48 protein-coding genes, 2 pseudogenes and 1 riboswitch (2 of these 51 running past the window's edge) are annotated in these 56,955 nt (G+C 71.2%); of the genes and pseudogenes, 27 read left to right on the forward strand and 23 right to left on the reverse strand.

The genetic code is table 11. The features are described from left to right. From QRX60_RS28165 to QRX60_RS28180, 4 genes are all read left to right on the forward strand, one after another. On the forward strand, window positions 1–792 hold the end of the coding sequence (locus QRX60_RS28165; RefSeq protein WP_285994440.1) for a S8 family serine peptidase. It extends 2,085 nt beyond the left edge of the window; the window shows 792 of its 2,877 coding nt (coding positions 2,086–2,877); its start codon lies beyond the left edge, outside the window; the stop codon is at window positions 790–792. A 56-nt stretch (window positions 793–848) separates the two neighbouring features. Beyond that, window positions 849–1,499 (forward strand): acVLRF1 family peptidyl-tRNA hydrolase, encoded by a 651-nt coding sequence (locus QRX60_RS28170; RefSeq protein WP_285994441.1) that lies wholly within the window; start codon window positions 849–851, stop codon window positions 1,497–1,499. Between the two features lie 157 nt (window positions 1,500–1,656). Then, the gene (locus QRX60_RS28175; protein WP_285994442.1) at window positions 1,657–3,285 is read left to right on the forward strand and encodes an ABC-F family ATP-binding cassette domain-containing protein; all 1,629 of its coding nucleotides are present in this window, start codon (window positions 1,657–1,659) and stop codon (window positions 3,283–3,285) included. Between the two features lie 177 nt (window positions 3,286–3,462). After that, the gene (locus QRX60_RS28180; RefSeq protein WP_003071237.1) at window positions 3,463–3,672 is read left to right on the forward strand and encodes a helix-turn-helix domain-containing protein; all 210 of its coding nucleotides are present in this window, start codon (window positions 3,463–3,465) and stop codon (window positions 3,670–3,672) included. Here the strand turns inward: QRX60_RS28180 and QRX60_RS28185 are convergent. Further along, entirely contained in the window at window positions 3,659–5,014 is a 1,356-nt protein-coding gene (locus QRX60_RS28185) for a glycosyltransferase 87 family protein (RefSeq protein WP_408630281.1), read from the reverse strand. The genes QRX60_RS28180 and QRX60_RS28185 overlap by 14 nt on opposite strands. Window positions 5,015–5,059: 45 nt before the next feature. Continuing rightward, complete coding sequence (locus tag QRX60_RS28190) at window positions 5,060–5,911, reverse strand: LLM class flavin-dependent oxidoreductase (protein WP_285994444.1); 852 nt, start codon at window positions 5,909–5,911, stop codon at window positions 5,060–5,062. A gap of 72 nt (window positions 5,912–5,983) precedes the next feature. Between QRX60_RS28190 and QRX60_RS28195 the strand changes: the two genes are divergently transcribed. Together QRX60_RS28195 and QRX60_RS28200 are read left to right on the forward strand one after the other, a co-directional pair. Further along, entirely contained in the window at window positions 5,984–6,424 is a 441-nt protein-coding gene (locus QRX60_RS28195) for a MarR family winged helix-turn-helix transcriptional regulator (RefSeq protein WP_285994445.1), read from the forward strand. 97 nt (window positions 6,425–6,521) lie between these two features. Continuing rightward, window positions 6,522–8,393, forward strand: a complete 1,872-nt coding sequence (locus tag QRX60_RS28200) for an ABC transporter ATP-binding protein (RefSeq protein WP_285994446.1) — start codon at window positions 6,522–6,524, stop codon at window positions 8,391–8,393. Between the two features lie 126 nt (window positions 8,394–8,519). Here the strand turns inward: QRX60_RS28200 and QRX60_RS28205 are convergent, their stop codons facing one another. Continuing rightward, window positions 8,520–9,686, reverse strand: coding sequence for a serine hydrolase domain-containing protein (locus QRX60_RS28205; protein WP_285994447.1), 1,167 nt, complete (start codon window positions 9,684–9,686; stop codon window positions 8,520–8,522). A gap of 110 nt (window positions 9,687–9,796) precedes the next feature. Further along, window positions 9,797–10,525 carry an SIS domain-containing protein gene (locus tag QRX60_RS28210; protein ID WP_285994448.1) on the reverse strand — a complete coding sequence of 243 codons (729 nt, stop codon included), beginning with the start codon at window positions 10,523–10,525 and terminating at the stop codon, window positions 9,797–9,799. Window positions 10,526–10,642: 117 nt separating this feature from the next. Between QRX60_RS28210 and QRX60_RS28215 the strand changes: the two genes are divergently transcribed. From QRX60_RS28215 to QRX60_RS28235, 5 genes are all read left to right on the forward strand, one after another. Next, entirely contained in the window at window positions 10,643–11,335 is a 693-nt protein-coding gene (locus QRX60_RS28215; RefSeq protein WP_285994449.1) for an alpha/beta hydrolase, read from the forward strand. A 95-nt stretch (window positions 11,336–11,430) separates the two neighbouring features. Next, the gene (locus QRX60_RS28220) at window positions 11,431–12,678 is read left to right on the forward strand and encodes an SAM-dependent methyltransferase (RefSeq protein ID WP_285994450.1); all 1,248 of its coding nucleotides are present in this window, start codon (window positions 11,431–11,433) and stop codon (window positions 12,676–12,678) included. 96 nt (window positions 12,679–12,774) lie between these two features. Beyond that, window positions 12,775–13,986 (forward strand): LCP family protein, encoded by a 1,212-nt coding sequence (locus QRX60_RS28225; protein WP_285994451.1) that lies wholly within the window; start codon window positions 12,775–12,777, stop codon window positions 13,984–13,986. Window positions 13,987–14,029: 43 nt separating this feature from the next. Further along, the gene (locus tag QRX60_RS28230; protein ID WP_285994452.1) at window positions 14,030–14,563 is read left to right on the forward strand and encodes a GNAT family N-acetyltransferase; all 534 of its coding nucleotides are present in this window, start codon (window positions 14,030–14,032) and stop codon (window positions 14,561–14,563) included. Beyond that, window positions 14,560–15,081, forward strand: a complete 522-nt coding sequence (locus QRX60_RS28235; RefSeq protein ID WP_285994453.1) for a GNAT family N-acetyltransferase — start codon at window positions 14,560–14,562, stop codon at window positions 15,079–15,081. The genes QRX60_RS28230 and QRX60_RS28235 overlap by 4 nt, the downstream gene beginning before the upstream one ends. A 210-nt stretch (window positions 15,082–15,291) precedes the next feature. Here QRX60_RS28235 and QRX60_RS28240 read toward each other — a convergent pair whose 3' ends face one another. The 4 genes and pseudogenes from QRX60_RS28240 to QRX60_RS28255 form a co-directional block, all read right to left on the reverse strand. Further along, complete coding sequence (locus tag QRX60_RS28240; protein WP_285994454.1) at window positions 15,292–15,753, reverse strand: peroxiredoxin; 462 nt, start codon at window positions 15,751–15,753, stop codon at window positions 15,292–15,294. A 187-nt stretch (window positions 15,754–15,940) separates the two neighbouring features. Beyond that, the gene (locus QRX60_RS28245) at window positions 15,941–17,758 is read right to left on the reverse strand and encodes a putative bifunctional diguanylate cyclase/phosphodiesterase (RefSeq protein WP_286003718.1); all 1,818 of its coding nucleotides are present in this window, start codon (window positions 17,756–17,758) and stop codon (window positions 15,941–15,943) included. A 237-nt stretch (window positions 17,759–17,995) separates the two neighbouring features. Beyond that, on the reverse strand, window positions 17,996–19,456 hold the full coding sequence (locus QRX60_RS28250) for a cytochrome P450 (RefSeq protein WP_285994455.1): 1,461 nt from the start codon (window positions 19,454–19,456) through the stop codon (window positions 17,996–17,998). An 87-nt stretch (window positions 19,457–19,543) separates the two neighbouring features. Further along, window positions 19,544–20,095: pseudogene (locus tag QRX60_RS28255) on the reverse strand (AraC family transcriptional regulator); the annotation flags it as partial. Between QRX60_RS28255 and QRX60_RS51800 the strand changes: the two are divergent. Further along, window positions 20,084–20,212: pseudogene (locus QRX60_RS51800) on the forward strand (pyridoxamine 5'-phosphate oxidase family protein); the annotation flags it as partial. The pseudogenes QRX60_RS28255 and QRX60_RS51800 sit on opposite strands and share 12 nt — an antisense overlap. A 124-nt stretch (window positions 20,213–20,336) precedes the next feature. On the opposite strand, the gene metE reads toward QRX60_RS51800, so the two are convergent. From metE to QRX60_RS28285, 5 genes are all read right to left on the reverse strand, one after another. Continuing rightward, window positions 20,337–22,559: a 5-methyltetrahydropteroyltriglutamate--homocysteine S-methyltransferase gene (gene metE / locus QRX60_RS28265; protein WP_285994456.1), complete on the reverse strand. Its 2,223-nt coding sequence runs from the start codon at window positions 22,557–22,559 to the stop codon at window positions 20,337–20,339. A gap of 98 nt (window positions 22,560–22,657) precedes the next feature. Then, a riboswitch (cobalamin riboswitch) is annotated at window positions 22,658–22,873 on the reverse strand. A gap of 11 nt (window positions 22,874–22,884) precedes the next feature. Then, complete coding sequence (locus QRX60_RS28270; protein ID WP_285994457.1) at window positions 22,885–23,958, reverse strand: ribonucleotide-diphosphate reductase subunit beta; 1,074 nt, start codon at window positions 23,956–23,958, stop codon at window positions 22,885–22,887. A 79-nt stretch (window positions 23,959–24,037) separates the two neighbouring features. Further along, window positions 24,038–26,941, reverse strand: coding sequence for a ribonucleoside-diphosphate reductase subunit alpha (locus QRX60_RS28275; protein WP_285994458.1), 2,904 nt, complete (start codon window positions 26,939–26,941; stop codon window positions 24,038–24,040). Between the two features lie 421 nt (window positions 26,942–27,362). Continuing rightward, complete coding sequence (locus QRX60_RS28280) at window positions 27,363–27,968, reverse strand: acetoacetate decarboxylase family protein (RefSeq protein ID WP_285994459.1); 606 nt, start codon at window positions 27,966–27,968, stop codon at window positions 27,363–27,365. Beyond that, complete coding sequence (locus QRX60_RS28285) at window positions 27,965–28,804, reverse strand: enoyl-CoA hydratase-related protein (protein WP_285994460.1); 840 nt, start codon at window positions 28,802–28,804, stop codon at window positions 27,965–27,967. The genes QRX60_RS28280 and QRX60_RS28285 overlap by 4 nt, the downstream gene beginning before the upstream one ends. A gap of 140 nt (window positions 28,805–28,944) precedes the next feature. Between QRX60_RS28285 and QRX60_RS28290 the strand changes: the two genes are divergently transcribed. From QRX60_RS28290 to QRX60_RS28325, 8 genes are read left to right on the forward strand one after another with little or no spacing between them, the layout of a single operon-like run. Next, window positions 28,945–29,736: a TIGR03084 family metal-binding protein gene (locus QRX60_RS28290; RefSeq protein WP_285994461.1), complete on the forward strand. Its 792-nt coding sequence runs from the start codon at window positions 28,945–28,947 to the stop codon at window positions 29,734–29,736. Then, window positions 29,733–31,421: an acyclic terpene utilization AtuA family protein gene (locus QRX60_RS28295; RefSeq protein WP_285994462.1), complete on the forward strand. Its 1,689-nt coding sequence runs from the start codon at window positions 29,733–29,735 to the stop codon at window positions 31,419–31,421. The genes QRX60_RS28290 and QRX60_RS28295 overlap by 4 nt, the downstream gene beginning before the upstream one ends. Continuing rightward, a complete protein-coding gene (locus tag QRX60_RS28300; RefSeq protein WP_285994463.1) occupies window positions 31,418–32,566 on the forward strand; it encodes an acyl-CoA dehydrogenase family protein in 1,149 nt (382 codons plus the stop codon). Before QRX60_RS28295 ends, QRX60_RS28300 begins: the two co-directional genes overlap by 4 nt. Further along, window positions 32,563–34,161, forward strand: coding sequence for an acyl-CoA carboxylase subunit beta (locus QRX60_RS28305; RefSeq protein ID WP_285994464.1), 1,599 nt, complete (start codon window positions 32,563–32,565; stop codon window positions 34,159–34,161). The genes QRX60_RS28300 and QRX60_RS28305 overlap by 4 nt, the downstream gene beginning before the upstream one ends. Window positions 34,162–34,168: 7 nt before the next feature. Continuing rightward, a complete protein-coding gene (locus tag QRX60_RS28310; protein WP_285994465.1) occupies window positions 34,169–36,118 on the forward strand; it encodes an acetyl/propionyl/methylcrotonyl-CoA carboxylase subunit alpha in 1,950 nt (649 codons plus the stop codon). Continuing rightward, a complete protein-coding gene (locus tag QRX60_RS28315; protein ID WP_285994466.1) occupies window positions 36,115–37,281 on the forward strand; it encodes an acyl-CoA dehydrogenase family protein in 1,167 nt (388 codons plus the stop codon). Before QRX60_RS28310 ends, QRX60_RS28315 begins: the two co-directional genes overlap by 4 nt. A gap of 53 nt (window positions 37,282–37,334) precedes the next feature. Next, window positions 37,335–38,168, forward strand: a complete 834-nt coding sequence (locus tag QRX60_RS28320) for an SDR family oxidoreductase (RefSeq protein WP_285994467.1) — start codon at window positions 37,335–37,337, stop codon at window positions 38,166–38,168. Continuing rightward, the gene (locus tag QRX60_RS28325) at window positions 38,165–38,767 is read left to right on the forward strand and encodes a TetR/AcrR family transcriptional regulator (protein ID WP_285994468.1); all 603 of its coding nucleotides are present in this window, start codon (window positions 38,165–38,167) and stop codon (window positions 38,765–38,767) included. The genes QRX60_RS28320 and QRX60_RS28325 overlap by 4 nt, the downstream gene beginning before the upstream one ends. Before the next feature lie 9 nt (window positions 38,768–38,776). Here the strand turns inward: QRX60_RS28325 and QRX60_RS28330 are convergent, their stop codons facing one another. Continuing rightward, window positions 38,777–39,241 carry a hypothetical protein gene (locus tag QRX60_RS28330; protein ID WP_285994469.1) on the reverse strand — a complete coding sequence of 155 codons (465 nt, stop codon included), beginning with the start codon at window positions 39,239–39,241 and terminating at the stop codon, window positions 38,777–38,779. A 212-nt stretch (window positions 39,242–39,453) separates the two neighbouring features. On the opposite strand from QRX60_RS28330, the gene QRX60_RS28335 reads away from it, so the two are divergent. The 3 genes from QRX60_RS28335 (at window position 39,454) to QRX60_RS28345 (ending at window position 42,186) form a co-directional block, all read left to right on the forward strand. Then, window positions 39,454–39,711, forward strand: a complete 258-nt coding sequence (locus QRX60_RS28335; RefSeq protein ID WP_285994470.1) for a hypothetical protein — start codon at window positions 39,454–39,456, stop codon at window positions 39,709–39,711. 86 nt (window positions 39,712–39,797) lie between these two features. Continuing rightward, a complete protein-coding gene (murJ, locus tag QRX60_RS28340; protein ID WP_285994471.1) occupies window positions 39,798–41,579 on the forward strand; it encodes a murein biosynthesis integral membrane protein MurJ in 1,782 nt (593 codons plus the stop codon). A gap of 127 nt (window positions 41,580–41,706) precedes the next feature. After that, complete coding sequence (locus tag QRX60_RS28345; RefSeq protein ID WP_285994472.1) at window positions 41,707–42,186, forward strand: hypothetical protein; 480 nt, start codon at window positions 41,707–41,709, stop codon at window positions 42,184–42,186. On the opposite strand, the gene QRX60_RS28350 is transcribed toward QRX60_RS28345, so the two are convergent. Continuing rightward, a complete protein-coding gene (locus tag QRX60_RS28350) occupies window positions 42,150–43,523 on the reverse strand; it encodes a purine-cytosine permease family protein (protein WP_285994473.1) in 1,374 nt (457 codons plus the stop codon). The two genes, QRX60_RS28345 and QRX60_RS28350, sit on opposite strands and share 37 nt — an antisense overlap. Window positions 43,524–43,741: 218 nt before the next feature. Continuing rightward, entirely contained in the window at window positions 43,742–44,701 is a 960-nt protein-coding gene (locus tag QRX60_RS28355) for a chitinase (protein WP_285994474.1), read from the reverse strand. Window positions 44,702–44,930: 229 nt separating this feature from the next. Here QRX60_RS28355 and QRX60_RS28360 point away from each other — a divergent pair, with 229 nt between their 5' ends. Beyond that, complete coding sequence (locus tag QRX60_RS28360; protein ID WP_285994475.1) at window positions 44,931–46,196, forward strand: GGDEF domain-containing protein; 1,266 nt, start codon at window positions 44,931–44,933, stop codon at window positions 46,194–46,196. On the opposite strand, the gene QRX60_RS28365 is transcribed toward QRX60_RS28360, so the two are convergent. Then, window positions 46,193–47,155: an isopenicillin N synthase family dioxygenase gene (locus tag QRX60_RS28365; RefSeq protein ID WP_285994476.1), complete on the reverse strand. Its 963-nt coding sequence runs from the start codon at window positions 47,153–47,155 to the stop codon at window positions 46,193–46,195. The genes QRX60_RS28360 and QRX60_RS28365 overlap by 4 nt on opposite strands. A gap of 24 nt (window positions 47,156–47,179) precedes the next feature. Further along, complete coding sequence (locus QRX60_RS28370; RefSeq protein WP_285994477.1) at window positions 47,180–47,638, reverse strand: nucleoside deaminase; 459 nt, start codon at window positions 47,636–47,638, stop codon at window positions 47,180–47,182. Between the two features lie 111 nt (window positions 47,639–47,749). On the opposite strand from QRX60_RS28370, the gene QRX60_RS28375 reads away from it, so the two are divergent. Further along, complete coding sequence (locus QRX60_RS28375; protein WP_285994478.1) at window positions 47,750–48,706, forward strand: helix-turn-helix transcriptional regulator; 957 nt, start codon at window positions 47,750–47,752, stop codon at window positions 48,704–48,706. 68 nt (window positions 48,707–48,774) lie between these two features. Here the strand turns inward: QRX60_RS28375 and QRX60_RS28380 are convergent, their stop codons facing one another. Beyond that, window positions 48,775–49,863, reverse strand: a complete 1,089-nt coding sequence (locus QRX60_RS28380) for a winged helix DNA-binding domain-containing protein (protein ID WP_285994479.1) — start codon at window positions 49,861–49,863, stop codon at window positions 48,775–48,777. Further along, a complete protein-coding gene (locus QRX60_RS28385; RefSeq protein WP_285994480.1) occupies window positions 49,860–50,414 on the reverse strand; it encodes a DinB family protein in 555 nt (184 codons plus the stop codon). The genes QRX60_RS28380 and QRX60_RS28385 overlap by 4 nt, the downstream gene beginning before the upstream one ends. A gap of 61 nt (window positions 50,415–50,475) precedes the next feature. Here QRX60_RS28385 and QRX60_RS28390 point away from each other — a divergent pair, with 61 nt between their 5' ends. Beyond that, the gene (locus QRX60_RS28390) at window positions 50,476–51,405 is read left to right on the forward strand and encodes a helix-turn-helix transcriptional regulator (protein WP_285994481.1); all 930 of its coding nucleotides are present in this window, start codon (window positions 50,476–50,478) and stop codon (window positions 51,403–51,405) included. 8 nt (window positions 51,406–51,413) lie between these two features. Here QRX60_RS28390 and QRX60_RS28395 read toward each other — a convergent pair whose 3' ends face one another. From QRX60_RS28395 to QRX60_RS28405, 3 genes are all read right to left on the reverse strand, one after another. Next, window positions 51,414–52,046, reverse strand: coding sequence for a TetR/AcrR family transcriptional regulator (locus tag QRX60_RS28395; protein WP_285994482.1), 633 nt, complete (start codon window positions 52,044–52,046; stop codon window positions 51,414–51,416). 798 nt (window positions 52,047–52,844) lie between these two features. Continuing rightward, window positions 52,845–54,002, reverse strand: coding sequence for an acyl-CoA dehydrogenase family protein (locus QRX60_RS28400; RefSeq protein WP_285994483.1), 1,158 nt, complete (start codon window positions 54,000–54,002; stop codon window positions 52,845–52,847). Between the two features lie 64 nt (window positions 54,003–54,066). Further along, the gene (locus tag QRX60_RS28405; RefSeq protein ID WP_285994484.1) at window positions 54,067–55,125 is read right to left on the reverse strand and encodes an alcohol dehydrogenase catalytic domain-containing protein; all 1,059 of its coding nucleotides are present in this window, start codon (window positions 55,123–55,125) and stop codon (window positions 54,067–54,069) included. A gap of 116 nt (window positions 55,126–55,241) precedes the next feature. On the opposite strand from QRX60_RS28405, the gene QRX60_RS28410 reads away from it, so the two are divergent. After that, on the forward strand, window positions 55,242–56,955 hold the 5' portion of the coding sequence (locus QRX60_RS28410; RefSeq protein ID WP_285994485.1) for an alpha-ketoacid dehydrogenase subunit alpha/beta. Its footprint extends 275 nt past the window's final position; the window shows 1,714 of its 1,989 coding nt (coding positions 1–1,714); its start codon is at window positions 55,242–55,244; the stop codon falls past the right edge of the window.

Consider the following 56,955-nt stretch of genomic DNA (forward strand, 5'->3'; position numbering starts at 1 on the left):
GTGTCCACCAGCGTCGTGCTCACCAGCCCGACCCCGGGTGTCACGGTGGCGCCGCGGTCCAAGTCCTACGGCACCATCAGCCCGGGACAGACCGGCGTCAACGACTTCACCATCACCGTGCCGGCGACGCAGCAGCTCGGCGTGCCGGTGGTGCTGAACGCCCGCGTCACCTTCGCCGGCGCGCACTCGCCGACGACGTCGACGTTCTCGCTCCCGGTCGGCACCCCGTCGCCGGTCGCGCAGGACTTCGCCTACACCGGCGCGCCGGTGGCGATCCCGGACAACAGCCCGGTCGGCGCGTCGGTGACCATCCCGGTCACCGGGGTCGGCCGCGCCTCCAAGGTGACGTTCTCCGTGGACGGCACCACGTGCAGCACCGACCCGACCTCGACGACGGTGGGGCTCAACCACTCCTACGTCGGTGACCTGGTCGGCACGCTGACCGCGCCCTCCGGCGCCAAGGCGACGGTGTTCCAGCGCAACGGCGGCTCCGGCAAGAACCTGTGCCAGGTCGTCTTCGCCGACAACGCCGCGGCCGCGTTCAGCTCGGTGACCTCGGCGAACGCGCCGTTCACCGGGACGTGGCGGCCGACGCAGTCGCTGACCGGTGGCTTGACCGGTGCGGCCGTCGACGGCACGTGGACGTTCGCCGTGGTCGACGCGGCGGGCGGCGACGTCGGCTCGATCCGCTCGGTCGCCCTGCACATCAACGGGTTCGTGCAGCCCCCGGCGGCCGGAGCGCCGTCGAACGTGCGGGGGTACACGAACAACGGCCCGGTGCACCCGCTGTAAGCAGTGCTCGATGCGGGGCCGTCGCGGTGATCGCGGCGGCCCCGTACCGTTTCCCCATGGCGAAGGCGCGGCAGGTGGCGGGTGGCGGCCGCGCGGTCGAGGTCCCGCCGGAGCGCCTGGCCGGCTGGTTCGCCCGGTTCGCCGACCGGCACGGCGGCATCGTGACGACCGAAGGTGCGCCGGACGCCGTCCGCGTCACCGCCGCCGACGGCGCCACCGCCACCGCGACCGTCCCCTTCGGACCCTTCGACGGCGGCACCGTCGAGGCGCTCGTGGCGCACGCGCTGGTGCCCCGGCGGATCGCGCTCGTGCTGGTGCGGCTGGGCGGGCACAGCATCGGCGTCGCGCGCGGGGGCCGGGTCGAGCTGTCGCGCACCGGCCGGCACCTCGTGCAGGGCCGCTCCGCCGCGGGCGGCTGGTCGCAGCAGCGCTTCGCCCGGCGTCGCGCGGGCCAGGCGCGGCACGCGCTGCGGGAGGCGGCGCAGGACGTGTTCGAGGTGCTCGTGCCGCGGCTGTCCGAAGTGGACGCCGTGGTGCTCGGAGGCGACCGGCGGGCGCTCGACGAGCTGCGGGAGGACCGCCGGCTGGCCGCGCTGTTCGCCCGCGCGGAGCCGCGCGTGCTGGAGGTCGGCGAGCCGAGCCGGGCGGTGCTCGAGGAAGCGGCCGTGCGGGCGCTGTCGGTGCAGGTCACGCTGCGCGACGGGTGAGACCGCACACGTCCGGAAAATCCGGTGGACCCCGGCCCGTACACTGGTCTCCGTGGATATCCAGCTGGAGTGACGCCGCGGCCGGCCGCCGAGCCGCCCGACGCTGTCTTTTTGGCAGACACAGTCCTCCGTTCACCCCCGTCCACGGGAGTTTCCCTTGATCACGGCCACCGGCCTTGAGCTGCGCGCGGGTTCGCGCATCCTGCTCGATGGCGCCACCGTCCGCATCCAGCCCGGCGACCGCATCGGCCTCGTCGGCCGCAACGGCGCGGGCAAGACCACCTCGCTGAAGGTCCTCGCCGGCGAAGGCGAGCCGCACGCGGGCGAGGTCCGCCGCACCGGCGAGCTCGGCTACCTGCCACAGGACCCGCGCGAAGGTGATCTTTCGGTCACCGCGAAGGACCGCGTGCTTTCCGCGCGTGGTCTCGACAAGCTGATGCGCGACATGGAGAAGGCGCAGGTGTCGATGGCCGAGCTCGTCGACGACGCCGCGCGTGACAAGGCCATCAACCGCTACGCCCGGCTCGAGGAGCGGTTCTCCTCGCTGGGCGGGTACGCCGCGGAGAGCGAAGCCGCGCGGATCTGCTCGAACCTCGGCCTGGCCGACCGGATCCTGGCGCAGACGCTGCAGACGCTCTCCGGCGGGCAGCGCCGCCGCGTCGAGCTGGCGCGGATCCTGTTCGCCGCGGCCGAAGCCGGCGCGGGCGGCAAGTCCGAGACGATCCTGCTGCTCGACGAGCCGACCAACCACCTCGACGCCGACTCCATCAACTGGCTGCGCGGGTTCCTCAAGCAGCACGACGGCGGCCTGGTCGTGATCAGCCACGACGTCGAGCTGCTGGCCGACGTCGTCAACAAGGTGTGGTTCCTCGACGCCACCCGTGGCGAGCTCGACCTGTACAACATGGGCTGGCAGCGCTATCTCGACGCGCGCGCGACCGACGAGAAGCGCCGCCGCCGCGAGCGTGCCAACGCCGAGAAGAAGGCCTCGGCACTGCAGCAGCAGGCCGCGAAGCTCGGCGCGAAGGCGACGAAGGCCGTGGCGGCCAAGAACATGGCGCGCCGCGCGGAGCAGATGCTGTCCGCCCTCGACGAGACCCGGGTGGCCGACAAGGTCGCCCGGATCAAGTTCCCGGACCCCGCGCCGTGCGGCCGCACGCCGCTCACCGCGGAGGGACTGTCGAAGTCCTACGGCTCGCTCGAAATCTTCACCGGCGTCGACCTCGCCATCGACCGCGGCTCGAAGGTCGTCGTACTCGGGCTGAACGGCGCGGGAAAGACCACTTTGCTCCGGCTCCTCGGCGGAATGGAAACCCCGGACACCGGTGAGATCGTGCCGGGTCACGGAATGCGTTTGGGCTATTACGCACAGGAACACGAAACTCTTGATCATGATGCGTCGGTGTGGGAAAACATCCGACATCTCTCACCGGACACCGGTGCTCAGGAGTTGCGGAACCTGCTCGGTTCGTTCCTCTTCACCGGCGAACAACTCGACCAGCCCGCCGGCACGCTTTCCGGCGGCGAGAAGACCCGGCTCGCGCTGGCGGGCCTGGTCTCCAGTGCTGCCAACGTGTTGCTCCTCGACGAGCCGACCAACAACCTCGACCCGGCCAGCCGTGCCCAGGTCCTGGACGCTTTGCGCAGCTTCTCGGGCGCCGTCGTCCTGGTGACGCACGACCCCGGCGCGGTCGAGGCGCTGGAGCCCGAGCGGGTCATCCTGCTGCCCGACGGCACCGAGGATCACTGGTCGGCGGACTATCTGGAACTTGTCCAGCTTGCGTGATCGATGCGTCCATTCGGGTGCAAGATCACTCCCGCCGGGCACTGGAATGGCCCAATGTGATCGCAGTTTCAGCTGATTTACGTCTGTCGTCTGGCATTCCGGCGCTCAGTGTTCGATCATTGCCCCGGCAGGGGCCGATATGTGGCCCAGAACACTCTCGGCGGGAAGGCGATCGACGTGGCTGATCTCAAGAAAGGCGCGCGGATCACCGGCAACACGCGCGACAAGCTGGCCGCTGACCTCAAGAAGAAATACGAGAAGGGGTCGAGCATCCGGGCGCTCGCGGAGTCCACAGGGCGTTCCTACGGGTTCGTCCACCGGGTGCTGTCGGAGTCCGGAGTCCAGCTGCGGGGGCGCGGCGGGGCGACCAGGGTCAAGAAGAAGTAGTCGAGGACTGCTGCGCGGGGGGCGCAGTGGGAGCTTCGGCCACGCGGAACGTCAGGTGGGCCCCGAGCAGGACCAGCGGGTACACCAGGTAGCCGTAGCGGGTGGCCGGGGTGAGCAGGATCAACGCGCCGAGTCCGACGGCGATGCGCAGCAGTGCGCCGGAGCCGTTCGCGGGGGGCCGGCGCACCAGCCAGACGACCATCGCCACGGCCGCGGCGCCGACGAGTGCGAACGCCGCCACCTGGCCCACCGGGCCGGTTTCGGCGATCAGGTGGCCTGGCAGCGGGCTCGCCGCGGGCGACCGCACGACGCCCATCCCGAGGGGAAAGCGGAAGACGTGCTCCACGAACGCCGCCGGGTCCACGAGGTACACGGGCAGGTGCAGCGCGGCGGTGGTGGCCACCAGCGCTGACGCGAACCGCCCCACCGCGGGCCAGTCGAGCCCTGTTTTGCGGCGAACCCAGCCTCGGCGTACCAGCACGAACACCGCCAGGACCGCGGCCGCGGGCGCGACGATGAGCTTCGCGCTGACGACCAGCGCCAGCACCAGGCCCGACCAGGCGGCCCGCCCGGTCGCGGCGAGCGCGCAGGCGAGCACCAGCAACCCGACGATCGCCAGGTCCGGCCCGGCGACCGCCCAGGTGAGCGCGGTGAGCGGGCAGGCCAGCGCGAGCTGGGCCGCGCCGACCGGGACCTTCGGCCACTTCAGCAGTTTCAGCGTGCCCAGCACGCACGCGCAGGCGGCCAGGGCGAACATCCAGCGGGCGTCGGTGAGCGCGTCGCCCAGCGGGGTGCCGCCGGCCAGCGCGCGGGGCAGGCCGAAGACCGCCATCACCGGGCCGTAGGGGGTGTAGTCGTTGACCTCCGGCGCCCGGCCGAGCGCGGTGACGTCGACGTACGGGGTTCCGTGGTGCAGCAGCAGATCCGCGGACCGCTCGATCACCCAGACCTCGGGCTGCGCGGCCCACGAGAAGGGCGTGATCAGCCAGTCCACTCCGGTCAGTCGGCGGATCACCAGAAGCAGCAACGGAAGGATCATTGCCAACAGCGCGACCGCGGCGATCCCGCACCAGCGTGAGCCGAGTACGCCGCGTGGCGTACGCCCGGTTCGTGCGGACAGCAGCAGCCAGCCGCTGTGCAGCGCGCCCAAGCCGTACGCGACCGTCGCGAAGGTGCCCCAGACCCGGTAGCCGTAGAACTCGGACTTGAGCGCCGTCGGCAGCGCGAAGGCGAGGCAGGCGAGGTAAAAGCCGAGGTCCCAGCGCAGTGCGGCGAGGCCGGGAGCCTGTGCGGGTGCCGTGAAGAGCCGTGCCGCGCGCCGCCATGCGGGCGCCCGGCCCACCTCCGTTTCCACTTCGCCAGGCTACCGACGGGCCCGGCGCCCGGTTCAGCCGACGTCTCGCAGGCGGGGGAGCAGCTTCGCGGCTGCTTCCGAAGCCGTGACAACGTCGTCGTGGCCCGTCGGCATCAGGACGAGCTCGGTGAACCCGGCCTCGACGTAGCTCCGCGCAAGGCGCAGGGCATCGTCCGCATCGGACGGCAGCCGGAACTGCACGGCGCGGCGGATCGTCGCCGGGTCCCGGCCGGCCGCCGCGCAGTGCTGGTCCAGCACGCGCGAAAGCCGTTGCAGCTCGGCGAGTTCCGTGCCGGGCAGAGCCGCGTTGAGCCAGACGTCGGCGTGCTCGGCGACGACGCGGAGGCCGAACTTCTCGCCGCTGCTGCCCAGCCACAGCGGTGGTTTCGGCTGCCGGGGCTTCGGGTCGCTGCGCGCGGCGGTCAGCGTGTAGTGGCGGCCGCGGTAATCGGTTTCTTCGCGAGTCCACAGCAGATCGAGGATTTCGCAGGTCTCGGCGAGCCGTTCGACGCGTTCGACCGGTGCCGGCGTCGGGGTGCCCATCATCGCGTCGGTGTACGCGTCGCCGCCGGCGCCGAGGCCGACGTCGAGCCGGCCGCCGGAGAGGTGGTCGACGGTCGTGGCGATCTTCGCGAACGTGCCCGGGTGGCGGTTGGTGTTGCCCGAGACCAGACATCCGATGCGCACCCGTTTCGTCGCTTCGGCCATCGCCGCGAGGAGGGACCAGCCGTCGAAGACGTCGCCGGTGCGGTCCGGGCCCATCGGGGCGAGGTGGTCGAAGACCCAGCAGCCGTCGAAGCCGGCGTCGTCGGCGATGGTCCAGATCTCGCGGAGCCCGGCGATGCCGATGTGCTGCTGGGACGGCTTGAGCCCGACGGTGACCATGATGCCCTCCTGATTATCAGTCCAATATATCATCAGCATGACTGACGATCAGCTTAAGTGTAGAGTCCGGGCATGTCCAGCGACCTCGGGGCGCCGCCCGCCGTCACCCGCCGGCTCGGCTACCTGCTCAAGCACGCCCAGCTGCGGCTCGCCGAGCTGGCCGAGCCGCTGTACGCGCCCCTCGGGATCACCGGGCGGCAGCTCGCGCTGCTCACGCTGTTCGGGGCCGGGCCGGCGCTGTCGCAGCAGGAGGGCGCGGCGCGCCTGGGCATCGACCGGACGACGATGGTCGCGCTGGTCGACGAGCTGGAGGACAAGGAGCTGGTCCGGCGCGAGGTCGCGCCGGGCGACCGGCGGAAGCGCCTCGTCACCTTGACCGGGGAAGGCGAGCGGGTCCGCGCGGCGGGTGAAGAGGTGACGCGGCACGCTGAGGCCCTGCTGCTGGCACCCCTGGCCGAAGAGGACGCGGAACGGCTGCGCGCCGCACTGCACCGCGTTGTTCGCGGGGAGTGAACGGCGGCGGGAAGCAAACGGGCAACGATGGCGTTGTCCAGGTCATATCCGAAGAAAACCTCAGTTATAGTAGAGGTTTTGACACTGGGGGTTTCCCATGGACAACACCTGGGCGCTGCTGAGCTCGGCGATGCGCGCCAACGACGTCCCGAAGGGGCTGAGCCGCGGCACGCTCAAACGCGTCGCGCGGTTCGCCCGGCCGCACTGGCGGCGCCTGCTGGCCTTCCTCGTGCTGACCGTCATCTCGGCGGTCCTGGCCGTGTCGACGCCGGTGCTGGCGGGCAAGGTGGTCGACGCGATCGTCGGCGGCCGTGACCTGCCGCTGGTCGTCTGGCTCGCGATCGTCATCGCCCTGCTCGCGATCGCCGACGCCGGGCTGGGCCTCGTCGAGCGCTGGCAGTCCGCGCGCATCGGCGAAGGCATCATCTACGACCTGCGGCGCGCGGTGTTCGAGCACGTCCAGCGGATGCCGATCGCCTTCTTCACCCGCACCCGCACCGGTGCGCTGGTCTCGCGGCTGAACAACGACGTCATCGGCGCGCAGCGGACGTTCACCGCGACGCTGTCCGGCCTGGTCACCAACACGATCCAGCTGGCGCTTTCGCTGGCCGTCATGCTGACGCTGTCGTGGCAGGTCACGCTGCTCGCCCTGGTGCTCCTGCCGATCTTCGTGCTGCCCGCGCGCCGGCTCGGCCGCCGGATGGCCGGGCTGCAGCGGGAGGCCGCGAACCTCAACGCCGGCATGACCACGCAGATGACCGAGCGGTTCTCGGCGCCGGGCGCCACCTTGGTGAAGCTCTTCGGCCGTCCGGTGCAGGAAGCCGACGACTTCGGGCTGCGCGCCGGGCGCGTGCGCGACATCGGCGTGCGGACCGCGATGCTGACCCGCTGGTTCATGACGAGCCTGACCCTGGTTTCGGCGCTGGCGCAGGCGCTCGTCTACGGCCTCGGCGGGTACCTCGCGCTGACCGGCAAGCTCGCGCCGGGCACGGTCGTCGCGCTGGCGCTGCTGCTGACCCGGCTCTACGCGCCGCTGACCGCGCTGGCCAACGTCCGCGTCGACGTCATGACGGCGCTGGTGTCCTTCGAGCGGGTCTTCGAGGTCCTCGACCTGAAGCCGATGATCGAGGAGAAGCCGTCCGCGCGGACGCTGCCTCCCTCGGACGGCGTTTCGGTCGAGTTCTCCGACGTCCGTTTCGGTTACCCGGCGGCGGACCGGTACTCGCTGGCGTCGCTGGAGGACGTCACCACGCTCGACCACCGCGGCGGGGAAGAAGTGCTGCACGGGATCTCGTTCCGCGCCGAGCCGGGGCAGATGGTCGCGCTGGTCGGGTCGTCCGGGGCGGGGAAGTCGACGATCGCGTCGCTGCTGCCGCGCCTGTACGACGTCGACTCCGGTTCGGTGCGGCTGTCCGATGTGGACGTCCGGGACCTGAGTTTCGCCTCGCTGCGGGAGACTGTCGGCGTCGTGACGCAGGACGGGCACCTCTTCCACGAGACGATCCGCGCGAACCTGGCCTACGCGCGTCCGGGCGTCACCGACGACGAGATCTGGGCGGCGCTGGAGCGGGCGCGGCTGGGTGAGCTGGTCCGCTCCCTGCCGGACGGCCTCGACACGACGGTGGGGGAGCGCGGCTACCGCCTCTCCGGCGGCGAACGCCAGCGGCTGACGATCGCGCGCTTGCTGCTGGCCCAGCCCAAGGTCGTCGTGCTGGACGAGGCGACCGCGCACCTGGACTCCGAGTCCGAGGCGGCGGTCGGCGAAGCCCTGACCCACGCGCTGGCCGGCCGCACGGCCCTGGTGATCGCGCACCGGCTGTCGACGGTCCGCGCGGCCGACCAGATCCTGGTCCTGGAGCACGGCGAAATCGTCGAACGCGGCACGCACGAAGAACTCTTGGCCGCCAACGGCCGCTACGCAACCCTCCACGCAACCCAGTTCGCCGAAGAAGAACCCGCCGTGGCGTGATCGAAGAGTCGACACGCGTGATTGAAGGGTCGACACGCGTGATTGGAGCGTCGACACGAGTTCAGCGCCGTGTCGACCCTCCAGTCACGAGAGATGACTCCTCAATCACGCGTGTCGACCTCTGAATCACGCGTGTCGACTCTCCACGCACGTGTAGAGGGCTTGGATCAAGGCCATTTTGCGGGGGTCGTCGCGGATCAGGGGGCCCAGCTGGTTGAGGGTGTAGCCGAAGGCGATGCCGTTCTCCGGGTCGGCGCCGCCGGTGGAGCCGCCGAGACCGTCGTGGCCGAAGGCCGTGGGGTTGGGGCCGAAGCCACGGGCGTCGCTGCCGAGGTAGAAGCCGAGGCCCCACTCGTTCGGCAGGCCGAGGACGGCGTCGATCTCCTTGCCCTGGCTCTCCCGCGCCCGGGCCAGCGCCGGGGCGGACAGCAGCGTTCCGTCCACCAGCCCGCCGTAGATCGTCGCGATCGCGCGGGCCGTGCCGTGGCCGTTCAGCGCCGGCATGACGGCGCGGCGGAAGGCCGGTTCGTTCGCGTCGTGGCCGGCGAGGCGCGGGTTGGCCAACGCCGCCTGCGCGACCGGGCCGGCGTTGGCGAACGCCGTGGCCAGCGCGTTCTCCATCTCTTCGGTCATGACCGGGTCGACCAGGATCGCGCAGCGGTCCAGGTCCGCGTCCGAGGCGAGGCCGATGGAGAAGTCCGCGCCGAGCGGCCCGGCGACCTGCTCGGCGAAGAACTCGCGGATGCCCTGCCCGGCCACCCGCTGCACGACCTCGCCGACGAGCCAGCCGTACACCAGCGCGTGGTACCCGCCCGCGGAACCCGGTTCGTACAGCGGTTCCTGCGCCGCCAGCAGCGACGTCATCAGGTCCCAGTCGTACAGCTCCTCGACGGCCACCGGCCGGTCGATGCCGATCCCGGGCACGCCGGAGCGGTGCGAGAGCAGCCACCGCACCGGGATCTCGCCCTTGCCGGCCGCGGCGAACTCCGGCCAGTACTTCGCGACCGGCGCGTCCACGTCCAGCTCGCCGGCGTCGGCGAGCCGGTGCGCGCAGATCGCGGTCATGCCCTTGGTCGTCGACCAGACGTTGGCGAGGGTGTCCGGACCCCACTCGCGGGCGCGGTCCGGAGCGGACCACCCACCCCGCAGGTCCACGACGACCTCGCCGTGCCGGATGGCGGTGAACGCGGCCCCCAGCTCGCCCCGTTCGCGGAAGTTCGCTTCGAAGGCTTCGCGCACCGGCTCGAACCCGGGAGCGCACTCGCCGTGCACCGTCGCCGTGACACCGTCCATGGGATCTCCTCAGCTCGTCGTTGAGCACACCGACCAGTCGGTATGTCGACGCTAAAGGGGGCCGGGCACGCCCGTCAAGGCGTGCCCGGCCGGTGCTTTTCAACGAACTGCTACTTCAATCGCGGCACGATCGCGCCGTACTTCTCCAGCAGCGCCGCGTTCGCCTCGTCGCCGCCCTCCACATTGGAGCTGCGCCACAGCGGGACGTCGAGACCTTCGGCCGTCCCGCGGTCGTAGACCTGGGCGAGCACGAGGTTCCACAGGAACGCGTTGACCACAGTGGACAGTGGCGCCGTGCGCGGGGCGTCCGGCGGGTAGCTCGCGTCCCCCGGGATCACCAGCGAGTCCAGCACGACGGTGCCCTGCTCGACCAGCGTGCTCGACGACCGCCGCGGCGCCGCCGCCACGCACGCGCGCGACGTGATCGCGATGACCGCCGCCCCGCGCTTGCGGGCCTCGATGCACAGCTCGACCGGGTACGGGTTCGACCCGGACGTCGAGAACACCACCAGCACGTCGTCCGGGCCCGGCGCGCGCTCGGCCAGCACCTCGGCGGCCAGGCCGGTGCGCCGCTCGGTCTTCGTGCTGCTCACCGCGCCGTGCAGCGGGAGCAGGTCCGGGTGGTACAGCGGGTAGACGCAGGCCAGGCCGCCGGCCCGGTAGAACGTCTCGGCGACCGCCGCCAGCGAGTGCCCGGCCCCGGCGGTGTAGACCAGTGCGTCGGCCCGGATCACCCCCAGCACCAGATCCGCCGCTTCGCGCACTGCCTCGGCGTTGGCCTGCTCGACGTCCGCCAGTTGCTTGGCGACGCTGCCCGAGATGTCCGTGGCGCTCACCACACCCACCCTTCCGTAGGGGATCGGGCGCCGAATCTACCGCGAAGATGGTGGTGGGCGGTGGAATAGCCCGGTGGGCGGGCGGAGTTGACCCGGATGCGGGGCGACAGGAGGACACGGGTGAGCGAAGCGGAACCGGCGGTGTCGGTGTGGCCGGCGCGCGGGCGGACCGAAGCGGTCGTGCTCGTGCTGCACGGCGGCGCCGAGCGCGGCACGGGCAGCGTGCCGCCCTGGAAGCTGGCCTTCCTGCGGATGGTCCCGATCGCGCGCGCCCTGCACCGGGCCGGCCGGCAGGACGGCGTCGAGGTGCGGCTGCTGCGCAACCGCCGCTACGGCTGGAACGCTCCCGTCCTCGACCCCGTCGACGACGCCCGCTGGGCCCTCGAGCGCATCCGCGCCGACCACCCCGGCCTGCCGGTCGTGCTGGTCGGGCACTCCATGGGCGCCCGGGTGGCGCTGCGCGTGGCCGACGACCCGGCGGTGGGCGGGGTCTGCGCGCTGGCGCCGTGGACGCCGCGGGGGGAGCCGGTGGACGCCGTCGCCGGGCGTTCGGTGCTCATCGTGCACGGCATTCGCGACCGGATGACCAGCCCGGCGGAGTCGCACGCCTTCGCCGAACGCGCCGAGGGCGTCGCCGCCCGCGTCGCCCGGTTCGAGATCGCCCACGAAGGGCACGCGATGCTCCGCCGGTCGCCGGTGTGGACCCGGCTGACGATTGCTTTCACACTGGAAGTGCTCGCTGGGGGCATGGGTGACGAGCTCCGCGGCGCGTGGGCCGCACCGGGGCCCGAGCGGCTCCGAATACCCGTGTGAAACCCGCCCCGAACAGGGCATATCGCGAAGCGCGCCGCGGGGGTGCGGCGACTACGATCGATCACCGGCGCACCTGGCCGGCCGGAGGGAGAACCGTGACCACCACGAGTGTTGACCGCGCTCAGGACATCCCCGACGAGTCCCGCTGGCCGGGTCTGGCCAGCCCGCCGCGGTCCGCGCTGCGCGCGCGGATCGCCGCCACGCTGTTCCGCCGCGCGGTCCGCCCGCTGGACGTGCGGGTGACCTTCCCGGACGGCACCGTGCTCGGCGCCGGGGGCCCGGAAGCGCCGGAAATGCGTATTTTGCGCCCCGAAGCGTTCTTCCACCGCCTCGGCGTCGACGCCAAGATCGGCTTCGGCGAGTCCTACATGGCCGGCGACTGGACCGCGTCCGACCTGGCCGAGGTGCTGACGCCGTTCGCCGAGCGGATGGCCACCCTCGTCCCGCCGGTGCTGCAGAAGTTCCGGCGGATCGCCGAGCGCACGCAGCCGCCGTCCGAGGAGAACACCCTCGAAGGCGCGCGGGCCAACATCCACCGGCACTACGACCTGTCCAACGACCTGTTCGGCGCGTTCCTCGACGAGTCGATGATGTACTCCTCGGCGCTGTTCGGCCCGGCCGACGACCTCACCGCCGCCCAGCACCGCAAGATCGACAGCGTGCTGGACTACGCCGGCGTCCGCGACGGCAGCGAGGTTCTCGAAATCGGCACCGGATGGGGTGAACTCGCCATCCGTGCCGCGGCCCGCGGCGCGCACGTGACGTCGCTGACCATCTCGGAGGAGCAGCGGGCGTTGGCCACCGAGCGCATCGCCGCGGCCGGGTTCTCCGACCGCGTCGAAGTGAAGCTGTGCGACTACCGCGAGTCGAGCGGCCAGTACGACGCCGTGGTCAGCGTCGAGATGATCGAGGCCGTCGGCGCGTCGTACTGGCCGGCGTTCTACGCCACGATCGGGGAGCGGCTGCGCCCCGGCGGCCGGTTCGGCCTGCAGGCCATCACCATGGACCACGACCGGATGCTGGCGGCCTCGCGCGCCTACACCTGGATCCACAAGTACATCTTCCCGGGCGGCATCATCCCGTCGGTGCGCTCGATCGAGGAGGGCGTCAAGGCGAACGCCCGGTTCAAGCTGGCCGGGATGCGCGAGTTCGGCCAGGACTACGCGCGCACGCTACGGTTGTGGCGCGAACGGTTCCTGCACCGCTGGACCGACATCGCCGGGTTCGGGTTCGACGACGTCTTCCGCCGGATGTGGGAGTTCTACCTGGCCTATTCCGAGGCCGGGTTCCGCTCCGGGTACCTCAAGGTCCACCAGTTCGGCTACGAGGCAACCGGCGAGTAACCCCGCCGGACAACCCGACCCCGGTGCCGCACGTCCTCCTGTCGTGGACGTGCGGTGTACTGACGGCGACACGTTTGTCCGGATCGGAATTGGGTGATGGTGATGACGTACCGTGGCGAAGACGGCGGACGCCGGATGCCGCCGCCCCGGCCCGGGGGGCGCTCCCGCGACCACCAGCGCGCGCAGATGATGCCGCTGCCCGGGCGCGGCCAGAGCCCCTACGACGAGCGCACCCGCCCGATGGGCACCCGCGAGGACGAGCGGCAGTACGCGCCGCCCCCGCCGCCGCGGCAGGACCCGCCCCGGCGCCCGGCCGACGACGACTACCCGCCGTCCCGGCCGCCGCGCCGGCGTCGCTGGAGCTTCGGCAAGATCCTGCTGACGCTGGTGCTGGTGTTCGTCGTCTTCCTCGCCGGCATCTGGGTCTACCTGGAGTTCTCCATCAAGCGCGTCGACGCGCTCACCGACTACTCCGGCCGCCCGGTCGCCGCGTCCGGCACCAACTGGCTGATCGTCGGCTCCGACAGCCGCGAGGGTCTCACGGCCGAGGACGAGGAGCGCCTGGCCACCGGCGACGTCGCGGCGGCCGGCGGCGGGCAGCGCACCGACACGATCATGGTCGCGCACCTCCCGGACAACTCCACCAAGCCGACGCTGCTGTCACTGCCGCGCGACTCGCAGGTGGCGATCCCCGGCCACGGCAAGAACAAGATCAACGCGGCGTTCTCGCTCGGCGGGCCGAAGCTGCTCGCGCAGACCGTCGAAGGCGCAACCGGGCTGCACATCGACCACTACGCGGAGATCGGCTTCGGCGGGTTCGCCAAGATCGTCGACGCGATCGGCGGCGTCGACATGTGCATCGACAAGGACATGAACGACACGGTGACCGGGATCAGCATCAAGGCGGGCTGCCAGTCGCTCGACGGCCGCTCGGCGCTGGGCTTCGTCCGCATGCGCCACAGCGACGCGACGCCGCGCTCGGACCTCGACCGCGTCGCCAACCAGCGCAAGTTCATCGGCGCGCTGGTCAGCCAGATCGCCAGCCCGGGCACGCTGCTCAACCCGTTCCACTTCTTCCCGCTGCTGGGCTCCGGGCCGGACGCGCTGACCATGGACTCGGGCGACCACGTGCACAACCTGGCCGGCCTGGCGATCGCGATGCGCGGGATCTCCTCCGGCGGCGTGGTGACCACGACGGTCCCGGTGACCAGCGGGTCGGCGGAGAACTGGGACAAGACCAAGTCGAAGCAGCTGTTCGACGCGCTGAAGAACGACACGGAGATCCCCGACAGCGTCATCACCAATTAATTCGGGAGCGCCAAGGGACTCGGCCGGGGCACCATGGGGAGCCATGGAGACCCCGGCCGAGTTCTTTGCCCGTGACGAGTTTTCGCTGACCCGGTGGCAGCCCGTCGACGCCGGCGCGGTGCAGGCGGCGGTTTCGGGGTCCGGCGCGCACCTGGCCGACTGGGTGCCCTGGGCCGTCGGGGGCTACACGGACGAGGACGCGGCCGCGTTCTTGCGGCTGACGCACGAGAACTGGGAAACCGGCCGGGCGTACGAGTGGGCGATCCGCGTGGACGGTTCGCTGGCGGGTGCCGTCGGCGTGATGACCCGAGACGGCGGCGTCGAGATCGGCTACTGGCTGGCGCGGGAGTTCACCGGCCGCGGCCTGGTGACCCGCGCGGTTTCGCTGCTGGTTTCCGACGCCTTCCGCCGCGGCGCGGGGTACGTCGAGATCCGGCACGACGAGGCGAACGTCCGCAGTGGAGCGGTTCCCGCCCGGCTCGGTTTTTCCTTGGTACGCAAGGAATCCGAGGAATCCGGTGACCGGCCACCGGCGTGCGTGGGCGTCAAGCAGGTGTGGCGGAAGGAGCAGCCGTGAAGGAGACCTATACCGCCGACGGCTTCACGCTGGCCCGCTGGACGTCCGCCGACGGTCCGGAGCTGGCGGCGGCGGTCGCCGGGTCGCTGGAGCACCTCGGTGCCTGGCTGATCTGGGCCGCGGGTGGCTACTCGGCCGACGACGCCGAGGAGTTCCTCCGGCGGACCGCGAAGCATTGGGAGAGCGGGGAAGCCCACGACTTCGCCATCCGCGTCGGCGACGCGGTCGCGGGCGGCATAGGCGTGATGGCGCGCGAGGGCGGCGTCGAGATCGGCTACTGGCTCTCGCGGGACTTCACCGGCCGGGGCTTGATGACGCGCGCGGCCGCGCTGCTGACCGCGGAGGCGTTCCGGCTCGGCGCGGGGTACGTCGAGATCAAGCACGACGAGCTGAACGTCCGCAGTGGAGCGGTACCCGAACGGCTGGGCTTCGTGAAAGTGCGCGAAGAGCAGGCCGAGAAGCCGCTCGCCCCGGCGTGCGGCGGGACGGACCACGTGTGGCGGAAGGAGAAGCCTTGAATCCGGGCTACGTAGAAAGCTTCACCCTCACGCATCGGTGGCTGTGCGAGCGCCGGGACGTCCCGAACCGGGCCGAGCGGCGCGGGCACCGCGGAGAAGCGCACGAGTACGGGATCCGTCCGCGGCGCCGGCGTGACCGACCGAGAGGCTGGCGGGCGGCCCGCACGCAGTTGCGCCGGCCACGGCCCTGGCCGCCCCGCCGCTGACCGCTCAGGAGACCTTGTTGCGCTCCCGCAGCACCTTGAGCGCCTGGTCGGCGTGGACGGTGAAGTTCAGCTCGCTCTTGATCTTCTCGAGGATCTTCCGGTCCTCGCCGATCACGAACGTGGCGCGCTTGGCGTGCAGCGGCAGCAGCTTCCGCCACACGCCGAACTGTTTGGCGACTTCACCTTCCACATCGGACAGCAGCGGGTAGTCGAAGCCGTTGGCCTCGGAGAACTGCCGTTGCTTGGTGACGCCGTCCGGGCTGATGCCGATGCGGTGCGCGCCGACCTCGGCGAACTCCGCGGCCAGGTCGCGGAAGTGGCAGCTCTCCGCGGTGCAGCCGCCGGTCATCGCGGCCGGGTAGAAGAACAGCACCACCGGGCCGGTGGCCAGGAAGTCCGACAGCGTGCGGTCGGCGCCCCGGTCGTCGGGCAGCGTGAAGTCGGGGGCGAGGTCTCCGGCGTCCATGGACGTCCCTTCTCATCGGCAGCAGAACCCATCCTGCCGGGTCTTCGGAGCCGCCGCGGAACCGGCTTGGTCTCGTCCCGCACCGGAGGCCCCCAGCGCCCCAATGTGGCGTTCGGTGCGTCAGACGCACCGAACGCCACATTGGGTGCGTCAGACGCAACCAACGCCACATTGGGGCGCTCGGGGGTCAGTCGGCGGGGTGGCGGGCGATCAGCTCGTCGACCTCGTCGCCGGTCGCCGAGTCGGTCACGAACGGGCCCCTGGCCGCCACCACGCCCAGCTGCCGCAGCCGGGTCGCCTGCTCGTGCGTGCGGACGCCCTCCGCGCCCACCCGGAGCTTCAGCTCGCGGGCCCGCGTGACCAGCTGCGTCAGGTGCCGCAGCGCCGGCTCCGGCGGCGAGTCCGTGTCCAGCGCGTCGACCACCGGGCCCGACAGGATCACGTGGTGGACCGGCAGCCGGCGCTGGGGGATCAGCTCCAGGTCCGCCGAGCCCGAGATCGTCAGCACCAGCTGCGTGCCGAGATCGGACAGCACCGCGAACGAGTCCAGCACCTCGCCGCGCGGGTCGAGGACCGAGTCGCGGTCCGTGCACAGCCGCAGCGCGTTCGGCGGCAGCTCGTGCTTGTCCAGCTGCTCCTTGACCAGCAAAACGAGGTCCGGGTCGCTCGCCAGCCGGGCCGGCAGCTGGACGCACACGTCCGGCGCCGCCGAACCGAAGCGCGTCCGCCAGCGGGCCGTCGCCGCCAGGGACTCCGCCAGCAGCCAGCGGCCCAGCGGCACCGTCATGCCCGTGGTCTGGGCCAGCGGGTAGAACTCGTCGGAGCCGAGCTCGCCCTTCTCCGGGTGGTTCCAGCGCAGCCCGGCGTTGACCGCGGCGAGGCGGTCGGGGTCGGAGAGCTGCACCGTCGGCTGGTAGACGAGCGAGAACTCGCCGTTCTCCAGCGCCCCGGCGATCACCGCGCCCAGCTGGTAGCGGCCGCGGTCGCGGGCGTCGAGCTCGGGGTCGAACAGCATCCACTGCGCCTTGCCGGCCTCCTTGGCCCGGTGCAACGCGATCTCCGCCGCCCGCAACAGCTCCGCGGCGCCGCCCTCGACGGCCGCGCGCACCACGATGCCCGCGCTCGCGCTCACGCCGATGCCGTGCCCGCCCAGGTAGATCGGCTCGTTGAGGTCTTCCAGCGCCCGTTCGACGAGGTCGACCACCTCGGTGGCGGACAGCTCGCCCCGCAGCAGCACCGCGAAGCCGTCGCCGGACAGCCGCGCGACGAACCCGTCGTGGTGACCGGTGAACACCGCCGACAGCTTGCCCGCGACCCCGCGCAGCACCTGGTCGCCGACGCCGGCGCCAAGGCCGTCGTTGACCACCTTGAAGCCGTCGACGTCGAGGTAGATCAGCGCGATGTCGTCGCGCGCGCCGGCGCCGAGCGCCGCTTCGAGCTTGGTGGTGAACGACGACGCGTTGGGCAGCCCGGTCAGCGGGTCGTGCACGTTCTGGTGCAGCAGCCGTTCCTGCAGCAGGTGCAGCTCGTTCGCGTCGGACACCATCAGCACCGGGTAGACCGAGCCCGGCCGGTCGCCGGGCAGCCGGGCGAGGGTGACGTCGGTCCAGAGCTGGCCGTCCTCGCTGTGGTCGAGCAGCATCCGCTCCCGGTAGCGCTCACGCCCCGCGCGCACCTGCTCGAGCCCCGCCTTGAGCCGCGAGACGTCGTGGTCGGTCGAGCCGAGGTGCGTGATGTGCCGGCCGCGCAACCGGTTCGGCGAGCAGCCGAGCAGCTGGCCGAGAGCGAGGTTGGCCTCCACGATCTCGCCGTCCGGGTCGGCCAGCGCGATCCCCATCGGTGACGCGGCGTAGAGCGCCGTGAACCGGTGCAGGGCGCCGCCGTGGCCCGAGCCGGCGTGGTCGACCGCGTCGTGCGCGATCTCCAGCAGCAGCGGCTCCAGCTCCTCCGGGGGAAGTGTTACTCCTTTGGTGTCGGCCAACGTCGCCGCCCACCGGCGCGCCACGTCCAGCAGTCCTGGCGCGGCACCGGACTCAGGCACACTCCACCTCTTCACGCACAGGTCAGGCCAGTTCAGACACGGTGTCGGGGATCATGAAGCCACCCTAGGTACCCCTCGCCCGTGACCGATGCCACGCCATCATGCGCGTAACGGGGTGTCTACCGGCTGAACGAGTGAACGAATCTCCACAAGCGGTAACTTTTTGTTACACGCCGTATGCCGTGGTGGACAGTGCCCGGGTCAGCGAGGGGCCAGGCGCACCGGGAGACCGTCGGCGGGCACCGGCAAGGACACGTAATCCCACTTCGCGGTGTAACTCTCCGGAACCGACCAGCGGTGGGCCCGCAGCATTTCGTGCATCAGCAACTTCACCTCGAGACCGCCGAAGTGCAGCCCGATGCACTTGTGCGCGCCGCCGCCGAACGGCATCCACGCCATCCGGTGGGACTTGTCCTCGCGGCGCGGCTCGGCGAACCGCTCGGGGTCGAACTCGAAGGGGCTCGTCCAGCACTCCGGCGTGAAGTGGTTCACCGTGGGCGAGACGCCGCACAGGGTGCCCGCGGGGATGTAGTGGCCGAGCACCTCGGTGTCCTTGACGGTCTGGCGGGTCAGCGACGGCACCGGCGCGACGAGCCGCAGCGCTTCCTTCATGACGAGGTCGAGGGTTTCGAGCTTCTCGATGGCGTCGATGTCGAGGACGTCGTCGCCGAGGGCGAGGGACTCCTCGCGGGCGCGTTCCTGCCACTCCGGGTGCTTGGCGAGGTAGTACGCCATCGCGCTGCTGGTGATGGTCGTCGTGTCGTGCGCGGCCATCATCAGGAAGATCATGTGGTTGACGATGTCGGTGTCGGTGAACCGGTCGCCGTCCTCGGTGGTGGCGTGGCAGAGCGCGGTGAACAGGTCGTCGCCGTCCGATTTCCGCTTGGCGGGCAGGGTTTCGCTGAAGTACCGCTCGAGGACCTTGCGCCCGTGCAGCCCGGCCGACCAGCGCCCGCCGGGCACCGGGAAGCGCACCAGTGCGGTGCCGGCGCGCACCGAGCTGACGAACGCGCGGTTGATCCGGTGCGCGTCGCCGCCGCTGCGCATGCCCATGAACACGCGCGTCGCGACATCGAGGGTCAGCTGCTTGAGCGCCCAGTACAGCCGCGGCCGCTCGGCCGACCCCCAGCTCGCGACGCCTTCGCGCAGCGCCGGGCCCATCTCGTTGACGTAGCCGGTGAGCCGCTGCCGGGTGAACGCCTCCTGCATGATCCGGCGGTGCAGGTGGTGCTCGCCGAAGTCCATCAGCATCAGGCCGCGCTCGAAGAACTTCTCGATGAAGAACTTCCAGCCCTCCTGCGAGAACGCCTTGTCCTTGTTGACGAGCGCGATCTGCGTCGCCTCCGGCCCGGACAGCGCGACGATCCGCCGGCCGAAGCCGCCGGTCCACGACACCGGGCCGTAGAGCTCGTAGCGGCGGAGGCCGAACGCGGGGCCGAAGCGCATCATCTCGAGCATGTGCCCGACGACCGGCGGGCCTTCGTCGCCGAGGACGGGCTTGAGGCCGCTGCCCGCGGGCGGGGTCGCGAGTTCCTTGACGGGCCAGCGCGACTGCAGCCAGCGCTGGTCGACCCCGCGGGGGAGGGGGAGCGCGGTCAGCGGCGGGACGCGCTCGCGCAGTGCTTCGGCGGCTCGGCTCACGGTGCCCGGCAAAGTGACCATCTCCCCGCTGAGAACGGCTACCCCTCCACGATGCACCCTTGTTGACGATGTGACAACACCTGGGCCGCCCTCTTTTCGGGTGGCTTCTCAGCGCGCCGCCGCGCGGCGGAACTCGCTCGGGTTCGCGCCGCGGACCCGCTTGAACGCGGCGCTGAACCCGAAGGCGTCGGAATACCCGACGGCACGGGCGACTTCCGCGATGGTCTTGTCTTCGCTCTCGGTCAGCAGGTCGGCCGCGAGCGCCATGCGGCGGCGGGTGAGGTAGGCCAGCGGCGGCTCGCCGACCAGGTCGGCGAACCGCTTGGCCAGCGTCGACCGCGACACCCCGGTACGGCCGGCCAGTGCCCCCACCGTCCACGGCGCGGCCGGCTCGGCGTGCAGGAGGCGCAGCGCGTGGCCGACCACCGGGTCGCGCTGGGCGGTCCACCAGGCCGGGGGCTCGCCGCCGGGCCGGTCGAACCACTCGCGCAGCGTGCAGACCAGCATCCAGTCCAGCAGCCGGTCGAGCACCACCTGCTGGCCGGGCGCGTCGACGGCGACCTCGGCGGCGAGGTGGTCCAGCACGGCGTCACCCGTGCCCCCGCCACCGACGCGCAGCACCGCGGGCAGCGCGTCCAGCAGCCGGGCGCCGACCTCGCCGCGCGCTACTGGAACCTCGACGACCCGGCCCGCGCCGCCGACCTCGAGGGAATCCTCGCCACGGACCCGGTCCGTCTGGTCCTGCACCCGGAAACCGTGCACCGCTACGCCTACTGACCCGCCCCAAAGCCGTGAATGGCACATTGAGGGACGTAGAGTCCCTCAATGTGCCATTCACGGCTTTGGGGAGCGCGTTCTGTCGGACCCCGCGGCTAGAGTGGGAAACGGGGGGCGGCGGCCGTCAGCGCAGCTCGGCGCGGACCTCCCGGGCCGCCGCCACCAGGTTGCGCAGCGCCGGTTCCACCTCCGCGTAGCCCCGCGTCTTCAAGCCGCAGTCCGGGTTCACCCACACCCGCGAAGCCGGCACCGCACCCACCGCCGTCCGCAGCAACGAAGCCACTTCGGCCGCCGAAGGCACCCGCGGCGAGTGGATGTCGTACACCCCGGGCCCGACGCCGCGGCCGAAGCCGCCCGCGTTCAGGTCCGTGAGCACCTCCATCTTCGAGCGCGCCGCCTCGATGCTGGTGACGTCCGCGTCGAGGGCGTCGATCGCCGGCAGCACCTCGCCGAACTCCGAATAGCACATGTGCGTGTGGATCTGCGTCGCGTCGGCGATCCCGGACGTCGCCAGCCGGAACGCCGACACCGCCCAGGCGAAGTACTCCTCGTGCCGTGCCCGCCGCAGCGGCAGCAGTTCCCGCAGCGCCGGCTCGTCGACCTGGACGACGCGGATGCCCGCCGCCTCCAGGTCGTGCACCTCGTCGCGGATCGCCAGCGCCACCTGCCGCGCCGTCTCGGCCAGGGGCTGGTCGTCGCGGACGAACGACCACGCGAGGATCGTCACCGGGCCGGTCAGCATGCCCTTGACCGGCTTCGCCGTCAGGCTCTGCGCGTACTTCGCCCACGACACGGTCATCGGCGCCGGCCGCGAGACGTCGCCGTGGAGGATCGGCGGGCGGACGCAGCGGGAGCCGTAGGACTGCACCCAGCCGTGCGCCGTCGCCGCGAAGCCAGCCAGCTGCTCGGCGAAGTACTGCACCATGTCGTTGCGCTCCGGCTCGCCGTGCACCAGCACGTCGAGCCCGAGGTCTTCCTGCAGCCGCACGACGCGCTCGATCTCGGCGCGCATCGCGTCGGCGTAGCCGGCGTCGTCGAGCGTGCCCGCGCGATGTGCCGCCCGCGCCCGGCGGACCTCCGCGGTCTGCGGGAACGAGCCGATCGTCGTGGTCGGCAGCGGCGGCAGGCCGAGCGCGGCCCGCTGGGCGGCGGCGCGCTGCGCGTAGGGCGCCCGGACCGTGTGCTCCGGGAGCAGCGCCGCCAGCCGGGCGCGCACGTGAGCGTCGGCCGGTTCGGCCTCGTCCGCGACCGCGGCACCGGCAGGCGCGCCGCGCAGGGCCCGGCCGAGCAGTACGACCTCGTCGACCTTCTGCCGCGCGAAGGCGAGACGCTTCTTCAGCCGCAGGGGCAGGTCCTCTCGCGAAACGTCGTAGGGGACGTGCAGCAGTGAGCACGACGTCGAGACGCTGACCGACTTCGCGACGCCGAGCAGGGTCGCGGCGCGGCTCAGCGCGCGTTGCGGGTCGGTCCGCCAGACGTTGCGCCCGTCGACGACCCCGGCCAGGACCTCCTTGTCCCGCAAAGCCGGTTCGGCCGCCACGGCGTCCACAAAGGACTCGTCGGTGACCAGGTCGACGGCCAGCGCGTCGATCGGGGCACGGGCCAGCACACCGAGCCCGCGGCCCAGCCCGCCGAAGTACCCGGCGACCAGCAGTTTCGGCCGGGACAGCGCCTTCCCGAGCCGGTGGTAGGCGCGGATCAGTGCGTTCAGCTCGGCCTCGGTGCGGTCGGCGGCGAACGCGGGCTCGTCCAGCTGCACCCACTCGACGCCCTCGTCGTGCAGCTTCGCCAGCAGGTCGGCGTAGCGGGGGAGCAGCGCGTCGAGCAGGTCCAGCGGGGCGAACCCGCCGGTGGCCTTGCTCAGCAGCAGGAACGTGACCGGGCCGACCAGCACCGGCCGCGTCTCGATCCCGAGGGCGCGGGCCTCCCGGTACTCGTCGAGGGGCTTGGTCCCGGCGAGCGTGAACTCGGCGTCCGGGCCCAGCTCGGGGACGAGGTAGTGGTAGTTCGTGTCGAACCACTTCGTCATTTCCAGCGCCGGCGCGTCCTGGACGCCCCGCGCGGCGGCGAAGTACGTGTCGAGCGGCGAAAGACCCGGCCGGGCGGGCAGCACGCCGAACAGCTCGGCGGTGTCGAGCACGTGGTCGTACAGCGAAAACGTGTTGGACGGGATCGAGTCCAGCCCGGCGTCCCGCAGCTCGCACCAGGTCCGTCGACGCAGGTCGCGGCCGGTGGCGAGCAACGCGGACGCGTCGATCCGGCCCGCCCAGTAGCGCTCGAGAGCGCGTTTGAGCTCCCGGTCCGGGCCGATCCGGGGGTAGCCGAGCACAGTGGTGCCGATGGTCACAGCTCTCTCCTCGCGAGCTAGTCCGAAGAGCCCGGACGCGCGCGAAGGCGAGCGTTTCGGTCGTGCCCATCCCGCGAGGCCCGGACTCGCGCACGCCGTCGGCGCGCGCACCACGGGCAGGTCTTCGGACTCGTGGGCGCCGTGCCTTCGCCTACCGGCCGTCGCTTCCCAAGCTGGTCGCTCAGTGCTTCTTGACGGCTTTCGTTCCCACTCACCGCTGCGGGGCAGTCCCGGAATCGCACCGGGTTCCCTGTTGCCTCCCCCACGACGCAGCTCGGCCACGCCCTGGGGGAACCAGTGGCGTGGCCGAGCCTAGCGGGAAGGATCAGTCCCAGTCGAGAGCGCCGCCCGACTGGTACTCGATGACGCGGGTCTCGAAGAAGTTCTTCTCCTTCTTCAGGTCCATCGCCTCGGACATCCACGGGAACGGGTTCTCGGTCTCGCCGAAGATCGGCTGGAGGCCGATCTGCTGCGCGCGCCGGTCGGTGATGAAGTGCATGTACTGCTCGCACAGCTGCGCCGACAGGCCGAGCATGCCGCGCGGCATGGTGTCGCGCGCGTACTTGACCTCGAGCTCGCACGCCTCCTTCAGCATCCCGCGGACCTCTTCCTGGAACTCGGAAGTCCACAGGTGCGGGTTCTCGATCTTGATCTGGTTGATGCAGTCGATGCCGAAGTTCAGGTGGATCGACTCGTCGCGCAGGATGTACTGGTACTGCTCGGCGATGCCGACCATCTTGTTGCGGCGGCCCAGCGACAGGATCTGCGCGAAGCCGGTGTAGAACCACATGCCCTCGAAGATCACGTAGAACGCGACGAGGTCACGCAGGAACGCCGTGTCGGCCTCCGGCGTCCCGGTCTTGAAGTCCGGGTCCTCCAGGTGCTGCGTGTACTTCAGCGCCCACGCGTCCTTGTCCGAAATGGACGGGACCTCGCGGTACATGTTGAACAGCTCGCCCTCGACCAGGCCGAGGCTCTCGCAGATGTACTGGAAGGTGTGCGTGTGCACGGCCTCCTCGAACGCCTGGCGCAGCAGGTACTGGCGGCACTCGGGGTTGGTGATCTGCCGGTACACCGCGAGCACGATGTTGTTGGCCACCAGGGACTCCGCGGTCGCGAAGAAGCCCAGGTTGCGCTTGAGCATCTGCCGCTCGTCCTCGGTGAGGCCGTCCTTCGACTTCCACAGCGCGATGTCGGCCTGCATGGCGACCTCGGTCGGCATCCAGTGGTTGTTGCAGCCGGCCAGGTACTTCTCCCAGGCCCACGTGTACTTCATCGGCAGCAGCTGGTTGACGTCGGCGCGCGCGTTGATCATGCGCTTGTCGTCGACGTTGATCCGGGCGGCGCCGACCTCGATCTCCCCGAGGCCGGTCGCGTCCGTCGTCTCCACGTTGGTCATGTCACTCACTTCATGCAGGTGGGTCGTGAGTGGTAATTCGGGTTCTAACCCGAATTACCACTCACGACCGGCGGGAGGCTTACTGGCAGGCTTCGCAGTCGGGGTCGTCGATGCGGCAGGCGGCGCCTTCGGTGGCGACGAAGTCGACGTCCGGCGCGGGGGCCGGCGAGGGCGACGGGGCCGGGGCGGGCGTCGGGGCCGGCGCGGGAGCCGGGGTGGCCGCCGCGGGGGCCGGGGTGGCCGAGACGGCGTTCAGCTTGCCGTCGGTGCCGCGCAGGGTGCTCTTCTCCACGTGCGTCGCGGACTGCGCCCGCAGGTAGTACGTGGTCTTGAGGCCCTTGTGCCACGCGTAGCGGTACAGCTCGTCGAGCTTGCGGCCGCTCGGCGCCGCGATGTAGAGGTTCAGCGACTGCGCCTGGTCGATCCACTTCTGGCGCACCGAACCGGCGTCGACGATCCACTTCGACTCGATCTCGAACGCCGTCGCGTACAGCGCCTTGAGGTCGTCCGGCACGCGGTCGATCTGGCCGAGGCTGCCGTCGAAGTACTTGAGGTCGCTGACCATGACCTCGTCCCACAGGCCGCGGGCCTTGAGGCTCTTGACCAGGTGCGGGTTGACGACGGTGAAGTCGCCGGACATGTTCGACTTGACGAACAGGTTCTGGAACAGCGGCTCGATCGACTGGCCGACGCCCGAGATGTTGGAGATCGTCGCGGTCGGCGCGATCGCCATCACGTTGGAGTTGCGCATGCCGACGGTCTTGACCCGCTCGCGCAGCGGCGCCCAGTCCAAAGTGGACGACAAGTCGACATCGAGGCCGTCACCCTGGCGGGCGTCGATGAGCAGCTGCATCGAGTCGATCGGCAGGATGCCCTTGCTCCACAGCGATCCCTCGAACGACTGGTACTGCCCGCGCTCCTCGGCGAGGTCGGTCGACGCCGAGATCGCGTAGTAGGAGAGGTGCTCCATGGAGACGTCGGCGAACTTCACGGCCTCCTCGGAGGCGAACGGGACGCCGATCTCGAACAGCGCGTCCTGGAAGCCCATGATGCCCAGGCCGACCGGGCGGTGGCGCAGGTTGGAGCGGCGCGCCTCCGGGATCGTGTAGAAGTTGATGTCGATCACGTTGTCCAGCATCCGGACGGCCGTGCGCACGGTCTTCTCGAGGCGCTCGGTGTCCAGACCGGACGGGGTGACGTGCTTGAGCAGGTTCACCGAGCCGAGGTTGCAGACCGCGACCTCGTCGGTGGTGGTGTTCAGCGTGATCTCGGTGCACAGGTTGGACGAGTGCACGACGCCGACGTGCTGCTGCGGCGAGCGCAGGTTGCACGGGTCCTTGAACGTGATCCACGGGTGGCCGGTCTCGAACAGCATGGTCAGCATGCGGCGCCACAGGTCCACCGCGCGGATCCGGCGGAACACCTTGATCTCGCCGCGGTCGGCCATCGCCTCGTACTCGCGGTAGCGGGCGGCGAACTCGTTGCCGTAGAGGTCGTGCAGGTCCGGGGTCTCGTTCGGTGAGAACAGCGTCCACTCGGCGTTGGCCTCGACGCGGCGGAGGAACTCGTCCGGCACCCAGTTCGCGGTGTTCATGTCGTGGGTGCGCCGGCGGTCGTCACCGGTGTTCTTGCGCAGGTCGAGGAACTCCTCGATGTCCACGTGCCAGGTCTCGAGGTACGCGCAGGCCGCGCCCTTGCGCTTGCCGCCCTGGTTGACCGCGACCGCGGTGTCGTTGGCGATCTTGAGGAACGGCACGACACCCTGCGACTGGCCGTTGGTGCCCTTGATGTGCGCGCCGAGGCCGCGGACCGGGGTCCAGTCGTTGCCGAGGCCGCCGGAGTACTTGGCCAGCAGCGCGTTGTTCTTGTACGCCTGGAAGATCGAGTCCAGGTCGTCGTCCACCGTGGTCAGGAAGCAGGACGACAGCTGCGGGCGCGTGGTGCCCGAGTTGAACAGCGTCGGGGTGGACGCCATGAAGTGGAAGCTCGACAGCAGCTCGTAGAACTCGATGGCGCGGGCTTCACGGTCGTCTTCGCGGATGGCCAGGCCCATCGCGACGCGCATGAAGAAGGCCTGCGGCAGCTCGAAGCGGGTGCCGTCGTGGTGCTGGAAGTACCGGTCGTAGAGCGTCTGCAGGCCGAGGAAGCCGAAGTCGAGGTCGCGCTCCGGGCGGATCGCGGCGGTGATCTTGTCCAGGTCGAAGCGCTGCAGCTCGGCGTCGACCAGCTCCAGTTCGATCGCGCGGCGCAGGTAGGCGCGGAAGTACGCGGGGTACTCGGTGGCCATCTCGTCCTGGCTGGCCAGGCGCGGCTTCTTCGCGAGGTAGCTCAGCGCCTCGCCGCGCAGCTTGTCCAGCAGCAGCCGGGCGGAGACGTAGGAGTAGTTCGGCTCCTGCTCGACCAGCACGCGGGCGGCCAGGACCTGGGCCAGGGCCAGCTCGTCGGCGCTGATGCCGTCGTAGAGGTTGCGCTTGGCCTCGGCGAGCACGGGCTCGGCCGAGACGTCTTCGAGGCCGGCGACGGCCTCGCCCACGACGTGGGAGACGCGGGCCCAGTCGAGCGGGCGCAGGACGCCGTCGGCGCCCTTGACGTTCAGCGCGACCTCGGCCGTGGCCGGCTTCACGGCCTCGCGGGCCTTGCTGCGCTCCTCGCGGTAGAGGACGTACGCGCGGGCGACCTTGTGGTGCTCGCCGCGCATCAGGGCGAGCTCGACGATGTCCTGGATCTGCTCGATGTGCAGGGCGGTCTCGGGGCCGGCGTGGCGCAGCAGGGTGGTCTCCACCTGCTGGGTCAGCTCGGCGACGACGTGGTGCACGCGGGAGGACGCGGCGGCGTCGCCACCCTCGACCGCGAGGAACGCCTTGGTCAGCGCGACCGAGATCTTCCCGGCGTCGAACGGCGACACGCTGCCGTCCCGCCGGATGACCCGGATCGCGGTGGGTGTGTCGGCAGCGGACGGCCGCTGACCGGTTTCGACTGACATGCGTGTCTCCACTGTGCTCTCGAAAAAATGGGCGCGTTCGATCGCCGCACGGCCTCGCGAGGCCGTGCGCTGCAGGTTCTTCAAAGCTGCCCGGCAGTACTCTGCAGCGGTCTCCCCGTCGCTGGGCCCTGCCGGTCACCAGAGACTACATGTAGGGGTGATCAGCCGCGCGGGACCCAAGGGGTGGCGTGTCGCGCTCTCACCCTGCCGGGTTACGTGATCACTGAGAGGTGCTGCTCAAGGGGCGGGCGCGGGGGTTCGGGGGTAGGTTCCGAGGCCGTCCGGGCTCGGGTGGACCACGGGTGCCGGGTGGTCCGGTCGGTGGGTGCGCGGGGCCGATGACGTGAATGACTCATTCATGTCGTCTGGTGACATGAATGAGTCATTCACTACGTGCGGGCGGGGCGGAGCGCGCGGAGGGTCAGGCGCCGAAGCGCAGTTCCGACGCGGGCAACTCCAGGCTCGCCACCGGGCGCCGCCCGTCGAGGTAGCCGAGCGGGCCGTGCGGGTTGAAGCTCCAGTCCGCCGATGCCGGGCGCGGGCTGATCTTGGCCCCCACCGGGGTCCGCAGGAGGCCGTCGCGCTCCTGGGCCACCTCGAACGACGTCGGGACCCGTAGCGGCAGCGCGGGCCGGCGGGTGAACGCCGCCGTCGCGATCCAGTCGTCGGCCGTCGCCGCCGTGGCCGTGAACGTGCGGCCGCCGGTGAAGTCCAGCGTCGCCAGGTCCTTCGGGATCGCCCACAGCTCGCGGCCGCCCGCCAGGGACGCCTCGCTGTCGACCCAGATCTCGGTGATCGAGCAGGACACGCGCCGCGCCTTGATCGACACCGCGGCCAGCAGCTCGTGGTAGGCCAGCTGCCCGGGCGGGGTGTAGTCGATCCACGCCGTGAACACCGACGCGTGCCCGGCGACGACCAGCGGCGAAACGCCGGCCGGCAACGCGGGCAGCCGGGAAGGCGGTACGCGCCAGACCGACACCCGCGCGTCGGCGGTCAGGGTCCAGGGCTGCGGCGGGTAGAGGCTCATTTCTCCAGCCAGGGCAGGTAGTCGGGCAGGTCCTTGTCCACGCGCAGGCCCCACGACGGCGGCCGCTTCTGCAGGAACGACATGACCCCTTCGACGGCGTCCGGGTTCGCGCCCAGCCCGCCGATCAGCCGGGAGTCGAGTTCGTGCACCGGGAACGGCGACTCGGCGCTCGCCATCCGGTAGAGCAGCTGGCGGGTGACCGCGACCGACACCGGCGCCGTCGTCGACACGATTTCGCGCGCCAGCTCGTACGCCTCGTCGAGCACGGTTCCGGTGGGGAAGACCTTGTGTACCAGGCCCTTTTCGAGGGCCTCGGCAGCGGGGAACACCCGGCCGCTGATCATCCAGTCGAGGGCGGTCCCCATGCCGACGAGCCGGGGGAGGAACCACGCCGAGGCGCCTTCGGGGTAGATGCCGCGCCGCGTGAACACGAAGCCGAAGCGCGAGTCCTCCGAGGCGAGCCGGTAGTCGCACGACAGCGTGATCGTGACGCCGCCGCCGACCGCCGCGCCGTGCAGGGCCGCGATCACCGGCTTGTTCATCGTGAAGATCCGCTTCGAGCAGCGGCCGGCGGGCTCCTGCCACGCCGCGTCCGGGCCGGTCGACGGATCGAAGTCGAAGCCGCCCTGCGACAAGTCGGCGCCGACGCAGAAGTCCTTGCCCGCCCCGGTCAGCACGACGACGCGGACGTCTTCGTCGCGGTCCGCGCGGTCCATGGCGGCGCCGAGCTCGTCGGCCATCCGGATCGTGTAGCCGTTGCGCGCCTCCGGGCGGTTCAACGTCACCGTGGCGATCCGGTCCGCGACGGCGTAGGTGATCTCGGCGTAGTCGGCCATGGCGACGAACGTATTGCAGTCCGCCACTACTGGCAAGATGTCAATAGTGGATCCGCTGCGTCCGGGCTGAAACAATCAGGCGCGCTTGATTTTTCCGAGGGGCGGTGCGACGCTGGGCGTCGGACGCAAGGAGGCGGCGGATGGCGGACCTCGGCGTGATCCTCGGGGATCTCGACGCGGAATCACGGACGATCGACGACGTGGTGGCGAACCTGCCCGCGTCCGACTGGGCACGGGGTACACCGGCCGCTCGGTGGACGATCGCGCACCAGATCGCCCACCTGGCCTGGACCGACCGCAAGGCCTACATCGCGGCGGCTCACCCGGAGGACTGGCAGGCCGAGGTCGAAGAGCTCCTCAAGGTGGGGGAGAACTACGTCGACGACGGCGCCGCGGCCGGGGCGGCGCGGCCGCCGCGGGAGATCCTCGAAGACTGGCGGGCCGGCCGCAAGCAGCTCGCCGAAGCCCTCGCCGCCGTGCCGGACGGGCAGAAGCTGCCCTGGTACGGCCCGCCGATGAGCGCGGCCTCCATGGTCACCGCCCGCCTGATGGAGACCTGGGCCCACGGCCAGGACATCTTCGACGCCCTCGGTCTGACGCGCGAACCGACCGCGCGGCTGTGGCACATCGCCCGCTTCGGCACCCGGACCCGCGACTTCGCCTACAAGCTCAACTCGCTCGCGCCCCCGGCCGAGGAGTTCCGCGTCGAGCTGATCGCGCCGGACGGCTCCACCTGGGCGTTCGGCCCGGAGGACGCCGAGCAGAAGCTCACCGGCAGCGCGCTCGACTTCTGCCTGGTGGCCACGCAGCGGCGGCACCCGGCCGACACGGACCTGGTCGCGCACGGCGCCGACGTCGAGGAATGGCTCGGCATCGCGCAGGCCTTCGCCGGACCGCCCGGTGAAGGACGGAAACCGGGGCAGTTCGCATGACTTTCCGCATCGGCAACGCTTCGGGGTTCTACGGCGACCGCTTCTCGGCCGTCCGCGAGATGCTCACCGGCGGCCCGCTCGACGTCCTCACCGGCGACTACCTCGCCGAGCTGACCATGCTCATCCTCGGGCGCGACCGGATGAAGGACGCGAACCGCGGCTACGCCAAGACGTTCCTCCGCCAGATGGAGGAGAACCTCGAGCTGGCCAAGGAAAACGGCGTCAAGATCGTCGCGAACGCGGGCGGCCTCAACCCCGCCGGGCTCGCGGACGCCCTGCGCGAACTGGCCGACAAGCTCGGTCTCGACGTCAAGATCGCGCACGTCGAAGGCGACGACCTGGTCGCGCGCGCCGCCGAGCTGAAGCTCGGGAAACCGTTGACCGCCAACGCCTACCTCGGCGCGTGGGGGATCGTCGAGTGCCTGAACGCGGGCGCGGACGTCGTCGTCACCGGGCGCGTCACCGACGCCTCGGTGATCGTCGGGCCGGCGGCCGCGCACTACGGCTGGGCCCGCGACGACTTCGACGCCCTCGCCGGCGCGGTCGCCGCCGGGCACGTCATCGAATGCGGTGCCCAGGCCACCGGCGGGAACTACGCCTTCTTCACCGAGCACTCCCTGGGCGTGCCGGGGTTCCCGATCGCCGAGATCGAGGCCGACGGCTCCAGCGTCATCACCAAGCACCCGGGCACCGGCGGCGTGGTGAACGCCGGCACGGTCACCGCGCAGCTGCTGTACGAGATCACCGGCGCCCGCTACGCCGGGCCGGACGTCACGACCCGGTTCGACACGCTCTCGCTGACCGAAGACGGACCCGACCGCGTCCGCATCTCCGGCGTCCGCGGTGAGGCTCCGCCGCCGACGCTGAAGGTCGCCTTGAACACCCTCGGCGGGTTCCGCAACGAGACGACGTTCGTCCTCACCGGACTCGACATCGAGGCGAAGGCCGCGCTTGTGCGCGAACAGCTCGAAGCGGCGCTGAAGGAACGGCCCCCCGCCGACGTCAAGTGGACGCTGGCCCGGACCGACCACCCGGACGCCGACACCGAACAGACCGCGAGCGCGCTGCTGCACGTCGCCGTCAAGGACGCCGACCCCAAGGTGGCCGGGCGCGCGTTCACCGGGGCGGCCGTCGAACTGGCGCTGGCCAGCTACCCCGGGTTCCACGTCACCGCGCCGCCGTCGGATGCCTCGCCGTACGGCGTCTACACCGCGGCCTACGTGGACGCCGGGCAGGTCCCGCACGTGGCCGTGCTGCCGGACGGGATGCGAGTCGACATAGCGCCTTCGGTGTCCACCCGGGAGCTGTCCGATGTGGACGAACCCGCGCTGCCCGAGCCCCTCGACCACGGCCCGGTGCGCCGGGTGCCCCTGGGCACGATCGCCGGCGCCCGCAGCGGGGACAAGGGCGGCAACGCCAACCTCGGCGTCTGGGTGCGGTCGGAAGAGGCGTGGCGGTGGCTCGTCCACCGCCTGACCATCGCCGAGTTCAAGCTGCTGCTGCCCGAGACCGCCGACCTGCCGGTGACGCGCTACCTGCTGCCGAACCTGTGGGCGATGAACTTCGTCGTCGAGGGCATCCTCGGCGAGGGCGTCGCGTCGCAGGCGCGGTTCGACCCGCAGGCCAAGGCCTTCGGCGAGTGGCTGCGGTCCCGTGAGATCGACATCCCCGAGGTGCTCCTGTGACCGATCCGTTCCGGACGCCCGAGCGGGCCGAGCTGCGCAAGACCGTGCGGAAGTTCGTCGAGCAGGAGGTCCTGCCGCACCTGGACGACTGGGAGCGCGCCGGGGAACTGCCCCGGGAACTGCACCGCAAGGCCGGCGACCTCGGCCTGCTCGGCGTCGCCTTCCCCGAGGAGATCGGCGGCGGCGACGGCAACTACCTCGACGCTTTGGTCGTCGCCGAGGAGATGCACTACGCGGGCGGGTCCGGCGGGCTGTTCGCGTCGCTGTTCACCTGCGGCATCGCCGTGCCGCACATCGCCGAGGCGAACGACCCGGTGCAGATCGAACGCTGGGTCCGCCCGACGCTGGCCGGCGACAAGATCGGCTCGCTCGCCGTCACCGAGCCGGACGGCGGTTCGGACGTCGCCGGGATCCGCACCACCGCCGTCCGCGAGGGCGACGAGTACGTCATCAACGGCGCCAAGACCTACATCACCTCGGGCTGCCGCGCGGACTTCGTGACGACGGTCGTGCGCACCGGCGGCGACGGCGCGCACGGGCTGTCACTGATCGTCGTCGAACGCGGGACGCCGGGGTTCACCGTCTCGCGCAAGCTGGAGAAGATGGGCTGGCTCTGCTCCGACACCGCCGAACTGTCCTACGTGGACGTCCGGGTGCCGGTGGAGAACCTCGTCGGCGTCGAGAACAGCGGGTTCGCGCAGGTCGCCACCCAGTTCGTCACCGAACGGCTGTCGCTGGCCGTGCAGGCGTATTCGCACGCTCAGCGGGCCCTCGACCTGACGCTGGACTGGTGCCGGTTGCGCGAGACGTTCGGCCGACCGCTCATCTCGCGGCAGGTCGTGCAGCACAAGCTGACCGAGATGGCGCGGCGCGTGGACGTCGCGAGGACGTACGCCCGGCAGGCCGCGATCCGGCACGTCTCGGGCGAGGAAGTCATCGCCGAGGCCTGCTTCGCCAAGAACACCGCCGTCGAGGCCGCCGAATGGGTGGTCAACGAGGCCGTCCAGCTGCACGGCGGGCTCGGCTACATGCGCGAGTCCGAAGTGGAACGGCACTACCGCGACGTCCGGATCCTCGGCATCGGCGGCGGCACCACCGAGATCCTCACCGGCCTGGCCGCGAAGCGATTGGGATACACCTCGTGACTACCTTGAGGTCCACAGTGGACACGCGGGCCGCCGAGTTCGGCGCGAACCGCGAGGCGATGCTGGAGAAGCTCGCCGAGATCGACGCCGAGCAGGCCAAGGCCGTGGCCGGCGGCGGCGAGAAGTACGTCGAGCGCCACCGCAAGCGCGGCAAGCTCCTGGCCCGCGAACGGATCGAGCTGCTGCTCGACGAGGACTCGCCGTTCCTGGAGCTCTCCCCGCTGGCGGCCTGGGGCACCGACTACCGCGTCGGCGCCAGCCTGGTGACCGGCATCGGCGTCGTCGAAGGCGTCGAGTGCCTGATCTCGGCGAGCGACCCGACGGTCAAGGGTGGCGCGAGCAACCCGTGGACGACGAAGAAGAGCTTCCGGGCCGCGGACATCGCCGCGCAGAACCGGCTGCCGTCGATCAACCTCGTCGAGTCGGGCGGCGCGGACTTGCCGACGCAGAAGGAGATCTTCATCCCGGGTGGCCGGATCTTCCGCGACATCACGCGGGCTTCGGCCGCGGGCTGCCCGACGGTCGCGCTGGTCTTCGGCAACTCCACGGCGGGCGGGGCGTACCTGCCCGGCATGTCGGACTACGTCGTGATGGTCAAGGAACGCGCGAAGGTGTTCCTCGGCGGGCCGCCGCTGGTGAAGATGGCGACCGGTGAGGAGTCCGACGACGAGTCGCTCGGCGGTGCCGAGATGCACGCGCGGACGTCCGGTCTGGCCGACTACCTGGCCGTGGACGAGCAGGACGCCATTCGCCTGGGCCGGAACATCATCAAGCGGCTCAACTGGACCAAGCAGGGACCGACGCCGAAGCCGGACTACGCCGAGCCGCTGTACGACACCGAGGACCTGCTCGGCATCGTGCCGACCGACCTCAAGGTGCCGTTCGACCCGCGCGAGGTCATCGCCCGCGTCGTCGACGGCTCCGACTTCGACGAGTTCAAGCCGCTGTACGGCTCTTCGCTCGTGACGGGCTGGGCGAGCATCCACGGCTACCCGGTCGGCGTGCTCGCCAACGCCCAGGGTGTGTTGTTCGGCGAGGAGTCGCAGAAGGCCGCGCAGTTCATCCAGCTGGCCAACCAGATCCACACGCCGCTCGTCTTCCTGCACAACACCACCGGCTACATGGTCGGCAAGGAGTACGAGCAGAGCGGCATCATCAAGCACGGCGCGATGATGATCAACGCCGTTTCGAACTCGAAGGTGCCGCACCTGTCCGTCCTCATGGGAGCGTCCTACGGCGCCGGGCACTACGGCATGTGCGGGCGGGCCTACGACCCTCGCTTCCTGTTCGCGTGGCCGAGTGCGAAGTCCGCGGTGATGGGCCCGGCACAGCTGGCGGGCGTGCTGTCCATCGTGGCCCGCGCGGCAGCCGAGAGCCGGGGCCAGGAGTACAACGAGGAGCACGACAAGGCCATGCGCGCCATGGTGGAAGGCCAGATCGAAGCCGAGTCGATGCCGATGTTCCTCTCCGGCATGCTCTACGACGACGGCATCATCGACCCGCGCGACACGCGCACCGTGCTGGGGCTGAGCCTGTCCGCGATCCACAATGGACCAGTGAAGGGCGCCGAGGGCTTCGGCGTCTTCCGGATGTGAGTGAGCGATGATCCAGAACCTGCTGGTCGCCAACCGCGGCGAGATCGCCCGCCGCGTCTTCCGCACCTGCCGCGACGCCGGGATCGGCACGGTGGCGGTGTTCTCCGACGCCGATGCCGCCGCCCCGCACGCCCTCGAAGCCGATGCGGCCGTGCGGCTGCCCGGCAACGCGCCGTCCGAGACGTACCTGCGGGCCGAGCTGCTGGTCAAGGCGGCGGCCGACACCGGCGCCGACGCCGTCCACCCCGGCTACGGCTTCCTGTCCGAGAACGCCGCGTTCGCCCGCGCCGTGCTCGACGCCGGGTTGACCTGGGTCGGGCCGCCGCCGGAGGCCATCGAGACCATGGGCTCCAAAGTGGAGTCGAAGCGGCTGATGGCCGCGGCGGGCGTCCCGGTGCTGTCCGAACTGGACCCGGCGTCGGTGACCGACGCGGATCTTCCGTTGCTGGTCAAGGCGTCCGCGGGCGGTGGTGGCCGAGGGATGCGCGTGGTCCGCTCCCTCGACGAGCTGGCCGAGGCCGTGGAAGGTGCGAGTGCGGAGGCCGGATCCGCGTTCGGCGACCCGACCGTCTTCTGCGAGCGGTACCTGGAGACCGGGCGGCACATCGAGGTCCAGGTGCTGGCCGATCAGCACGGCACGGTGTGGGCGGTGGGGGAACGGGAGTGCTCGATCCAGCGCCGGCACCAGAAAGTCGTCGAAGAAGCGCCGTCGCCGTTCGTCGATACGGGGATGCGCGAGGAACTGTTCGATGCCGCGCGCAAGGCCGCCAAGGCGATCGACTACGTCGGCGCGGGCACGGTCGAGTTCCTCGCCGGGCCCGACGGCCGGTTCTACTTCCTCGAGATGAACACCCGGCTGCAGGTCGAGCACCCGGTCACCGAGAACGTCACCGGCCTCGACCTCGTCGCCTTGCAGCTGCGGGTCGCGGAAGGCGAACGGCTCCCGGCCGACCCGCCGCCGACCGTCGGCCACTCCATCGAGGTCCGGCTCTACGCCGAAGACCCGGCGGCGGGCTGGCAGCCGCAGAGCGGCACGCTGCACACCTTCGAGGTCCCCGACGTGGACCGGCGGTTCACCGAAGGCGCCGGGCTCAGGCTCGACTCCGGGTTCGAGAGCGGGTCCGTGGTGGGCGTCCACTACGACCCGATGCTGGCCAAGGTGATCACCTGGGCGCCGAACCGCGCGGAAGCCGCCCGCCGGCTCGCCAAGGCGCTGGCCGCGGCGAAAATCCACGGGGTCGTCACCAACCGCGACCTGCTGGTGACCATCCTGCGGCACGAGGCGTTCCTGGCCGGGGAGACGGACACCGCGTTCTTCGACCGGCACGGCCTGGACACCCTGGCCGCACCGCTGGCCACAGTGGACACCGAGCGGCTCTCCGCGCTGGCGGCGGCCCTGGCGGACGCGGCGGGCAACCGGGCGTCGGCCACCACGCAGAGCCGGCTGCCCAGCGGCTGGCGCAACGTCCGCTCGGCCGGGCAGCGCAAGGTCTTCACCGTGGCCGACCGCGAATACGAGGTCGTCTACTCGCTGACCCGGGACGGCTTGAAAGCCGAAGGCTACGACGTCGAACTGGTCACCGCCGAGCCCGGCCGGGTCGTCCTGGACGTCGCCGGGGTGCGGCGCACCTTCGACGTCGCCCGGCACGACGGTGTGTCCTATGTGGACTCCGTGCTCGGCTCAGTGGCGCTGACGGCGGCGCCGCGGTTCGCCGACCCGGACGCGGCGCTGGCCGCCGGGTCGCTGGTCGCGCCGATGCCGGGCACGGTCGTGCGGCTCGCGGTCCAGGCCGGGGACCCGGTCAAGGCCGGCGACCCGCTGCTGTGGCTCGAGGCGATGAAGATGGAACACCGGATCGCCGCCCCCGCCGACGGCGTGGTGGCGGAACTGCCGGTGACGGTCGGACAGCAGGTCGAAGTGGGCACGATCCTCGCGGTGGTGGGAGAAGCAGAATGAACGCGATGAACTTCATCGAGCCGGAGGAGCGGATCGCGCTCCGCAAGGCCGTCGCCGAGCTCGGCGCCAAGTACGGGCACGAGTACTACGCCAAGAAGGCGCGGGCGGACGAGAAGACCCACGAGCTGTGGGACGAGGCCGGCCGGCTGGGCTACCTCGGGGTCAACATCCCCGAGGAGTACGGCGGCGGGGGCGCGGGCATCGCCGACCTCGCCGCGGTCCTCGAAGAACTCGCCGCCGCGGGCTCGCCGCTGCTGCTCATGGTCGTCTCGCCGGCCATCTGCGGCACCGTGATCTCCCGCTTCGGCACCGACGAGCAGAAGAAGCAGTGGCTGCCGGGCATCGCCGACGGCACCAGGCGGATGGTCTTCGCGATCACCGAACCGGACGCCGGGTCGAACTCGCACAAGATCACCACCACCGCCAAGCGCGACGGCGACGGCTGGGTCCTCAGCGGCCGGAAGGTCTACATCTCCGGCGTCGACGAGGCCGACGCCGTGCTCGTCGTCGGCCGCATGGAGGACTCGAAGACCGGCAAGCTCAAGCCCGCGCTGTTCATCCTGCCGACCGGTACCCCGGGCTTCGAGTACACGAAGATCCCGATGGACATCGTCGCGCCGGAGAACCAGTTCTCGCTGTTCCTCGACGACGTCAAGCTCCCGGCCGAGGCGCTGGTCGGCGAGGAGGACGCGGCGATCGCGCAGCTGTTCGCCGGGCTCAACCCGGAACGCATCATGGGCGCGTCGTTCTCCCTCGGCATCGCCCGGTACGCGCTGGCCAAGGCCGTCTCCTACGCGAACCAGCGGCAGGTCTGGGGCACGCCGATCGGCGCTCACCAGGGGCTCGCCCACCCGCTGGCGGAGATCAAGGTCGAGCTGGAACTGGCCAAGCTGATGACGCAGAAGGCCGCCTCGCTCTACGACTCGGGTGACGACTTCGGCGCGGGGGAGTCGGCCAACATGGCCAAGTACGCCGCCGCGGAGGTGGCCATCCGCGCGACCGACCAGGCGGTGCAGACCCACGGCGGCAACGGCCTCGCCACCGAGTACGGCCTCGGCACGCTGGTCACGGCGGTGCGGCTGGGCCGGATCGCGCCGGTCAGCCGCGAGATGGTGCTCAACTTCGTCGGCCAGCACAGCCTCGGCCTGCCCAAGTCCTACTGATCCCGAAACGCCACTTTCCCTAGGAAAGATGCGTCGCCTCACGGAGGTTTCACATGTCTGGATTGGACGGCAAGACGATCATCATGTCCGGCGGCAGCCGCGGCATCGGCGAGGCGATCGCGCTGCGGGCCGCGAAGGACGGCGTGAACGTCGCGTTGCTGGCCAAGACCGCCGAACCGCACCCGAAGCTGCCCGGCACCATCTACACCGCCGCGGAAGCGATCGAGAAGGCGGGCGGGCACGCGCTGCCGATCCTCGGCGACGTCCGCGACGACGACGGCGTGGCTGCCGCGGTGGCGAAGACCGTCGAGCAGTTCGGCGGCATCGACATCGTCGTGAACAACGCGAGCGCGATCGACCTGACGCCGACCGAGCAGGTCAGCATGAAGCGCTACGACCTCATGCAGGACATCAACGCGCGCGGCACGTTCCTGCTCTCGAAACTGGCGATCCCGCACCTGCGGCAGGGGATGAACCCGCACATCCTGACGCTGTCGCCGCCGATCAGCCTCGACGAGAAGTGGTTCACCGCCGGGCACCTCGCGTACAGCATCGCCAAGTACTCGATGAGCCTGGTGACCGTCGGGCTCGCGGCCGAGCTGAAGAAGGACGGCATCGCGGTCAACTCGCTGTGGCCGCGCACGACGATCGAGACGGCGGCGATCCGCAACGTCGTCGGGGCGGAGCTGGCCGACCGCAGCCGGACGCCGGAGATCATGGCCGACGCCGCGTACGCGATCCTCACCAAGCCGAGCCGCGAGGTCACCGGGAACTTCTTCCTCGACGACGAGGTGCTGCGCGCGGAGGGCGTCACGGACTTCTCGAAGTACCGTATCGGCGGTTCGGAGGAGGACCTCCAGCTCGACTTCTGGGTCGAACCGGCTTGACCGGCGTCCGCGAACCCCAGCAGGAACGCAGCCGCACGACGCGGCGGCGGCTGATCGAGGCCGCGCTCGACGGCTTCGGCGAGCGCGGCTGGCACGGCGTCACGGTGGCCGGGATCGCCGAGCGCGCCGGCGTCTCCCGCGGCGCGGCCCAGCACCACTTCCCGACGCGGGAGGACCTCGTGGTGGCCGCGGTCGACCTGCTCGGCCAGTCGCAGATCGACGAGCTGCGGGCCCGGGCCGCGGACCTGCCGAGCGGGGCGTCGCGCATCGAGCGCGTCGTCGAGATGGTGCTGAACCTCTACACCGGGCCGCTGTTCCGCGCGGCCCTGCAGCTGTGGTCGGTCGCGGCGACCGACGAGGCGCTGCGGGACGTGCTGGTGCCCCTGGAGGCGCGCGTCGGGCGCGAGGCGCACCGGGTGACGGTGGAGCTGCTGGGCGTCGACGAGTCCCGGCCGGGGGTGCGCGAACTGGTCCAGGCCACCCTCGACCTGGGGCGCGGGCTGGGCCTGGCGAACCTGCTGACCGACGACACCCGCCGGCGGCGGCAGGTCGTGCGGGAGTGGGCCCGCACCCTGGAACTGCGGCTCGCCGCCGGCTGAGCGCCGGTCCTACAGGCAGCCGATGGTCTCGCTGGTGATCGCCGCGATGCTCCAGCCGGTGCTGTCGTAGCTGATCTGGAGGTTCTCTTCGTTGCGCACGCACAGCCGGGTCTGCCGGCCGGCCGCGGGGTAGATCGTCCGCTGCTCGCCCGCGGCCAGCACGGCCGTACCGTCGCTGTCGTCGTTGTACGGGCCGCCGTCGATGCCGTAGTCGAGCTCCCACTTGACGGTGCGGGCGCTGGTGGCCGTGTTGATCAGCCCGAGGTAGCCGAGCACGTTGCACTTCGTGCTGTCGCAGTTCCAGCGGAAGCAGACCTGGTAGCGGATCTTGCCGTGCGACAGCGTGCCGGAGCATTTCGGGGACGCGACAGCCGCGCGTGGTGCCGCCGCGTCCGCCATGGCGGAGGAGAACAGCAGGCTGGGTGTGAAGGCCGTGCAGAGCAACGCGAGCAGCGCGAGGGTTCGCTTCGGCATGAGGCTCCTTCGAAAGGCGGTGGACGCCGCCTTCACGCCCCGGCCGTCGAGGCGGTTTAGCCGCCGCTCGCCGCGACTCCCGAACCGGTCGGCGACACGCCGGACCAATCCGGAACCTCAACCGGGTCCGAAGCGTCATAGTGTCGTAAGTAACACAATCGGCCCAATGGGCGAATGACTATTAGTAGCGGTTCTCAGAGGAAGGCAGTCCGGTGTCCGGTTCAGGAGTCGAGCTCACCCACCGCGCGATGGCGATGCTGAAGGCGGTGGCAGCAGGCCGTGCGCAGATGTCGTGCAGCTGCGAGCCCGACCTCTTCATCGACGGATTCGCTTGTTGCGATCAGATGACGGCGCACGCGCTGGCCCACGGCGGCTACCTGCGTCCCGCCGTCGAAGCCGCCACCGGCCGCGTCCCGGCCGAGCTGACCGAGGCCGGCCGCGCCGCGCTGGAGATCACCCTCGCCGCCTGAGCACCTGCACGTGCGTCACGCAGGGTCGCAGGGTCGAACATGTGTTCGGTCTCCCGTGGGCGATCGCGACCTGGCAGGCTTGAGCCATGGCGGAACCCCCACCACCGGTGGACGACGAGGCGACTGTCTTCCTTCCCAGCGAATTGCGCGGCGCCCACTGGCCGACCCGCGACCCCGACGTCTCCCGGCGGCCGTACGACGAGTTCGCCACCCAGATCGTCGCGCGGCTACCCGCCTCGCCCGTCACCGCCGGCCGCGGTGAAGGCGCCGGCTCGTCGCTGGCCCGCTCGAGCGGCCGGATGGCCGTCGCCTCGACCGTCAGCCGGATCACCGGGTTCGTCGCGAAGCTGCTGCTGGCCGCCGTGGTCGGCACCCGGGTCGTCAACGACTCCTTCACCGTCGCGAACACCCTGCCCAACATCGTCTTCGAACTGCTCTTCGGCGGCGTGCTCGCCAGCGTCGTCGTGCCGCTGCTGGTCCGCTCCCAGGACGACCCGGACGGCGGCCGCGCCTACACGCAGCGGCTGATCACCATGGCGCTGGTCCTGCTCACCGTCGGCACGGCCGTCGCGGTGGCGATCGCGCCCCTGTTCACCACGCTCTACGTCGACAAATCGTCTCCGACGGCCAATCCGGGGCTCACGACCGCCCTCGCGTACCTGCTGCTGCCGCAGATCCTGTTCTACGGCCTGTTCGCGCTGCTCTCGGCGATCCTCAACGCGCAGAACGTCTTCGGCCCGCCCGCTTGGGCGCCGGTGCTGAACAACGTCGTCGTCACCGGCACGCTCGTCGTGTTCGCGGTGGTGCCGGGGGAGCTGACGCTCGACCCGGTCCGGATGAGCGATCCGAAGCTGCTCGTGCTCGGCCTCGGCACCACGCTCGGCATCGTCGTGCAGGCCGTGGTGCTGGTCCCGGCGCTGCTGCGCACCGGGTTCCGGTTCCGCTGGCGCTGGGGCTTCGACCCGCGGATCAAGGAGTTCGGCGGGCTGGCCGCGTGGATCCTCGGCTACGTCGTCGTCAGCCACGTCGGGTTCGTCGTCACCACCCGGGTGCTGACGCACGGGACCAGCGGCGGCGTCACGGCCTACAGCTACGCGTCCCTGCTCTTCCAGCTCCCGTACGGCATCCTCGGCGTCTCGCTGCTCACCGCGCTGATGCCGCGGATGAGCCGCGCCGCCGCGGACGGCAACACCGTCGCGCTCGTCGGCGACCTCTCGCTCGCCTCCCGCATCTCGACGGTGCTGTTCGTGCCGATCTCCGCCGTGCTGGCGGTGGTCGGCACCCCGGTCGGCATCGCGATCTTCACGTGGGGCCGCGGCACCCTCGACGACGCCGAGCGGCTCGGCCAGACCCTCGCCGTCTCCGCCGTCGGGCTGCTGCCCTTCGCGCTGGTCATGTTGCAGCTGCGGGTGTTCTACGCGATGAAGGACGCGCGCACGCCCACCCTGATCATGCTCGTGATGACCGCGGTCAAGATCCCGCTGCTGCTGCTCTGCCGCGGCCTGCTCGACGGCGAACACGTCGTCCACGGCGTGATGCTCGTGAACGGCGCCGGGTTCGTCGTCGGCGCCGTCCTCGGCCAGGTCTGGCTCTGGGTCCGGCTCGGGCACCTGCGCAGCAAGCGATCGCTGCGGGTCGGGCTGATCACCCTTTCCGTGAGCGCGCTCGGCGTCGGGGCCGCGGTGCTCGCCGGCTACGCCGTGCCCGGCTCCCTCGGCGCGATCCCTGCCGCGTGGGTGAAACTCCCGGTCCAGACCTTGCTCGGGATGGCCGTCCCGTTCGGCCTGCTGGCCCTGCTCAGGCTCCCGGAGTTCACGCCGGTGACCCGGCGCGCGGGCGCCCTCCTGCGGCGGTTCGCGCCTCGTTGACGACTACGGCCGGGAACGCGATCCGGATGTCTCGAAACGGTAACGAGACCGCTGCGATCAGCGCGTTTACTTTTCCAGCGCGGCTTTCTAGGATCCACCCGGATCAGCGATGGGGTGGAGGTCGTGCATGACGCGCAGGGCGCGCAGGCGGCGGGATCGGGTCACGGTCGACGAACTGCTGCGGGAGGCCGGGTCGCGGCCGCGGAAACCCGGTTCGCGTTCGGCCGAGACGGCCGCCCGGCGTGATCCCGACGCCGAACCGCACGGCGCGGCGGGCCGGATCGCGCTGGCGTCGGCGGTGATCGTGGTGCTCGGCGGCCTCGTGCTCGCGCTGGCGACCCGGCCCGAGCCCGTCCCGGGGTCCACGCAGTTCCCGCAGCTGCAGCCGGCCACCGCCGTCCCGACGTCGACGGCGCTCGCCGTGCCGACGCGGACGACCACGCCGTCGCCGGTGGTCATGCACGCGCGCCAGACGCCGACCCCCACGCCGACGGTGACGGTCGACCTGCCGCCGTCACCGACGACGACGATCACCCTCCCGACGTTCACGCCGGACTACCGCTGCTACCCCTACGGCTGCCGTCGCGACGGCACGCCGGTGCGCTGACGCCGCAGCAGCAGGTAGCTGCCCGCGGCCAGCACGAACCCGGCGGCGAACGTCAGGTCGCCGGTGCCGGGGACCGCCTTCGGGATCGGCGCGGTGTAGAGCGCCTGGTTCGCGAACAGCCCGACGGAAACGACCAGCCCGACGAGGAAGGCCGTGAACCCGGCGACGTTGCGGTGGCTCCGGTCGGCGAGCAGCTCGCCGAACTCCGTGCCGCGGCGCAGGTGGTGGTCAGCCAGCAGCACGCCGAGCCACGGGCCGATCCAGTAGGCGATGACCAGCAGGAAGTTCTCGTACGCGTGCCCGGCGTCGGCGAGCCCGAGCCAGGCCAGCACGAACCCGACCGCGCCGAACGCGAGCGCGACGACGGCGCGGCGCCAGGCCAGCGGCAGCCGGACCCCGAGCGCGAGGAAGGCGAGCGCGCCGGAGTAGACGTTGAGGACGTTCGCGGCGACGGCGCCGAGCGTGATCGCCAGCAGTGTCGCGGCGGCGAGGACGCCGGGCAGGTGCCCGGTGAACGCCGTCGTGGGGTTGTCGTCGGCCGGGCCGGCGATGGTCGTCGAGGCGGCACCGACGAGCATCAGGACGGTGGTCGAGAGGAACAGGCCACCGCCGGCGTAGAGGCCGATCGCGCGTCGTGACGCGGTCTTCGGCAGGTAGCGCGTGTAGTCGGCGGCGTAGGGGTTCCAGCCCGCGGTGTAGCCGAACGCGGTCCCGACGGCCAGGAGGAACCCGCCGACGCTGCCGGAGTTGGTGGTGGCGCCGGACTTCCCGAAGACGACGACGCTCGCGATGGCGAACACGACCGCGAGGACGGCGAAGACGTACTTTTCGTAGGCCTGGACGAGGTTGTGCCCGAAGAAGGCGATGACGATCTGCAGTGCGACGACGAGCACGAGGCAGGCGACGGTGGGGAGCCCGGTGAGACTCGCGAGCGCGAAGGCCCCGCTGACGCTGTTGACGGCGAACCAGCCGACGCCGGCCATCACCGACATGAGCGCGGCGGGCACCAGGTTCCCGCGGTAGCCGAACGCGGCCCGCCCGAGCACCATCTGCGGCACGCCGTAGCGCGGACCGCGGGCGCTCAGCACGCCGTGCGCGACGGCCCCGAGCCCGTTGCCGACGACGGCCGCGAGCGCGGCTTGGGTGAAGGAGAGCCCGAAGGCGGTGACGGCGAGGACGCCGACGAAGACGGTGGCGAACTCGAGGTTCGGGGAGGCCCAGGTCCAGGCCAGCTGCCGCGGCGTGCCGTGACGGTCGGCGTCGGCGACGGGTTCGACCCCGCCGGGTTCGACGGCGACGACCTTGTCGCCGTAAGCGGCCTCTTCGGTCCTCGTCATGCGAAGACGGTAAGCGACGAAGATTGCGTCGGTGTGACGGATTCGCGGGGGTCCCGACGACGTGAATGACTCATTCCTGTCGTCAGATGACGTGATTGAGTCATTCACGTCATCCCGTTCACCGGCACGGTTTCCGCTCACCGGAACCCCGCGAAGGCCCCCTCACCGACCCCGATGCCGGTGAGGGGGCCTCCGACAGCCCCACTACGGGTCTCGCGTCAGCCGGTGTACCCGGCGACGATCTTCGTGAACGCGTACTTGTCCTGCGTGATGCCGCTGCACTCGCCGCCGCCGCTGCAGTCGCGGTTGGTGGCCCAGAACGTGAAGCGGGCCAGGTGGTGGCTCGTCGCATAGCTGCGGATGGAGGTGAAGTTCGCCACCGTGACCGTCTCGCCCGCGTTGTCGGTCTTGCCGTTCATCGAGGAGAGGCCGCTGTGCCGGTAGGCGGTGTCGTCGCTCCAGCCGAACGTGGTCTTGAGCTGGTTCTTCAGCCCGTCGACCGCGGACTTCGTCAGGGCGGCCATGTCCCCGCCGCTGGAGAAGTCGAACGGCATGACCGACCAGACGTCGACCGGGGCGCCGATCGCCTTGGCCTGGTTGATCAGGCGCTTGCCCCACGAATCGGGGCCGGTCGTGGTGGTGCCGATGGTGATGACGACCTTCAGGTTCGGGTTCTTCTGCTTGGTCAGCTTGACCGCGTTGAGGATGCGGTCCTGCACCGTGTTGTTCTGGAACTCGTCGGTGTTCTCGATGTCGAGGTCGATCGCCTTGAGGCCGTAGGCGTCGATCACCTTCTGGTAGGCACCCGCGAGCGCCGAGGCCGACGTGCACTTCGAGCCCAGCTTCGTGCCGGACCAGCCGCCGAAGGAGGGGATCACGTCCCCGCCCGCGTTGCGGATGTTCTGGATCATCGTCTTGTCCGAGCCGGTCAGCGAACGGCTGCCGTCCCACTTCGGGTTGCAGGTCCCGTCGGACAGGACGAACGCGAGGGTAAACGCTTTCACACCGGTGGCGGACATCGCCGCGGTCGGGCTGGTCTGCCCGCCCCACTGGTACAGGTACGGCGAAGCGAGCACCGGGTCGACCGCGGCCATGGCCTGCGGGGCGAGGCCGACCGCCGTCGCCATCGCGGCTCCGGCCGCGACCGCGAGGGTGACCAGACGGCGCACTGATTTCATGGGGGTCCTCCAAACGTGCAGGGTGGAGCACCTCCGGTTTGAGGCGGCGGGATCAACCCTGGAGGAGCACTGTGTGCCACCACACAGTGGACTAGACCAATGTTGCGTGTCAACCCTTCTTCGGTCGGAAATATGACTCACGGTGTGCGCATGGTTCCCGAGCGTCGGCGGTGTGAGATTCCCCTGAAGGCGGAGTGACAGCGCCCGCCATTCCGGCTACTTTGCCGAAATGGTGGGGGATTCCACGGTCGCCGCCGGCGGGGAACGCCGCCCGGGCCGGTTCCTGCCCGCCGTCGTCCCGCTGCGCTGGGCGCTGTGGCGGCTGCCGCGCCGCGGCCAGGTCGTCTACCTCGTCGCGGTCGACGCCCTCGCCGTCGCCGCGGCCGTGCTCGCCGCTCTCCGGTTCCCGCCGCTCGCCACCATGGCGGCACCGTTCGCGCTGCTCCTGGGCGGGATGCTGGTGTCGGCCGAGCTCGCCCGCGCGGTGGAGCGCCACCGCGAGGAAACCCTCCTCGGCCCCGGCGTCGACACCCCGTGGATCTTCGCCGGCGTCCTGGTGCTCCGGCCGGGCCTCGCCGTCGCCCTGGTCGTGCTGTCCGCGCTGCACCAGTGGTTCCGGGTCCGCAGAAGACCCGTGTACCGCCAGGTGTTCGGCGCCGCCGCGACGGCGCTGGCCGGCCTCGTCGCCGGCGCGTTCCTCACCGCGACGGGCGCCGGGCCGCTCGGCGAGGTCCTCGACGCCCGCACCGTCCTCCTGCTGACCGTCGCCGGTGTGGTGTTCCTGGCGGTGAACGCCGCGCTCGTGACCGCCGCCGACGGCCCCCGCCACCCCCGCGAAGCCCTTCCGGGACACGCTTTCGACGCCGCGATGACCGCGTCCGCTCTGCCGCTCGCCTGGGCCGTCGCGGCCGCGCCGCTGCTGGTCCCGCTGCTGGCCGGCGCCACCGTCGTGCTGCACCGTGGCGGGCTGGGCCGCGGCCGACGCGACCACGTCACCCTCGATCCCGGCACCGGCGTGCTGACGGCCGCGTCGTGGCGCGGCGCCGCCGAAGCCGAGCTGGACCGGCTCGGCCGCCACGGCCCCGGCCAGGCCGTGCTGCTGCTCGACCTCGACCACTTCCGCCAGCTCAACGACCGCTACGGCGCCCGCATCGGCGACGCGGTCCTGCGCGCGGTCGCCGACACCCTGCGCGACGAGGTCCGGGCCGCCGATCTCGTGGGCCGCTCCGGCGGCGAGGAGTTCGCGGTGCTGCTGCCCGGCACGGGCCGCTTCGACGCCATGGCGATCGCCGAGCGGATCCGCCTGCGGATCGCGTCGACGCTGGTGGCGTTGAAGGCCTCCGGCGACGGGCCGCAGTTCGTCGGCGTGACGGTGTCGATCGGCGTCGCGGGCTGCGCCGACGGGCTGCTCTCGGACGCCCTGCTGGCCGCGGAAGCGGCGGTGCTGCAGGCGAAGGCCGCGGGCCGCAACCGCACGATCTGCGCGGAACCCTAGGTCATCGTGATGGCGTTGAGCTTCTCCCGCAGGTAGTCGGCCGCGATCACTTCCGGGTAGGTCGTCTTGCCCAGCGGGGGTGCCAGCGACGTGATCCGCGCGTCGTGGTCGGTCTCGTAGAAGAAGATCAGCGACACCAGGTCCTCCTCGGGCGCCGACGCCGCCGGCGGCAGGACGCGGTGGCGCGTCGACCGCCAGCGGTCGCCCGTCCAGCGGGCCATCAGGTCACCGATGTTCACGGTGAACGCGTCGGGGTGGAACGGCGCGTCCTCCCACTCGCCGCCGGCGGTGTAGACCTGGAGCCCGCCGACGCCGGCCTGGCGGTCGAGCACGGTCACCGTGCCGAAGTCGGTGTGCGGCCCGATCCGGAACTGCTCCGGCTCCGGCGCGCCGACGTGGGTCATCGGCGGGTACCAGTTGATGTTGAACGTGTACGTCGGGTGCGCGGTGTGGCGGGTGAAGTGGCTCTCGGCCAGGCCGAGCGCCGCGGCGAAGATCTCCAGCAGGTGGTCCGACAGCGCCCGCATCCGGCGCATGTACTCCGTGGCCGTCTCGGCGAGCCCCGGCACCTCGTCCGGCCACACGTTGGGCTGGAACCAGAACCCGTCGATCTCGGCGACGCCCACGCCGAAGTCCGCGCCCGCGGAGTACGACTCCTTGAGGTCCGGCGGCGTCTCGGTTCCCTCGGCGTAGCCGTTGGCCTCGACGCCGGGCGGCAGCCAGCCGCGGCCGCCGACGGTGACGGCGTAGCGCTGCTTGACGTCCTCGGGCAGCGCGAAGAACTCCCGCGCCAGCTCACGCGTGCGGCGGCGCAGGTCGTCCGGGACGCCGTGCCCGGTGACCAGCAGGAACCCGGACTCGCACAGCGCGCTGTCGATCCGGGCGGCCACTTCGGCGCGGCCCTCGGACGTGCCCGCGAACCACGGTGAGAGGTCCACGAGCGGAACGGTTGACGGCATACCGGCTCCTCGTAACGCACTGTCCTATTCGGACTTTTCGACCCCGATGTCCTCGTACCACAGGTCCGGGCGCGCGGCGATGAACTCCGTCATCAGCGCGGTGCAGGCGGGGTCGTCGAGCAGGGTGATCTCCACGCCGAGCCCGGCCAGCCAGTCGTGCCCGCCGTGGAACGTCGTGGCCTCGCCGATGACGACCCGCCCGATCCCGAACTGACGGACGAGCCCGGAGCAGTACCAGCACGGCGAGAGCGTCGTGACCATGATCGTGTCGCGGTAGTGCGGGCGGCGCCCGGCGTTGCGGAACGCCGAGGTCTCGGCGTGCATCGAGGGGTCGTCGTCCTGCACGCGCCGGTTGTGCCCGCGGCCCAGCAGGGTGCCCGCGGTGTCGAACAGCGCGGCCCCGATCGGCACGCCGCCCTCGGCCTTGCCCAGCTCGGCTTCTTCACGGGCGACGGCGAGCAGGGCGCCAGGGTCGATCGGCATGCGTCACTCTTTCCGCCCGACGCCGTCCGTGGCAAGTGTTTGACCATCCGACTGCACCATCCGGCAGATCGCGGACCGAAGCTGTCCGCGATGTCTGACACACTGCGTTCCATGTACGGCACATCGGAACGCCTGCTCAGGCTGCTTTCCCTGCTGCAGGCCCGGCGCGACTGGCCGGGCGCGGACCTCGCGTCGCGGCTCGAGGTCGACGTCCGCACGATCCGCCGGGACGTCGAGCGGCTGCGGTCCCTCGGCTACCCGGTGCACGCGACACCCGGCGTCGCCGGCGGCTACCGGCTCGGCGCGGGTGCCGCGCTCCCGCCGCTGCTGCTGGACGACGACGAGGCGGTCGCCGTCGCGGTCGGCCTGCGCACGGCGGCGAGCGGCACGGTCAGCGGCATCGAGGAGACGTCGGTGCGCGCGCTGGCGAAGCTGGAGCAGGTGCTGCCGGCGCGGTTGCGGCCGCGGGTGAGCGCGCTGCAGGCGGCGACGATGTCCCTCCCGGGTGGCGGCCCGACGGTCGACGCTTCGGTGCTGACGGTGATCGCGGCGGCCTGCCGCGACCACGAGCGCCTGCGCTTCGGCTACGGCGACCGCGCGGGCACCGAGACGGAACGGTCGGTCGAGCCGCTGCGCCTGGTCCACACCGGACGGCGCTGGTACCTGGTGGCGTTCGACCTCGACCGCGACGGCTGGCGCACGTTCCGCGTGGACCGCATCACGGGCGTCCCGGCGCCGAGCTTCCGCTTCGCGCCGCGCGAACCCCCGGCCGAGGACCTGGCGGCGTACGTGTCGCGCCAGATTTCGTCGGCGCCGTACCCGCACCAGTTCGTGCTGCGGGTGGCCGCCCCGGCGGCGGTGCTGTCCGAGCGCATCCCGCCGACGGTCGGCGCGGTGGAGCCGATCGACGAGCACAGCTGCCGGGTCCGGACCGGGGCGAACACCCTGGACACGGTGCCGTACTACCTGGCGCAGTGGGGGTACGACTTCGTGGTGGAGGAGGCGCCGCCGGGCCTGGTGGAGCGGCTGCGGGCGGTGGCCGAGCGCTTCGCCCGGGCGGTGGGCTGAAGGGCCCCTTCGTGCGCGTGAGGCGCTGAAGAGGCCCTTCCGCTCCTCGGATGCGAGGAAGGCGCCCTTCAGCCCGCCGCCACCCGCGCCCGGTCGCTTTCCCCGTCGCTCAGGAAGGCCGCCAACGCGCTTCCCTCCTCGGCGACCTCGCGGCGTTCGGGCTTGGTCAACCGCCGCAACGGCCGCACCACCACCGTTTCGGCCGCCACCGTCCAGGTCGCCGAAACCCGGCCGTCCACCAGCACCACCCGTTCGCCCGCGACCGAGAGGCCGCGGTGGGCGTCGTCGATGATGCGGGTCCGGTCGTCGTAGCCGAGGATCGCGTTGTCGAACGCCGGCAGGAACCGCACCGGGGCCGGCGTGTCCGGGCCGGGGCGGGGCGCGTCCGGCAGGTCGAGCAGCTCCCGGCCCCGCTCGTCGCGGAAGGCCACCAGGTCCTCGCGCACCGCTTTCACCGCGGCCGGCAGCCCGGCCAGGCCGCACCACGCGCGCAGGTCCGCCGTCGCCGCCGGACCGAACGCGGCCAGGTAGCGCTTCACCAGTGCCCGCCCGACTTCGTCGTCCGGGTGGAGCGGGTCGACCTCGCGGCCCAGCCACGACGCGAGCGGCAGGTTCCGCACGCCCGCCCGGGCGCGCCACAGTCCCCGGGGCGGCAGCTGCGCCACCGGGATCAGGGCCGCGACGAGCATTTCGCCGAGGGGCCGCGGCCCGGCGGAAGGCCACCGGTCCGCGACCGCCCTGGCCAGCTCGGCCATCGAGCGGGGCTCGCCGTCGGCCAGGACGGCCCGGCCCGCCGCCGCGAGCTCGTCGAGGTCCACCCCGTCGAGCTCGCGGCGGTAGGTGCCGAGGACGCGCTGGCGCAGCATGGCGTCGAAGCGCGCCCGCCACGCCAGGACGTCCTCGGCGGTGAGCAGGTGGACGGTCCGGCGCATCAGGTGCGTGCGCACCACGCGCCGCTCGGCGAGCAAGTCCGACAGCGCCGCCGGGTCGAACGCGCGCAGCCGGGACCACAGCCCGGTGAAGGGTTCCTGCGGCTCCTGCGCCTGCAGGCCGCCGAGGTGCGCGACGGCGGCGTGCACCGGCAGCGCGGCGCGGTCGAGCAGCAGTTGCCGGGCGAGCGTCGCGCGGTTGAGCGACCGGGCGTCCAGCACCGTCACGTCGACTTCTGGCCGTCGAGCGTCTCGCGGAGGATGTCCGCGTGGCCGGCGTGCTGGGCGGTCTCGGCGATGACGTGCAGCACGGCCCGCCGCGCGGTCCACACCGTGCCCGGCCGGTTCCACGGTGCTTCCGGCAGCGGGTGCGTCGCGGAGAGTTCGGGCACCGTGCGGATGACGTCCTCGCTGCGCTTCGCGACGTCTTCGTAGCGCGCGAGGACGCCGGCCAGGGTGTCGCCGGGCTGCATGGCGAACTCGTTCTGGTGGTCGATCGCCCATTGCGGGTATTCGCGGGCGGTCCCGGCCGCCATGTCCGCCCAGGTCACGCCGTCGGGCAGGTCGTAGCGCATGGCCGACGGGCCGTCGACGACGAAGCGCAGCCAGTTCTCCTCCATGGACGCGACGTGCTTGACGAGCCCGCCGAGGCACAGCGCGCTGACGGTCGGCCGCGCGCCGGCCTGCTCGTCGGTGAGGCCGTTCGTGGCGGTGATGAGGGCGGCTCGCGCGGTCGCCAGCTCGGCGATGAGGTCGGCGCGTTCGGTTTCGTGGGTCATGGGACCACCGTGTCAGGGGTAGCGGACAGGGTGTGTCCGCTACTGCGGGCAAAATCGGGGTATGCCGAAAACTTCCGCGCGCCTGCTCGCCCTGCTGTCGCTGCTCCAGGCCCGCCGCGACTGGCCGGGGACGCTCCTGGCCGAGCGCCTGGAGGTGAGCGCGCGCACGGTCCGCCGCGACGTCGACCGCCTGCGCGAGCTCGGCTACCCGATCGTGACGGCCAAGGGCCCCGACGGCGGCTACCGGCTCGGCGCGGGCGCGGACCTGCCGCCGCTGCTGTTCGACGACGAGCAGGCGGTCGCCCTCGCGGTGGCGCTGCGGACGGTCACCGGCGGCGGGATCGAGGAAGCGGCGGCGCGGGCCCTGACCACGGTCCGGCAGGTGATGCCGGCCCGGCTGCGCCACCGCGTCGACGCGCTGCACGTCACGGCGGTTTCCGCGGGGCCGCCGGTGGACCCGTCGGTGCTGGCGACGCTGAGCGCGGCGGTCCACGCGCGTGAGGTGCTGCGGTTCGACTACGCGTCCTCGGACGCGCCGCGCCGAGCCGAGCCGCACCACCTGGTGACGAGAAGCGGGCGCTGGTACCTGGTGGCGTGGGACCTCGACCGCGCGGACTGGCGCACGTTCCGCGTCGACCGGGTGACGCCGCGGGTCCCGACCGGACCTCGCTTCGAGCTGCGCGACCTGCCCGGAGGAGACGTGGCGGCGTTCGTGGCGGACCGGTTCTCGGGCAAGGACGGCGGCGAGTGGCCGTGCCGAGGCGAGGTGATCCTGGACCTGCCGGCGCGGGTGGTGTCGACGTACGCCGGCGACGGCGTGGTGGCGGAGCTGGGGCCGGATCGCTGCCGGCTGGTGCTGGGGGCCTGGTCGTGGGCCGGCTTGGCGGCGTCGATCGGCCGGTTCGACGCGGACATCGAGGTGGTCGGACCGGCGGAGTTGAAGGAAGCGTTCGCGCGGCTGGCCCACCGCTACATCGCGGCGGCCGGCTGAACGACCGCTCAGTCTGTGACCGGCGTCTCAGGTCGAGCCGCGCCGAGCATCCGCAGCACGAGCCCGCCGTACTCCTTGCCGAGCGTGGTCGGCGTCTGCCGGGCCCGCTCGCTGTACCAGCGGGCGACGTCGACGCCCAGGGAGAGCACGGCGCGGGCCGAAATATGGGCGTCGGACACGGTGAACACGCCGGCCTCGACGCCGTCCGCGATGACGTCGCGGACGATGCGCTCGATGCGCCGGCGCAGCTCGGCGACCACTTCGAACTCCTGCTCGGGCAGCGCCTGCAGCTCGTACTGCACGACCCGGGCGACGGTGTGGCGCCGCGCGTGCCAGGCGACGAAGTCCTCGACGATCAGCCGGATCCGCTCGACGGGATCGGACTCCTTCGCGACGACGTTCTCGACGAGGGCGAGGGTCTGCTCGTGCCCGTACCGGCTGATGGCGAAGAGCAGCGCGGCCTTCGAGGGAAAGTGCACGTAGAGCGCGGCAGGGCTCATCCCGGCGGCGCCGGCGATGTCCCGCGTGGTGGTGGCGTGGTAGCCACGCTTGGCGAAGGCTTCCACCCCGGCGAGCATCAGCCGCCGAGCGGTCTCGGGCTGCACATCCGGCCACAGTTCCGCCGACAGCGACATCGTCATCCGCCGATCCTCCCAGATCGCACCGCCCGAGTGGCGGGCACGACGCCAGCCTCGATCGACCCCATTGTAAGCGGGCGCTTTGTCAGTGTGTCTGGGATGCATCCCCGAAATGGGGATGTCATGCCGGTCAGGCTGGCGCTCTGACAGTCGAGTGCGACTCCTGGGCCGCCTGCAATGCCAAGCATCAGTAGAACGTGTGTTCGATGATCTGGTAGTGTCAGCACCGCGGTGGCGCGGCCGCAGGGGAAGTGCGATCCGCGCCACCGCGTCCCCTCGGAGGCACCACGCAGACCACCGTGGCCCTGAGTGCCCCAAGCTGACCGGCACGCTGGTTGTCGAGGGCACCTACGACCTCGTCGATGCGTGGGAGGTCGTGATGGGCTCCTCGTCAGCGTGACCAGGTCTCTGCCCGCCCACTCGAACTCGACCGTCCCGCCCTCGCCGGCCTTGCCCAGCTCAGCGGCCACACCGAACACACGCTCCAGCTCGCCCTGACGCTGACGTTGCTCCCCGGCGGCTGGAATCGGCCTGCCGGTCGACTGCGTCAACGATCTCGTTCCCGCCCAAATGCTCGGGCGGGAAAGGACGGTTGCCGGCGCTGCTCGCCGGGAAGGGGCACCCCGATCATCGCGATCGTGGAACTATCCTCATAGGCCATCTGGGGAAATCGGGCGCGATGGTCGATGGGTTAGTGGTCCGCCGTTCGCGCGTCGCAAGCATGACTGGCGTGAAACAGACCGGGCGACGTCGCTCGGGTTCGTCGCCGCCCGGCCTGTACTCGGTTGTGGGCTCCGCGGCTCAGCTTGTGCTGCGGGTGAGTGCGCGGGCGATGACGTTGCGCTGGACTTCGCTGGTGCCTTCGCCGATTTCCAGGATCTTGGCGTCGGCGTAGAAGCGGGAGATGGTGGATTCGCGGATGAAGCCGTAGCCGCCGTGGATTTGGACGCTTTCGCTGGCCGCGCGGTTCGCGACTTCGGACGCGTACAGCTTCGCCATCGCTGCTGCGGTGCCGAAGGGGCGGCCCTGGTCGGCGAGCCAGGCGGCGTTGTAGACCAGCCAGCGGGCCGCGGCGATTTCGGTCGCCATGTCGGCGAGTTTGTGGCCCACGGCTTGGAAGCTGTGCAGCGGCCGGCCGAACTGCTCGCGTTCACCGGCGTGGCGGACGGCGAGGTCGAGGGCCTTCTGGGCGAGGGAGAGCGACAGGGCGGCGACGCTGATCCGGCCACCGTCGAGGACTTCGAGGAACTGGCGGAGTCCGTTGCCTTCTTCGCCGATCATGTGGTCGTCGCTGATCCAGCAGTTGGTGAAGACCAGTTCGCGGGTGTCGAGCGCGTGCCAGCCCAGTTTTTTCAGCTGCCGGCCCTTTGCGTAGCCGTCGGTGCCGTCGGGGACGAAGAAGGTGCCGAAGCGCTTCGAGCCATTCGAGTTCTCGCCGGTGACAGCCAGGACGGTCACGCCGAGGCTCATCTCGGTGCCGGCGTTGCTGATGAACATCTTGGTGCCGTCCAGCACCCAGCCGCCGTCGGCCCGTCGGGCCCGGGTCCGGATCCCCGCGGCGTCGGAGCCCGCGGTCGGTTCGGTCAGGCCGAACGCGCCGAGTGCCTCGCCCTCGGCGAGCGGGCGCAGCCAGCGTTCCTTCTGCTCGTGGGTGCCGAACGTGGCGAGCGGGAGAGCGGCGATGGTCGAGTGCGCGTTCCAGGCGGAGGCCACCGACTGGTCGGCCGCGCCGAACTCCTCCATGGCGGCGACGTAGGAGACGAACCCGGCGTCCGCACCGCCGTACTTCTCGTCCACCAGCATGCCCATCAGCCCGAGTCCGCCGAGCCGGCGGAAAACGCCGGTCGGGAACTCGCAGCGTTCGGACCAGCCGGCGGCGAAGGGGGCGATCTCCTTGGCTGCGAAGTCCCGGCAGAGCTGCTTCAGTGCGAGCGTTTCTTCAGGCAGGTCGAAGTCCATCAGTCCTCCATGCGGTGTCGTGCGGCCCTGGGAGGCTGCGTGGGGTCGGTCGTGTTCGGCGGCATCAGGACCGTTCGGGTTCGAGGAGGATCTTGAGGTGGTTGCCGCGGCCGGCGGCCAGCTCGGCGAAGGCGTCCGCGCCCGCGGAGAGGGGGCGCACCCCGGTGAGCAACGGGGTGGCATCGAGCCGTCCGGTGGCCATGAGGTCCAGGACGCGGGGGATGTCATGGTTGTAGCCGAGCGAGCCGAGGATGGTGCGTTCGAACGGGACGATCTGGGTGATCGGCAGGGCCGTCTCGGCGCCGCTGATCCCGCAGAGCACGGCTCGTCCGCCGCGGCGGACGGTCGTCACCGCCAGCTGGACCAGTTCCGGGCGGCCGGTGGCTTCGACCACGACGTCGGGGCCGACCCGGCCGGTGCGCAGGAACACCTCGCGCCGCACATCGGTGGTGGCCGGGTCGTAGACCTCGGTGGCGCCCAGCTCGGCGGCGGTGCGGGCGCGTGCGGGGACCGGCTCGCTGACGTAGATCCCAGCGGCGCCGGCGAGCTTCGCGGCCAGCAGCGCGGCGACGCCAATGGGGCCGGCGCCGAGCAGCAGCACGTTGTCGCCGGGCTGGACGGTCGCTCGCCGGATGGCGTGCAGGCCGACGGCCAGCGGCTCGGCGAGCGCGGCGAGCTGGTCGGAGACGCCGTCGGGGATCGGGACGAGGCTCTCGATGGGGACGGTGGCGTGCGAGGCGAAGCCGCCGTCGGAGGCCAGGCCGACCGAGCCGCCCTTCGCGCAGATGTGGTACTCGCCGTGCAGGCACCAGCGGCAGACGCCGCAGCGAAGGCAGGGGTCGACCGCGACGCGGGTGCCGACTTCGACCCCGGGCACGGGAGAGCCGAGCGCGACGACGGTGCCGCTCATCTCGTGCCCGAGGGTGATCGGCGGCTTCACACCGGTGAGGGGATGGGCGCCGGTCCGGATGAGGTTGGGTCCGTGGACGAACTCGTGCAGGTCCGTGCCGCAGATCCCGCAGAACGACACGGCGATGACCGCCTGCCCTGGCTCCGGTGCTGCCGGAGCACCCACATCGTCCAGGCACAGCTTGCCTTTCGCGTGCCAGCGCAACGCCTGCACGCCGATCACCTCCGACCGCGAGTTGTTTTTTCGACCAATCGGTACAAGAATCGTCGTTCCCGGCGCGATGTCAAGAGGCCGGGCGGAAATCGATGGACGGCAAGGGCAGGAGCGCGATGACTTCCACCCGGGTGAACGACCTGGCAACGGCTTTCGACGGTGAGCCGGACACACTGGTCGGGATGTACCGGCGGATGCGGCTGATCCGGCAGTTCGAGGACCGCGCGTCCCGGCTGTACCGGAACAACGAGATCCCCGGCTTCCTGCACCTGTCGATCGGGCAGGAGGCGTCGGCGGTCGGCGCCTGCTGGCCGCTGGACGACCGTGACGTGATCACCTCGACCCATCGCGGGCACGGGCACTGCATCGCCAAGGGGATCGACGTCGAGGGTATGTTCGCGGAGCTCATGGGCAAGGAGACCGGCACGTGCCGCGGGCGTGGCGGGTCGATGCACATCGCCGATCCGCGTCGCGGGGTGTTCGGCGCCAACGGCATCGTCGCGGCCGGCGTGCCGATCGCGGTCGGTGCCGCGACCGCCGCCCAGTTGCGCGGTGACGGCGGCGTCGCCCTGGCGTTCTTCGGCGACGGCGCCGTGGCCCAGGGCATGTTCCACGAGGCCGCCAACCTGGCCTCGGTGTGGCAGCTGCCGGTGATCTTCTTCTGCGAGAACAACAAGTACGCCGAGTTCTCCCCGATCGCGACCCAGACGCGGGCTTCGCTCGCCGACCGCGCGCCCGGCTACGCGATGGATTTCCACCAGGTCGACGGCAACGACGTCGTCGCCGTGGCCGACCTCGTCCGGCGCCTTGCCGGTGACCTGCGAGCGGGAGGCGGTCCGGTGATGGTCGAGGCCGAGACCTACCGGTGGCACGGTCACTACGAGGGCGACCCGCTGAAGTACCGGGACCCCGGCGAACTGGCCGAGTGGAAGGAACGCGATCCGCTGGTCCGGCTGGCCGCCCGGCTGCGCGAGCTGGGCGAGGACCCCGCGGTGGTCGACGCGGCCGTCGACGCCGAGATCGACGCCGCCGTGGAGAAGGCCCGCGCCGCCGCCCAGCCCGCCGAGGAGACGCTGCACCACTTCGTGGGTGTCCCGCGCGAACCGGTACCCGAGCCGGCCGAAGCGACCGGCGAGGTCTTCCGGACGATGGATGCGGTCCACAACGCACTCGAGCACGAGCTGGAGACCGACGGCTCGGTGTTCCTGGCCGGGATCGACGTCGGCGCCGGTGGCAACGTGTTCGGCCTGACCAGGGGCCTGGCCGGGAAGTTCCCGGGCCGGGTCCGCGACACGCCGATTTCGGAAAGCGCGATCATCGGCGCGGCCGTCGGCGCGGCCATGGCGGGGCTGCGCCCGGTCGTGGAGGTCATGTACTTCGACTTCATCGGCGTCTGTCTCGACCAGCTGATGAACCAGGCGGCCAAGCTGCGGTTCATGACCGGCGGCGCGGTCAGTCTGCCGATGGTGGTCCGTACCCAGTTCGGTGCCGGGAAGTCCTCGGGCAGCCAGCACTCGCAGAGCCTCGAGGCCCTGCTCGCGCACATCCCCGGCCTGACCGTCGTGATGCCCTCGACGCCGGCGGACACCTACGGGCTGCTGCGTGCCGCGATCCGCGACCCCAACCCGGTCGTGTTCATCGAGAACCGCCTGATGTACGGGCGCAAGGGCCCGCAGCCGCCGGCGTCGCACCTGATCCCGCTGGGCAAGGCCGCGATCCGCCGGGCCGGCACCGATGTCACGCTGGTCTCGTACTCGAAGCTGGTGCACGACTGCGCCGACGTCGCCGAGGAGCTGGCCGCCGACGGCATCAGCGTCGAGCTCATCGACC

The sequence above is a fragment of the Amycolatopsis mongoliensis genome, assembly GCF_030285665.1.
In the GTDB taxonomy this organism is placed as follows: Bacteria; Actinomycetota; Actinomycetes; order Mycobacteriales; family Pseudonocardiaceae; genus Amycolatopsis; species Amycolatopsis mongoliensis.

What these genes read in the sequence shown, in the direction of transcription:
- QRX60_RS28315 (WP_285994466.1), top strand. Translation starts at nt 36,115, where the DNA reads ATGAACGCGATGAACTTCATCGAGCCGGAGGAGCGGATCGCGCTCCGC.
- QRX60_RS28200 (WP_285994446.1), top strand. Translation starts at nt 6,522, where the DNA reads ATGGACAACACCTGGGCGCTGCTGAGCTCGGCGATGCGCGCCAACGAC.
- QRX60_RS28285 (WP_285994460.1), bottom strand. Translation starts at nt 28,804, where the DNA reads ATGGCCGACTACGCCGAGATCACCTACGCCGTCGCGGACCGGATCGCC.
- QRX60_RS28355 (WP_285994474.1), bottom strand. Translation starts at nt 44,701, where the DNA reads ATGAAATCAGTGCGCCGTCTGGTCACCCTCGCGGTCGCGGCCGGAGCC.
- QRX60_RS28270 (WP_285994457.1), bottom strand. Translation starts at nt 23,958, where the DNA reads ATGACCAACGTGGAGACGACGGACGCGACCGGCCTCGGGGAGATCGAG.
- QRX60_RS28275 (WP_285994458.1), bottom strand. Translation starts at nt 26,941, where the DNA reads ATGTCAGTCGAAACCGGTCAGCGGCCGTCCGCTGCCGACACACCCACC.
- QRX60_RS28290 (WP_285994461.1), top strand. Translation starts at nt 28,945, where the DNA reads ATGGCGGACCTCGGCGTGATCCTCGGGGATCTCGACGCGGAATCACGG.
- QRX60_RS28320 (WP_285994467.1), top strand. Translation starts at nt 37,335, where the DNA reads ATGTCTGGATTGGACGGCAAGACGATCATCATGTCCGGCGGCAGCCGC.
- QRX60_RS28360 (WP_285994475.1), top strand. Translation starts at nt 44,931, where the DNA reads ATGGTGGGGGATTCCACGGTCGCCGCCGGCGGGGAACGCCGCCCGGGC.
- QRX60_RS28170 (WP_285994441.1), top strand. Translation starts at nt 849, where the DNA reads ATGGCGAAGGCGCGGCAGGTGGCGGGTGGCGGCCGCGCGGTCGAGGTC.
- QRX60_RS28400 (WP_285994483.1), bottom strand. Translation starts at nt 54,002, where the DNA reads ATGGACTTCGACCTGCCTGAAGAAACGCTCGCACTGAAGCAGCTCTGC.
- QRX60_RS28385 (WP_285994480.1), bottom strand. Translation starts at nt 50,414, where the DNA reads ATGACCCACGAAACCGAACGCGCCGACCTCATCGCCGAGCTGGCGACC.
- QRX60_RS28195 (WP_285994445.1), top strand. Translation starts at nt 5,984, where the DNA reads ATGTCCAGCGACCTCGGGGCGCCGCCCGCCGTCACCCGCCGGCTCGGC.
- QRX60_RS28190 (WP_285994444.1), bottom strand. Translation starts at nt 5,911, where the DNA reads ATGGTCACCGTCGGGCTCAAGCCGTCCCAGCAGCACATCGGCATCGCC.
- QRX60_RS28280 (WP_285994459.1), bottom strand. Translation starts at nt 27,968, where the DNA reads ATGAGCCTCTACCCGCCGCAGCCCTGGACCCTGACCGCCGACGCGCGG.
- QRX60_RS28330 (WP_285994469.1), bottom strand. Translation starts at nt 39,241, where the DNA reads ATGCCGAAGCGAACCCTCGCGCTGCTCGCGTTGCTCTGCACGGCCTTC.
- QRX60_RS28375 (WP_285994478.1), top strand. Translation starts at nt 47,750, where the DNA reads ATGTACGGCACATCGGAACGCCTGCTCAGGCTGCTTTCCCTGCTGCAG.
- QRX60_RS28345 (WP_285994472.1), top strand. Translation starts at nt 41,707, where the DNA reads ATGACGCGCAGGGCGCGCAGGCGGCGGGATCGGGTCACGGTCGACGAA.
- QRX60_RS28365 (WP_285994476.1), bottom strand. Translation starts at nt 47,155, where the DNA reads ATGCCGTCAACCGTTCCGCTCGTGGACCTCTCACCGTGGTTCGCGGGC.
- QRX60_RS28250 (WP_285994455.1), bottom strand. Translation starts at nt 19,456, where the DNA reads ATGGTCACTTTGCCGGGCACCGTGAGCCGAGCCGCCGAAGCACTGCGC.
- QRX60_RS28390 (WP_285994481.1), top strand. Translation starts at nt 50,476, where the DNA reads ATGCCGAAAACTTCCGCGCGCCTGCTCGCCCTGCTGTCGCTGCTCCAG.
- murJ (WP_285994471.1), top strand. Translation starts at nt 39,798, where the DNA reads ATGGCGGAACCCCCACCACCGGTGGACGACGAGGCGACTGTCTTCCTT.
- QRX60_RS28295 (WP_285994462.1), top strand. Translation starts at nt 29,733, where the DNA reads ATGACTTTCCGCATCGGCAACGCTTCGGGGTTCTACGGCGACCGCTTC.
- QRX60_RS28240 (WP_285994454.1), bottom strand. Translation starts at nt 15,753, where the DNA reads ATGGACGCCGGAGACCTCGCCCCCGACTTCACGCTGCCCGACGACCGG.
- QRX60_RS28225 (WP_285994451.1), top strand. Translation starts at nt 12,775, where the DNA reads ATGGTGATGACGTACCGTGGCGAAGACGGCGGACGCCGGATGCCGCCG.
- QRX60_RS28395 (WP_285994482.1), bottom strand. Translation starts at nt 52,046, where the DNA reads ATGACGATGTCGCTGTCGGCGGAACTGTGGCCGGATGTGCAGCCCGAG.
- QRX60_RS28230 (WP_285994452.1), top strand. Translation starts at nt 14,030, where the DNA reads ATGGAGACCCCGGCCGAGTTCTTTGCCCGTGACGAGTTTTCGCTGACC.
- QRX60_RS28370 (WP_285994477.1), bottom strand. Translation starts at nt 47,638, where the DNA reads ATGCCGATCGACCCTGGCGCCCTGCTCGCCGTCGCCCGTGAAGAAGCC.
- QRX60_RS28350 (WP_285994473.1), bottom strand. Translation starts at nt 43,523, where the DNA reads ATGACGAGGACCGAAGAGGCCGCTTACGGCGACAAGGTCGTCGCCGTC.
- QRX60_RS28205 (WP_285994447.1), bottom strand. Translation starts at nt 9,686, where the DNA reads ATGGACGGTGTCACGGCGACGGTGCACGGCGAGTGCGCTCCCGGGTTC.
- QRX60_RS28310 (WP_285994465.1), top strand. Translation starts at nt 34,169, where the DNA reads ATGATCCAGAACCTGCTGGTCGCCAACCGCGGCGAGATCGCCCGCCGC.